Here is a 57,671-nt window from a genome sequence, read left to right on the forward strand (position 1 = left end):
CGGATCAGAATGCGGCTTTCCCCGCTTCTCCCCCGTTCCGCTTCAAGCGGATTGATCACGAGATCGCCGTATTGAAATTCCAGGCCGGCCAAAAGCCGGTCCCGGACCCGGTCCAGATAAACTCGCGCCTGCAAAGGGGACTGCACGATGCGGTCCGAAACTGAGCGGGAAACCTTCACCTCGCCCAGCTGCATGAATTCCGGTACCACCCGTTCAAGAAAGGGCTCCATCTGCCGGGCGCCGATGAAAATCCGGCTTGTTGCGTTTCTTTGCAGCATGGCCTGCAGCCCGGAGAGCCGCCGGACCGCCTCCGGCTTCAGCCGGAGGAAACGGCCCTCCGACAGCGCTATGCCGTACGGCTCGAGAAGAAGAATCCGCTCCAGTCCGCGAACGTCGAGCCGGAAGCCGCCTTCAGCCTCCCCGTCGAATTCAAACGCAAGGGGCAGCGCTTCATCCGTGATCGTGAATCCGGCATGAACGTGATCGCCGTCCTGCAGCCGGACCAGCGGACCGGCGGCAAGCCCCGCTGCCGTCTCCTCCCAGGCGTGAGGCGGAACCGGCAGCGTGCGGGGGTCTTCCAGCTCCCCCGTATAGATGGCCCCGGCGGCCTCCCGCTGCAGCTTTTCTCCGCGCCGGATTGCGGCTAGCGCCGTCACGATGGCATCGTCCGCGTCCGTTAAGCAATGCCGGGCCGGATCATAGGTAAAGTGGCGGGAAAACGGGTAAGCTTCTCCCCTCTCAAAACGCAAGAGAAACTCCCGGATGTCGGGAACGGCGTACCGTTTGCCGGAAGCGCCAAGGCGAAGCGAGATGCCGAGCAGGTTCCGGCGGGCCCCGAACGAATAAGGGGCGACGAGAAACTCGGCTTCGAGCTCCGTGCGCGATTCGAGAAAGCGCCGTGTGCCGCGGACGGAATGCGTTTCGCGCCGAAACAAGTCCAGCACCTGCTCAGCCAGGCGCGTTCCCCCGTTCTCCTGCCGGTCCGTCTCTTCCTGCGATGCTCCAGCCGAAGGATCATGCGCCTGCTGCAGAAGCATGATCTGATACAGCGCGGCGGCAGCATGCTTGCAAAAGAGCGCAAAGGTAAATCCGGCGGAGCAGGAGCATTCCGCTTCAATTTTTCCGAACGGATCGATGCGAATCACAACCCGGCAGCTCCCGTTGTCCTTCACGAGCGCTTCATATACCGTTTGATCCGCCTCCCGCCCGGACAGCGTCAGTGCCACCTTGCCGGCCCGCCGCAAGGCTTCCCCCTTCCCGGAAGCGCTCGGGCCGCACAAGGACTGAATCGTTCGTTTTGTCAGTTGATGATACCCGGCTGGCTTGCTCAAGGAACTCCCTCTCTCTGCAACAAACTGTCCCGCTCCGCCAGTCCGCTTCGGCAATCCCGGAACGCATGGCCGGCTTGAGCCGGTAAAGGTCCGTTCATTGTAACGGGCCCGGGCGGCGAAAGCAACCCGGCGGATCAGTCTTCAGGCCAGCCGGCCTGTTTCCAGCTCTCGCGAACGCGGTCTTCACCTTCGTAATAATCCGATTGGTCTTTCGTTTGATACGCCTCTTGCTCCGGCATGATATAGATTTTTCCCGAATCGGGATATTCCGCAATGTCCAGTCCGAGCGGGGTCCGAAGATCCACGTAAAGAAAGGGGCGATCCGTATGGTTATACAGCTGATGCGCGCCCGAGGGTCCGGTCTCAAAAAACGCGATATCCCCCTTTTTCATCTCCGTAAAACCGTCCGGGGTGCGGAGCGTCGCCTCTCCCTCCAGCACGACAAACAACTCCTCCGCGTTGCGGTGGAAATGATAGGGAAACGAATACTTTCCCGGATCAAGGCTGCGCACATGAAGAGAAAAATGCTTCGCCCCCGCCAGCTCGGACAACCGGTCGCTTGTATGCCAGGCGAATTCGGGAACGGGGGACTGTTTCAGCGAATAAGCAAGCGTCTCGGGACGGAAGATTTTCACCATACGAATCACTCTCCTCGCATTTTGGTCAAGTATACCATCTTCCGACAGAAAAGAAGAAGACGGGCTATCCCGTCTTCTTCCGTACCGCTCCCCCGCTGCTTTCAAAACCTGCGCGCTGGAAGAGTGCTTATCCTTCCGCCGCCGGTTCGGGATAAATCCGAAACAGCAGCACGTACAGAACGACACTAACCAAAGAAAACGCCAGAATGATGCTGAAAATGCCCATCGGAGCGACCCAGGCGGAAAGGAATACGGTAAGCGGAGCCAGAAATTTGCTGATTGTGTTCTGCAGGCTGTCCGCGCCCATGTATTGTCCTCTTGCGTTCTCCGGCGCATAGCGGCTGATAAAGCTTTGGGTTACCGGAGAGCGGACCATTTCGCCAAAGGTGAACAGAATCGTCACAAAGAACAGGTACCAGATGTTGGAATACACGCCGACGAGAAACGTCCCTACGCCGGACAAAAGCGAGGACAATACAAACACGTTCCGCTCCCGCCATTTGCCGAACCATTTGGTGACCGGAAGAATGAACAGCACAAACAGAAGGCCGTTAAAGCCGACCAGCCAGCCATAGATTTCGGTGCTGGAGAGCATAAAGGATTGGCCGTTCCATGTAAAAAGCGGCTGGGCGGGAACCTTGGCATATACATACACCGGCAGGTAAAGATCCAGCTGCATAATCGGAATCAGCGAGAAAATGCCGGCCAATAAGTAAAGCAGAAAGATTTTATCGCGAAGGATGACGCCGTAGCCTTTCCACTGCTCCAGAAAAACAGCCGGCACGGATTTTGAAGCACCCGCAGCCTCCGGAGCGACGGACGCCTCGGGCCTCGTCTCCCGCACGAGAAACCAGATGGCGATGAGATAAACGGTCAGGACCAGCGCGCAGGTCCATAACAGTCCCTGCCTGTGCTGAAAGAAAAAGATGCCGCCGAGAGCCGGCCCCAGTACGGCGCCGATGTTGTTGGAGGTCATAAACGTGGCGAAGACCTCGCGGCGGCGCTCGGCGGGAACCAGATCGGCCACCATGGCCGTGCTCGCCGGCCGGTAAACCGCGCCGCCGATGCCGATGCCGATAAAGGCGGCGTAGTCCAGCCAATGAGACGGCGAGACGGCAAACATGACAAACATGGCGGTTTGCAGCAGGGTGCCCATAAGCATGACCGGGCGGCGTCCCCACCGGTCCGCCAGCGCGCCTCCCGCAAGGCTTCCGAGCATACCGAAAACAGGCGGCACCGTCATCAGGAGCCCGGCCGTCCGGTTGCCGAGTGCAGCGCCGAAATAAACCGTGATGAACGGGAAGTACATCCAGAACAGCATGTTAAACAAGCCTTCCCCCAGAAGGCGAACCTTGAGATTGGTGTTCCATATCCGATTCTGCACCTTATCCTCCTCTTTCATCTTCTTGCTGAATGCCCGGCCGGGTATTCACACAATAGAGCAGATTGGAAAAAAAAGATAGACTGTTTTTTTCGCATCGGTTATACTACTAATATGAAAATCGAATAGAGGCAGGCTTCGTTTGATTGTCCCCTCTACCGAACATACATTCCCCCGCTTAATAAAGACGCTTCCCAAGGGAAGCGTCTTTTTGGTGCGTATTTTGTTATTCCATTATGGCTGACGGTCAAGACGGGACCGTATCCCGCTTTTGCCGCTCTGTTTTATATTGTTCAATAACGTGAGCGATTGTCTCGCTCTTGAGCGGCTTGCTGATATATGCGTCCATACCCGCCTCCAGACAGCGCTCCCGGTCCCCTCTTAACGCATTGGCGGTAACCGCGACGATATAGGGCCGGTTTTCGGGCGGAAGCGACTCCCGGATTTCCCGGGTTGCTTCAAACCCGTTCAGCAGCGGCATCTGCACATCCATAAACAGCAGGTCGTATTTGCGCCGGTTTACTGCTTCGACGGCCTCCCGCCCGTTTGCTGTCTGATCAATCAAATGGCCTTCTTTTGCCAGCATTTTATACAAAACCAGACGGTTGACCTCGTTGTCCTCCGCAATCAGGATGCGCAGCGCGTCGGGATTCACGGCCAGCGCTTCGGCAGCGGCCGGATTTGCTCCATCGGCCGAACCGGCCGAAAGCCGAACCGTGAAGACAAAAGCCGTGCCCGGTCCTTTGACATCCTCCACCCAGATGTCTCCGTTCATAAGCTCCACCAGCTTTTTGCTGATGGCAAGGCCCAGTCCAGTCCCCTGGTGCTTCCGGGTCATAAAGTTGTCCAGCTGTTGAAACGGCTCGAACAAATACACCCGTTTCTCCTCCGGTATGCCCACTCCCGTATCCCTCACCCGAAAGCGAAGCTGCACGTCGGAAGCGGTCTGCTCGACCGCCTGCACGTCGATCTCCACGCCGCCCGTTTCCGTAAATTTGACCGCGTTGCCGATCACATTGGTCAAGATTTGCTTGAGCCGGTAAGCGTCCCCGAAGACGGGCGTCGGAATTCCGGGGTCGATGGAAAGCCGGACGGACAATTTTTTTTGGAGAATGTTCGGTCTCACCATGTCGAGGGTTTGGTTGACCACATCCTCCACCACAAACGGTTCATGGGACAGAACGGTTTTGCCGGCTTCAATCTTGGAGAAATCCAGCACATCGTTGATAATGGCAAGCAGCGCATCCCCGCTTTTTTGAATGATTTCGACGTATTCCCGCTGCTCCTCGCTCAAGCTCTCCGTATGCAGCAAAAGATCCGCCATGCCGATGACCCCGTTCATGGGGGTGCGGATTTCGTGGCTCATCATGGCCAGAAATTCAGTTTTCGCCTGATTCATCCGTTCGGCGGCTTCCTTGGCGATCAGCAGCTTTTTTTGCTCGGTGATGTCCTTGGCAATCAGGTAGAAGCCCGCAGCGGTTTCGTTAATGATAATCGGCGCCAGCGTTGCCAATACCTCGGTTTTCTGACCGTTGGCGTGCCCGATGGTGTCGATGTTTTGCTCAGCCGCCTCGTAGTCCCCGTTCAGGATCAGCCTTAGGTTACTGTCTCCAATAAAACGGGAAATGCTGGTGCCCGTCATGGCGGAGACCGGATAACCGGTCATTTTTTCGGCCACCGGATTGGCGCTGCGGATCCTTCCGTCCATATGGAAGGAAATGATCGCATCGTGATTGTATTTTTTTAGCGAAGTATAGCGTTCCACCGATTCCTGAAGCTCGAATTCGACCTTTTTGCGTTCGGTGATGTCCTGCAGCGTTCCTCGGAACTGAACCGGCCGGTTCGGCTCCCCAAACGTGACAATTCCCCGCAGGTGCAAATATTTTTCGCTGCCGTCCGCGCTGACATGCTTATACTCGTAGTCCAAGGCTTCGCCTGTTTTGGCAAGCTCGATCTTTTCCCTCAGAGCCGCCGAGTCGGCTGCGTCCATGCGTTTCAGAACTTCTCCGGCGCGATAACGCTTGAACGGGGCGGACAGCTCGAAGATTTCACCGACCTGATCGGAGAAGGTGAGTTCATCGGTCGTCAAATCCCACTCCCAGCTGCCGATCGAGGCAATTCGCGCGGTTTCCGCGTTGAGCTCCTCGAACCTTTTCCGTTCGGTAATATCGCGTCCAATGGCCAGAAATTGCTGCTCGCTATCTCCGTCGCCTATCCTTTTATAAGTGGCCTCAAACCATATGTACGTGCCGTTTTTATGCCGGATTCTCAGCCGCAGCAAGCTGCCGACCCGATTTTGTCTTTGCAGCTTCTTGTAGTCGTTCGGGTGGAACAGCTCGAAATTGGTACGTCCCATCACTTCCTCCGGTTCGTAGTCGAGCAGCCGGCGGATGGAAGGGGAGCAAAACCGGCAAACGCCGTCCGGGGAGGCTATATAGATAATTTCCTGCGCATTCGCCGAAATAAGACGGAACATTTCTTCGCTTTTCAGCAGCTTCTGCTCATTCGCTTTCCGTTCGGAGATGTCAATCGCATGGATGATGGAATACAAGGGCTCGTCAGAATTCTCGCGGCGGACAACCGAAACCCGAAGGGATACCCACAGCAGGCGTCCGTCTTTTCGGATATACCGTTTTTCCAACGGCCCTTCGTTCTCGAACCCGCCCAGCATGCCGGCCTTGTAACGCTCACTATCCGCCAGGTCCTCCGGAAGTGTAATGTCCTTGTAGGACTTCCCCAGCAGCTCCTGTTCCGTGTAGCCCAGCATTTTGCAAAAAACCGGGTTCATCTTTACCCAGCGGCCTTCGGGATCTGCCAACGCGATGCCGATGGGGGCGTGTCGAAACATTTGCTCAAACATTTTGTGATGATCGGCCTCGAAATGAAGCTGCATTGGAAACACCCCTCCGTGATGTATCGTAGATCCGCAAGGTGATATGAAGGACATTTGAATGTTTCGTGACAAGTTTAACAGACAGATTAGTTGTTTCATACCCCATTTTTTATTAATGAATCGCATTTTATTCAAAAAGCATAAGCACAACCAACAAAATCAAAAGACCGCAGATGATTCCCATGGCACAGGCAAGCATGATTACCGGAACCGACCGGGCGGTAAACATGCCTTGGCTAATTTCCCTCTGCTTGCGATGATAATCTTTCGTCGCCTGAAACAGGATCATTCCCCCCAGCAGAACGGCTCCGATTCCGCCTGCGGAGGCCGCGATGTGACCGAACGAGGCGAGACTTTCGGAGCGAAACACAAGGCCCGCCGCCAGAAAACCCAGGCCGATAATGGCGATGCTCGTTCTCACCCAAGCCAAAAAAGTCCGCTCATTCGCCAGATGCTGCTGAACCAGCTTGGAATCCTCCAAAGGGTTCTCCATCCTGCTCCTCCTCTCCAGGGTTCAATTGAAAAGATGCTTTTCTTCTAATTTAAAATAACCCAATTCACAAACAGCCAATCCCAAAGGCAGCACCCCCGGCCGAAACAAAAAAAAACCGCCCCGGTTCCCGGACGGCTGATGGAAAGCAATGCCTCAATTGATAAATCGGATTTCATATTCGCAATGTTCATCGCCGTTTACGTTGCAGAGCACTTCCCGGACCGTCACCTTCCGCTCCAGTCACTGAGGAGGGACAAGAGCATTCTGAAACGGATGTTGTGTTCAGGACAGTTTTCCGGCACAAGCGAAAATTGAGCCGGGCCCGATGTTCACTCCGCAGGTAAAACCGGAGCAGCCTCCCGGCGGTTTGCCGCGAATCACTCAAAAAAACCATGCTGCCATTATTCGGCAGCTGCGGCCGGTACCGCGTCTTCCGTTCCGGTCCACCGGGCAAACCGTCCTTGGCTGCAAACGTATACCTCATCGCAAATTTCCAAAACCTCGCGCGTGTGCGTAATGACGATGATCAGCTTGTCGCGGCGGATTTCCGTCAGGTAGGCGAGCAGCTTGTGCACGGTGTCCTGGTCCAGAGCCGATGTCGGTTCGTCAAACACCATGACGTCCGGATTCTTCAACAGCACCCGAAGAATCGACAGCTTCTGGCGTTCTCCTCCGGACAGGCCGCCGCCCTGCTCCAAAAGCATGGTGTCCAGACCATCCGGCAGCTTGTCCACCAGAGTGTTCAGGTTCAACAGCTTCAGCAGAGCGTCAAGCCGCTGTTCTTCTATGGGACTGCCCTCGTCCGTCAGCAAATTATTCCGAATGGTATCGGCAAGCAGAGCGGGCTCCTGCTCGGAAACCCCGATCCGCCGAAGGCGAATGCCTTTCATGTCAAGCTCCCGGATATCCCTTCCGTTATATGCGATTGTCCCTTCGTGCTCATCAATATACATTCCCAAAAGAAGCTGAAGCGCGGTCGATTTGCCGGAGCCGTTCGCCCCGATGACGCCGTACAGCCTGCCTTTGGCAAATGCCAGCTCCGTCCGGTTCAGCACCTGTCTATCCCCGTGGAAGAAGGCAAGCGAACGCGCTTCGATCCGTTCGATTTCAGGAAGGTCCTCTTCTCCGTTCGTTTCCTCGGGCTGCGCCTCGACTTCCTGAAGCCGCCGGTAACAGACCAGATGATCCTGATAGCTCTTGCCCAGATTGAAAAAGTAACGCGCGGCTCCGATCATCATGCCGAAATAGCTGTAAAACATCGTAAACCGTCCGATGGTAAACGAACCGGAGGCGATTTGCAGACCGCCCATAACAAACAGCACCACGCTGGATATCGCCACCACCAGATTGTCCAGCCCCGAGAACAGGTAAGAGACCTTCTGATAAGACAGCGCGCTTTTGAGGAGGCCGCCGAAATGAGGGTCCAGCCGCTTGCGGAAGCGTTCTTCCAGTCCGTGAAGCTTCATAAAGCGCATGTAATCCAGCTGCTCGTTCAAGTGAGAGAAGAACCGGCTCTGATGCTCCAGGAAGGTCAGCCGGGACCGGAACAAAGGGGCGCGGAAGAGGTAATACAAGCCCACATAAAGCAAAAGCAAACTGAACAGCGTCAGTGTAATGGCGGGATTCATTTGCAACATGAGCACGAACGGCACGCCGAGCGTTACGGCGTTGACCAGCGTTTCGGGGATCGCGGTCATGCAGAAGATAACAACCAGGTTGGCGTCGTTATTGATGCGCTGATTCAGGTAAACGCTGTCGTTTTGATTGAGATAGGTCAGTGAGCCGTCCTGGATATGCTTGATCATATCCCGGTTCAGCTCGTAACCCGTCCGGCTCTGCATCTTGGTATATATGATCTGCGCGACATAGCCGAGCAGCAGTCTTCCGAAGGTAATGAGGGCGAACAGCATGCAAAAACGCAGCAGAAAATCCGTGCCCCCTTGGCTGACAAGCCGGTCGATAAAGCTGCCGGTCAGGTAGGGAACCGCAAGGGTCATCAGGCTCATGATTACGGAAAGCGCCAGATAAATCAGCAGCATTCCCGCCCGGCGCTTCAAATAGGGCATGCAAAACCGAAACAGCTCCACAGGCGATCCACTCCCGGTTTTCAAATCCGCCACAGAGGCGATGAAATGATACGGCGGACGGTACAAGCCGTCCCGTCCGCCGCTTTCTTATCGAAATCCTTCTCCGCTTTCCAGTGAAATGCTTTCGCCTGAATTAGACCGATCCGGGACGGCCGGGCGCGCAATTGGCTTTCGAGCCGCAGAACGTCGAGCATTTAGCGATACAGTTTGTACCGCAGTTCGCATAACAGGTAAAAACGACACAGGTTCCTTGGGGAACGACCGAGCTCACCAGAAATTCCATCTTCATCCACCTCCCTTCGCCTGAAGTCGCCTAATCGCGGAGAAGGCTGACAAGCTTTATGGAACCGGCAACGGCTCGGCGGCTTGCTGCTGTTTTTTGAGCGCGGACGCGATCGCTGCCAGATATTCCTCAAGGACATACTTGTACATGGAGCATTTGTTTGCCGGGTCTTTCACCCGTTTGAACGGGCAGCCCCCCATACAGATGGGCAGCAAATTGCAGTCGCGGCATTCTTCAAGCTCCGTGGGATCGAACAGCATATAGTCGCGGTAAAGCGGATGGCCGAAATCAACCCCGCTTTGTAGGTCGCCGATCTTCCGTTCAGCTATGCCGATGTCCGACCAGCATTTGTAAAGGCCTCCGTCGGCGTCAACCACATAGGAATTTTTGAAGTCGGCTCCGCAGTAATTCGTAAACCGTTTGGGAAAACGGTCCGCGACCCGCTCTTGCGGCGTGTCTTCGTTCATATGCTCATAGTCGATCCGGTAAAACTCGCTGGAGTCCAGACAAGCCGTCTCGGCGTAAGTCAGATTATCATTCTCCACCTTTCCCAAATAAGGATTCACATGACCGCTTAACCCGAGCTCTTTCAAATAAAGGGCGATTTCGTGGCCGGCGTCCCGGTTTTCCTTGTCGATGTTGATGCGGAGCGAAACGTCCGGCAGCAGCTCGAGTCCTTTTTGCAGGTTGGTCATGATTACGTCGAACGACGGACGGTTTCCGACAAGCGGACGACGGCGGTCATGCGTTTCGCGCATTCCGTCTATGGTGATTTGAAGGAACGATACCTGAAGCTCTTTGAGCCGCCGAAGCGTTTTGGCCGACAAGAGATAGCCGTTTGACACCATTCCCGCGTAGTAGCGGATACGGTTTTCTTCGCAGATTTCAAGAAACTTTCCGGTCAACCGCTCAATCGTTTTCAGCGCGAGCAACGGTTCGCCGCCATACCAGGTGATGTTCAGTTCCTCCAGCGCCCCCGCGTGATTCCGCACAAAATCAATTAACTGGTCTTGGGTCGCTTCATTCATGTAAGAGGGCCGGATGCTGTCCTTTTCATAACAATATACGCAGCGAAAGTTGCAGTCCGAAGTCGGGGCGATGGTCAGGCTGAGGGTGTGGGAGGAGAAACGGCTGTTCAGCATCTCGTATCGCAGAAGCTGGCGCTCGTCAAACGATTCTTTGACAAGAAACCCGCCCTGCTGCAAGCTCTCCCATAAGACGGTGTCCTCAATCGGCGTTCCGTCGGCGCAGTAGCGTTCGAAGCATTCATGCTTGTCCCGGTCCAGCAGCGCCAGTGCGTTGGTGCGCGCATTGTAAGCGATGAGCTTGGAGCTGTCTTCGGCATAAGGAAAGAAAAAATTGTAAAACGACGGTTTCAATGTGATCGCCTCCTAAAAATCAGCTTCGTGGCGAAACGTATTCTTTTGACCATTTATACCAATATTTTTTATTTCTAGCAATAGTATCTATGTATGTTTATCTATTTTTCTGTTTAATTATGAAATATTTGTTATATTTATTTGTCGTTCTTGTTAACCTATGTTCCATTGGGGGGGAAATCGGGTATAAGTCCACATGTTTCTTACGGGTTTACTTCCAAGGAGGGGTTGCCGTGCAAAATCGCCGCATTCTCGAACAAACCGCCCACCGTCCTTTTCCTTTGCCGGATATGCCCTGGGTCATGAAACAGACTTGGAAGGAGCTTCTTTTTGCCCATTGGCCCGTCCGTGAAGAAGGATTGGCTCCTTATGTGCCAAAAGAACTGACACTTGAAACCTGGCAGGGGCGGCCCTGGATCAGCTTATCGCCGTTTCGTGTCGATCCTTTACGCCTACGGGGGCTCCCGCCTTTCCCCTTCGCGGGGAGCTTCCTGGAGTTAAATTTCCGGACCTATGTGCGGCGTGACGGCATACCGGGAGTATATTTTCTGAACCTGGACGCTTCCAGCCGTTTGGCGGTCGCGGGAGCGCGGCTTCTGGCGCATTTGCCTTATCGCCATGCCAGGATGACGGTCCGCGAGGAAAACGGATCTTTCCACTACCGCAGCGTCCGCGGTCCTGAGGAGCGGCCGGAATGGAGCTTTGCGGGAAGCTATCGGCCTGCCGGCAATGAGGTGTTTCACGCAGCGCCCGGCACGCTTCTTCACTGGCTGACGGAACGTTACAGCTTATATTCCGCGGATGCACAAGGCAACGTGTTTCGGGGTGTGATCCACCATCTCCCTTGGCCGCTGCAAGAGGCTGAGCTGGAGCTGGAAACGAACACTATGCCGCAAGCATTCGGCGTGGAGCATTCGTTATCCCCCGCTCTTCTTACGTATACCGGCCGGCTTGAGGTTTTGTTCTGGCCGCCCCATCCCGTCGCACGCTAAAAAAGACCCTGCCGGATTTCCTGGCGGAGTCTTTTTTCTCGTCATCGGCTATGATCGGACTGCATTTTTCAGGCTTGCTGCTTTTTGACGGGTTGATGATCGCGGAGCAGCCAGATGTGAAAAAAGTATTCAAATACTCCCGCAGCGGCCGTAATGATAAGCATGTCTCCAAAGCTTAATTCGGTCCAGTTCATGGCCTCGCGGAAAACCCAAAGCATGATCAGCACCAGGCCGGCGTCCGCCGCCGTTGCCACAAAGTTATTGGTTCTCGGCAGGATGAAAAGATCGCCGACGAGATAAGCAACGATACCGATGACCAGCGCGGCGGTGATCGCCGTGCCGTAAGAGGCGTTGGACAGTCCGACGAGCAGCAGGGTTACCAGGACGCCGTGCACGAGCAGCTTCACCAAAATCTTTTCCACGTGCTATCACTGCCTTTCCTTGAGTTTGTTTTAGCCTTTTACCGGGTGGCCGTTTTTATGCAGGCTGTGCCTCCTGCAAAGGCCCGGGAAAGAAGAAGGCCAGGCCTTTATCCAAGCGCCTGGCCTTCGTTCTATGGGAAAAAATCAATTTTTCATAAAAAAGCCGGATCAGTCGTTATTGCGCTGGCGCGCGCGGGCTTGTCCGCCTTTGCGGCCGGCTTCCTCGCGGCTCATGCCGTCGCTGTCGCTGCGGGCCTGTCCGCCTTTGCTGCCGATTTCCTCGTAAAAGTCGCGGTCGTGGCTAGCGGAGGTCGCTTCGCCGCCTTTACGGCCGATTTCCTCATAAAAGTCACGATCGTGGCTTTCGGAGGTTGCTTCGCCGCCCTTGCGGCCGATTTCCTCATAGAAATCGCGGTCATGGTTTCTGGCTGTCGCCTCTCCACCCTTACGTCCTGCTTCTTCACGGCTCATTCCATTGCGGTTGTCTTGTGCCATTTCGAATTCCTCCTTATCGGGTATTGAGTTATCGTGGTGCACCGTAACTTTACCCGATCCTTTAGCTCTGAAACATGTCACGTTTCGCGAAAAAAGCGAGCCACCAACCAAAAACCGTTTGTAGCGTGTGCGTTTTAAAAGGGTAAGGAAAACTCGAAAAAAAATCTTGCAAAGGAGCGATTTCATGATTCCCATTCTGGAAGAATACGAGGTCATGACCGCTCTGGAGCCTTTGAATACCACGGTGGACAAAGAGCTTTCGGACGTTTACCTGAACACCTCCGAGGAAGCTTTCTCCATTGTGGAAGATATCGGCCATCCCCTTGTCAAAGTTTGCTATGACATCTATCACGTCCAGATCATGGAGGGCAACGTGCTGCACCGGCTCCAGAACCGGATTCGCGAGGTCGGCCACATTCAAGGAGCAGGGGTGCCGGGCCGGCATGAATTATACATCGGCGAGTTAAATTACGATTCGATTTTCGACGCCATTAAGCAAATGGACTATGACGGATTTGTCGGCATTGAGTATTTCCCGCTTCATGATCCTTTACAGGATTTGAAGGCACTGCATCAAAAGCATCATACCGGCTGATGGACCATTCCCGAAAGTCCCTATTGCCGGAAAAGCGGGAACTAGCAGCCATGATTCGGGTTTCGTTCGCGGAAAGAAGGGTAATTAGATACCGTTGCCCATTACCGACCAGAAGGAGGCGAAGCGATCATGGCGAAAGAACTTGCAGCCCACGAGCTGTTGGAGATTCATGAACTGTTGACGCTCAAAACATCCTGCGCCACAAAAGCTGCGACCATGCTGGAACTGGCAAAGGACGACAAGCTGAAAAAGCTGATTGAAGCCGATTTGAAAAACTCTTCCATGGCCATTGAGGAACTTAAAAAACTTATGGGATAAGGAGGTTTTGACCATGCCCGCTTCCAAGACGAAAGAAATGCTCGTGAAGGCGGTTGAGCCTATGGACGATCTGGCCATCGCCACCGATATGCTCCTTTCCGCCAAAGCGGCTGTGCGCACCTATGCCATCGCTTTGACCGAAACCGCGACGCCAAAGGTACGCAAGGTGTTGAAAGCGCAATTGGACACCGCCATCGACACCCATCAGAAAATTGCGGATTACATGATTGAAAATGAACTGTATCATCCATACAATCTTGAGAACCAAATCGAGCATGACAAGAAAAAAGCGGATATCGCCCTTTCTCTGACCGAGAAGTAACCAAAGCCGGAGAATACCGGCAAACCCCTGCGCTCTGCGCAGGGGTTTTCTTTGATTATTTCCAACTTTTTCTTTGACGCGCGTCTCCACATCCGGTAAGATAAACAAAAATAAACGACAATGTGTCGTTTTTGGGTTGGGAGAGAACGAAATGCCGAAAATCAGCGAGCAGCAGCGGGAGGACAAACGAAATGCCATTCTCGATGCGGCGCTTGCGCTAAGCGGCTCAAAACCTGTTCATAAAATTACCATGAAGGACATTGTGCGCGAAACGGGCTTCAGCCAAGGCGGGGTTTACGCCTATTTCGCCAATATTGACGAAGTGTGGTTCGGTCTTGCCGGCCGCTTTGAAACGCGGATCGACTTGCAGGAAGCCTTTCAGTCGTTGAATGACCCAAATCAAAGCCCCAAGACGGCGCTGCGCCGCTTGTTTCAATGCCTCGGCAAAGAAATCGCCGCCTCGCTTGATAACGGGTACGCCCGGCTGGCTTACCACCTGAATGCGATGTACATGATCAATCCGGAGCGCATAAAGGAGCAAGCCGAACGCCGGGAGGCGGGGCCCGCTTCCGAGAGCGGCTTTCAACGCGCAGGCGAGGCTTTGCTTGCGTATATGAAAACCGCGGCCGAAGCGGGACGGCTGCACCCGCAAAAGCCGCTGGAGGAAATCCTGCTATTTGTTCAGGTTGCGCTGGGAGGCTTGATCCGGGAAGCTACCTTGGAGCAGAGCTTCGCCGGCATAATCGGGGACACAGAGCAAAAAAGCGTGCGGGAAAGCATACCCGACCTGATGGACAGCCTGCATGCGGCGTTGATGACCCTGCTTGGGGAGCAAACTATGGAAAGCGGTACGAGGAGACACGGGGAGGAAGAACAAGATGAAACTTAAACAAGCGTTTGGAGCCTGGAAGCTCCTTCTGCTGGCACTGCCGAAAGGTATTGCCGTATTCGGGATCGCCGTTGCGGGTATATGCGCTGGATTGCCTCTCGCGCTGTTCTGGATCGGGCTGCCGGTTTTGACCTGGACGGTTCTCGTATGCCGCGGGATGCTGGAAGCCGAGCGCCGGCTGGCGGACGGCTGGGCGATCGGTCGCAGAACTGACGCGGCCATCCCGGCAAAAACCGCATTAGCAGACTTCGCGGCCATCCGGTTTCCGCTGCGAGCGAGCTGGCAAACCATGCTCGGCGTGCTTTGGCATCCGGCCGCGTTCCGTACGCTGCTGTTCGGCTTCGGCCAGCTTCCCGTCGGCATCGCCGCTTTTACCTTGGCCGTCACGATTCCCGCCGTGGCGGCGGGAACCCTGCTGTCGCCTGCGGTCTATCTGGTCAGCAGCCGCTTGTTTGACTTCCCGCTGTATTCCTTCGACTGGCTGATGGAGGTGCTGCTGCCGCAGCTGTCCCTGCTGCAGCGCTCCTGGGTTTCGGCGGGCATCGGCGTTGCCATGCTTATGCTTGTTCCTCCGCTCCTCCGCTCCTTCGGCCGTTTCTATGTCGCCTGGCTGCGGCTGGTTTCCCCGCCGCAGCCGGCTCCACTCGGCTCAGGGCGTCATTCGGATATTCCGGCCTGATCCGCAAGCTTATCCGCAAATGCAAGCAGCTCCGCAAGAACGCGGTGCTTGTCCTGCATATGCAGGGCGTGGCCGATGCCGTTCAACTTGACCGCCTCGGCCCGCCTGATGACGCGAAAGCTCCGCAAAGCTTTGCCAGCGCGAAGAGCCGCCGTGCAGCAAAAGAAGCGGCGCTCCGTCCGGACGTCCCCCTTCCGCATAGTGAACCTGCAGCGAACCGGCCAGATATGTAGTTTCCCACATAAAAACAAACCCCCTTCCTTATCCTTGAAAAACCCATTCCCAAACCTCGCCGTCCTGTTCATCCCATACCGTTCCCGTACAAACGAACCCGTTTTTGCGAAGGATCGATGCGGAGGCATTCATTTCCGGCAGCGTACGCGCAGCAATCATCAAGGAAGGCCGCACCGTCTTGGCGATCCCTGTGAGCTGGGCGCACATCTGCGTGCCGTACCCGTTTCCTTCGAACTCAGGAAAGGTAAAGTAGGCCAGTTCCACTTTGCCTTCTCGCGGAGCCCTTTTAAACGAGCAAGTCCCGACTACCGTCCCGTGAACCAGCGCAAAGTATCCGATCCAGGGCGGTTGATAACCGACTTGCCCGTAGTATTCGTTTTGAGAACGATGGATCTCCCGGCACAGAGGGTACTCCCACCTGGTTGAATCGACCGGACTCGGGCCCTTCTCAATGGCCTTTAACAGCATAACGCGGATAGCTCCTTCCGGCACCGGCTCTTGAACAAAGTGCTGCGGAAGCGGGTTTTGGCTTAAGGGGTTTTTTCGCAGTGGAGCTTCACCGCGCCGCTACCCGACAAAACCGGCTTCCGGCTTTCGCCGGTGCCGCCCGTTTTAAATACAAAAATTCCCGCCGCAATCACGGCGACTCCAACGACCTGTTTCCAGGTAAACGGCACTTTTTCAAGGCCGAGCCAGCCCATGGAATCAAACAGCAGCGCAAACCCGAGCTGCGAGCTCATCACGACGGAAACGGCGAACGTCGGGCCAAGCCGTCTGATCGCCTGCATAAGACAGTACACCAGGACAACCCCGATCGCGCCGCTAAACCAATACCACGGTTTCATATGCTGGAGCGAAAACTGTCCCGGCCCCTCCAGGATCAGCCACCCGATAAAAGAAGCCGCAAACCCCGTACCAAGAACGATCGTCGTGCTTGCCCAGGAGCCGACGTGTTCATTGACTTTGCTGTTGAATACATTTTGAGCGCCAACCATGACCCCTGCGAGCAGAGCTAGAAACAACCCCATTACCATAACGTATCTCCTCCATGTAAGGTTTCCGGATTTCCGGGTTTTGGTTAAATTTTGTTCGTTCAGACGGCTATTCCGTTCCCGGTCACGCCTTCAAAATAAGAATGCCCGCGATCATCAGCCCGATGCCGATGAAATGCGGAGCCTTCATCCTCTGCTTGACCACGCCGAACCATCCGTTGGAATCGACCAAAAAGGTGATGCAAAGCTGTGCGATCAGCAGTGCGGATATCGTAAACGTGACGCCGATCCGGTGGATGGCCGTCACCTCGCTGAAAATGATCACCGCCGCAAACGCGCCTCCCGCCATGTAAACGGGATTTACCTTCTTCAGCCCGGTGCGGCTTCCGTCCCGGACGACAAGCAGAATGGCCAACGCCACGAGAAAACCCGTCAATTGGGTGATGCTTGTCGCGGTCCAGGTTCCCAGATCGCTGCTGATCCGGGAGTTGGCCACTCCCTGAAGCGTAATGCAGCCCCCCGCCAAAAATGCAAACAACCAGCCTTTCATGAAGCCTCTCTCCCCTTTTTTCGTCTGTTCTTATTAAAAGAAAAGAAGCCGGCGAAAAAAAGGACATCTGTCCTCGACTTTTGCGAAGAAAAATTCTGCGCTTGCAAAATGAACCTCGTGTCATTATTATAAATGACAGGCGGTTCATTTTGAGAGGAGTTATGTCATGTCACCAAAAATCTCGAACGCACAAAAGGAAGAACGAATCCGGCAAATTCTTGAAGCGGCCAAGCGGGTTTTCATCGCCAAGGGATATGAGCCCGCCTCGCTCAAAGATATCGTGGAAGAGGCAGGAATGAGCCGGGGCTGGATTTATCTGTATTTTCAAACCAAGGACGAAATTTTTGAAGCCCTTCTGGATCAGATGGACCGGGACTATGAGATGTCCCTGGAGCGCCTGCTGGAGTCGGAAGCAAGCATCTGGGGACTGCTCGAGAAGCTGTTCCAAGCCGATATGACCGGATTGACGGAAGAAGGCTCCGGCAGCATGGTTCCGGCGTTTTATGAATACTTTCTGACCGGGTGGCGGGATGAGTCGCGGCGGGCCCGACTTTTGCGCCGGTATGAGGACGGCATGGGACGGGTGGAGCGTCTTCTGCGGATCGGAACCGAGCGTGGCGAATTCGACCCCGAGCTGCCGCTCCCTCTTATCGCCCGAATCGTCGGTTCCTTTCAGGAAGGCATCATGACCCATACGATCGCCGTCGGCCCGGAGCGGGCGTGGACGTCCGAACAGTTTGCCGCGCTGACCGCCTATCTTCGCCTGCTTCTTCGGCTCACCGGCGGCGCATTGTCCGACTAGAACAGGAGGAATCTTTATGCGTTCCCTATTTCGCAATCCGCTGTTTATCCGGCTTTTTCTCGCCGCGTTTACCTCCCAGCTCGGAACGGTTATCGGAAACATGGCCTTCGCGTACTACCTGGTCGACCGCTTTGCCTCCCGTCCGGCTCTCGCTTCACTGGCCGAGCTTATGTATTCCCTGCCGACCCTTGCCGTCTTCTGGTTTGTCGGGGTAGCTGCCGACCTGTTCGACCGTCGAAAAATTGCCGCCTGGAGCGATTGGCTGCGGGCCGGACTGACGCTTATGCTTTTGCTGGCGGTCCATCTGCAGTGGCTGCCGCTCTGCTTTCTGCTCTTGTTCCTGCGCAGCGCCGTGTCCAAATTTTTCGCTCCGGCCGAAATGGGGCTGCTGCAAGGCTGCGTGAAGCCGGAGCATTACGTTCAAGCGGCGGGCTTGAATCAGACGGTATTGGGCATTTTTATGTTATTCGGAATGAGTTTCGGGGCAATTGCGTACCACTTTGTCGGGATTGGTGGCGCCATTTTGCTGGATATGGCCAGCTTCCTCATCTCCGGCCTTCTGCTGTACGGAGGCAAGTTTCCGGAGGAGGCGCGCTTGCCGAACGGCTTCAACCGGATTCGCGACCTCCGGCTTGTGCTGGTGCTCCGCGATTTTCGCGACGGTGTCCGCTACCTGGCCGGATACCGGACCTTGCGGGTTTTGGTGTCCGGCTTTCTCTTTTTCGGCATTGTGAACGGCGTATTTTCGGTGCTTCCGATTTTTACGATGAAATACAAGCTCAGTCCGGAAGAGTTTATGGTCTATTCCCCGCTTGTCACGATTTTTTTGGGCATCGGGTTTCTCGTCGGAAGCACAGCCGGCACATGGCTGATCGGCAAGTTTTCCCGGCCGGTGATGCTGGTCGCGGGACTTGCGCTTGCCAGTCTGCTCATCACGGCGCTCGGCGCAGCCGACCGGATCGCCATTTACCTCCCGCTTATTCTTCTTGCCGGCATCTGCCTCGCGCCTGTCAACGTTGCGCTCGGAAGCTGGCTGCCCGAGCTGGTCGCCCCCGGCCAAATGGGCAAGGTCAACGCGCTGACCGACCCGGTTATGATGCTGGGACATTCCCTGGCGCTGGGCGCTGTCTCGTTCGCTTTTCCCGCTTATCTCTCGGTTAGCTGGCTGTATTATCTCCTCGGCCTCGGCACGGCGGCCGTCAGTGTTCTTTACTTCGCAGCTTTCCGGCTCGAATTGAAAAGGGCGGTTGTGCCGAAGCCATTCAATTGAAGTAGGCCTTATAGGGACTTCCTCCGGTACTTCTCGAACTGCCAGCCGGGCAGCCAAACAGGCTTTTTTCGACAGGATGCCAATCCGGCCGTATCAACCGGCGAAGGCCGGGTTAATAATGAAGGAAGATACGGCAAAAGCCGCTTTCCCGCTTGGCTGTCTTCTCCGGGCAAAGAAGTATATCAGAGCGCCCGGATTGTCGAAGGAGTGCATCAGGCAAATAAAAACGCAAAGGAGTCGAGCCCGCCCATGACAGTCCGTTTAAATCCTTACATTGTGCTGAACGGGAATGCAACGGAAGCCATCGCTTTTTACGAGCACGCGCTAAATGCGAAAGTCCAGTTTGTCCAAACCTTCGGTGAAATGCCCGAAAACCCGGATTTTCCGCTGCCGGATGACGTGAAGGGCCGCATCGGGCACGCCAACTTGAAGGTCGGCCAAACGGACCTTCTGTTCTCGGATACGTTTCCGGGCCAGCCGTATCAGCTCGGAAATCAGGTGACGGTGTGCCTCACTACAGACAGCATGGAGGAAGCCAAGCGGATCTTCTCCGCCCTGGAAAACGGCGGCCAGGTCGGCATGCCGCTGCAGGAAACTCATTTCAGCGCCGGATACGGAAGCGTCACCGACCAATTCGGCGTCACGTTTCAAATCATGGTCGAACAGCCGCTATCTTGACGGCTTGGACAAAGGAAGCCTCCCGGATACCGGGAGGCTCAGGCTGTCGAGAAACCCCGTGGAAAAACGAGGGGATATTCCGTTTAGCTCTCCTCGATCCTGGCAGGTCGCCATCCTCTTCATGTTCTGGACGGCTAACGTCATCAACGCCCCCGTTTACCTCGCTCATCCTCCCTCTGGCCTCTGCTTTCTTGGCCGAAACTAGCAAGTGGCGGGTCACAAGCCAACAATGACCAGGGAAAAGAGGGCAAATAGGTGCACAGCGACACTTATTTCGATGGTTTTTTGTTCCAATCGCAAAATAATTCCACACATGCACTTATTTCCGGCTAAACAAACGATATTCGGAGAAAACGGAAGAAACAGTTGCTTTTTCGTACCTATTTGGTCGAAAACAGCTAAAAATAATAAAATTAATTGCTATTTCGCACTTATTGCCCCGCCCTGCCAGCGCGAAGCCGTCTGGTTATTGAGAATTTCGCATCCGCCGACCTTTTGCCGATAGCGGCCCGCTACCTTGTCGTTCTTTTCCAAACGACGATGTCGGAAGGGGCACTGGTCTCCGAAACCACCGGTAAGCCAGATGGGTTTGGATATCCCGCTCCGCTCCGATTGACGTTCGGAACGAATGCCGTAGAAATGGCTAAGAAAAGTGGTTGTTCGATAGCATCAACATTAACGCGGTGCCGAATAAGATTAATTCGCATTAAAAAGGTTATCGAGACTTTCCCGACAGCCTGAGCCCCCCGGCATCCGGCCCTCCTCATGATTTTGGAGAAGCCGAGCCGGGATACCTCCTTTCGAGGTTCTGAGAGGGTTCTCATCCGCTTCCTCGTGGCCGTTTTTTATTTACCCCATTAAATATTAATATAAAAAGTTATATGTTAACATATTTATTATTATGTAAACCTTATACTCCATCCCCTCGTCCTCCTCCAGCTTGTTTCACTCCATTAATCATCCGTTTGTGGCATTACTCCGGCTGATACCGCCCGAAATTCATGCTCTGCACCTGAATACCATTGCGAGGAGAAGGCAAAATAAGCACGCAAGAAAACGAACCGAAAAAGGAGCGAAAGCCCAAATGAACCAAGTGATCAGCCAGCTTCAGCAATGCGAGCAAATCGTTCAGCACCTTGTCAATCAAACCCAGCAATCGACGCAAATGTACCAGCAAATGCTGCAGCAGGAGCAGCAAAACGCCATCAAGCTGGAGGAAATCGCCCAGAAAGAACGGCAGGCGGTTCAAATCATTCAAAACGCCCTCCATGGTCACCAACTGGCGATTCAACAGCTTCAGCAAATTTCCCAGCTTTGCCGCCAAGCCGTTCAAACCGCTCCCGCCATCAACGAATACCGTCCCTATTCGCAGCCGCAGCAAGACGGTTTTGGCTATCAGCCGAGAAGCTTTCAGTAATACCGGCAACCGAACGGACAAGCTCGCCCCTTCCCTTCCAGGTTAGGGGCTCTTTCCATTGTCCGCTCGTTCGTGCGCGGTCTCCCTTCATCGCTCGTGATGCGGTATTCGACCAGAGTAAGCAAGGAGGTCCTCAGCTATCCTCCGTATGCTTTCAACTGCGCCTCCAGCCTCCCGCAGGCGAATTCCCGTAGAGACGCCGGGGCAGCTACTTCCGCTATCCCTAGCCAGTTCAAAATTTCCCGGCGGGCGCTGTCCGGGTCGTACAGGTTGACGGTTAAAGCAACCGTCTCCCCTCCGCTTTCTCCGGCCTCCAATACCTCCAGCATCCGGCTCGCCGTTTCCCGGTAACGCTTGTCCAGCTTCAAGACGACCGGATAAACCTCCGCATCCCGGCAGGCTTGCTTGAACAACCCCTCGCGCGTTTTCCACAGCTCCTCCGCCGAGAAATCCGCAGGCAATTCGAAGCTCTCGCCCGTCAGCCGGACGTTTGCGATTCGTTCGCATTTAAAAATTCGTGCTTCCTGTGCCGATTCGCAGTATGCGATCAGATACCAGTCCGCATCTTTCACCACCAGACCATAGGGATGGAGAAAGCGTACGGAAACCCTTCCGTCTGCCTTGCGGTAATCGGCTTCAATACGAAAGGAGCCCCAAACGGCTTGCCGGATCGCCTCCAGGCAGGGAACCGGCTTTTTTTCCTGCCACCATGGGGTGTTATCAAAGTGGAACCGCCTTTTGGCTTTTCCGATGTCCGCCTGGAACCGGGGCGGCAGCGTCTTTTCCAGCTTCAGCAGAGCGTTCTTCAGCTTCATTCCCGCATCTGCCGGGCCTTCCGCCGGTATCCCCATTCCGGACAGGTACAAGCTGATCAGCTCCTCCCCGTTCCACTGCTTCATGCTTACTGTGTAGCCTTCCATCAGCCGGATGCCGCCGCCCGGGCCGGATGACGCGGCGATCGGAACGCCGGCTTCCGACAATACGGCTAAGTCCCGGTAGACGGAACGGACCGAGGTTTCCAGCGCTTCGGCAAGCTCCGCGGCTGTAAGCCTCCCTCTCGATTCCAAAAGCAGCAATATGGCGATCAGCCGATGCATCCGCATCCGATTCGGCCTCCTTTAATTCCTGACAGTCTGTTGTCAACAATGAGAGTGTATCATAAGTAACAACAAAAGGAGGAGTGATGATTTTGTTAAACGTTGCCGTATTGGGGACCGGGTTCGGGGCTTATCACGCCGAGCTGTTGAAGCAATCAAAAAGGGTTGGCCGGGTGGCCGTTTTCGGACGGAATGAAACCCGTCTCGCGGAGCTGAACCGTTCGCTCGGCGTGGAGACATCCGTTTGCGCGGACGATTTTTTGCAGGACAAGGATATCCACGCGGTTCATGTATGCTTGCCCAATTCGCTGCACAGCCGTTATGTGCTGGAGGCGCTGGCGAACGGGAAGCACGTGCTCTGCGAAATCCCGCTTTGCCTGAACCGGGAGGAAGCGGAGGAGATCAAGCAGGCGCAAGCATCAAGCGGCAAGCGCGTGCTTGTCAACCAGTTCATCAAGTTCGAATGGGCTTACCGTTATTTGCAGCGCGCAATCTGTGAGAAAATGTACGGCAATCTGCTCTCTCTGTCGCTCAAACGGGAAACCCCGCCTTTGTGGGGCTCCCTTGGCCTGGAAACGATCACTACCAACCTGATGATTCATGAGCTTGATTTTATGAACTGGATCTTCGGTAAGGGAGAGCCGGAAAGCGTCTGGGGGACGGAAAACAACGAAAAAACCCGGTCGCTTGTGCAGGCGCTTTTCCATTTTGGCGATACGCGCGTTGAGGTCGCCGCTTCCTCCCACATGCCGAAAGCTTACCCGTTTACGGTTTCCTTTGAAGCCTATTTCGAAAACGCGAAGCTGGTATACCGGGAAATCGATAGCCCGAGCCACTCGGAGGCCCGGCTGCTCGAATACACGGACGAAGGGATGCGCGAGCTGGAGCTCGAACGGGTAAATCCCTACCAGGCGGTCATTGAACACGCCGTCGCCTGCTTTCTCGACGGGTCGGATTCGGTGCTTGCGCTGGAGACGGCGGCGGCTTCCCTGGAAACCGGGCTTCTGCTGCGGGAAAGGCTGTTAAGCCAAAGCCGCTGACGTTCGCTGAGCCGGCTGACTAACAGAAAGAAAAACGAAATGTTGTGAATTAAATCACATTATTTTCATAGTGATCATTATATGATTATCCCGACAGATAAATAATTATTTTAGGGGGAGAACCACTATGAAAAAGCTTACCGGATTCATCGCGGCCACGATGGCCATCGCCCTGCTTGCCGGCTGCGGCGGCAAAGAAGAAAGCAAAGAATCGGCACAGCCCACGGCTGCGGCATCCACAGCAGTTGATGCCAATGTGTCCGCTTCCGTCGTCAATAACGCGGACGCCTTCAAGAAAGCAATCAGCAAGGACGGCACCTGGATCGCCGCAACTCTGAACGACCTCACCATCGACGAAGACCTCGTTCTGGAAGGCGAATTCACCAACAAGGACAAACCGGCGCGCAAGATCGCCCTCTACACGCAGGATGCAGATCACAACATCACCGCTTCCTTCAAACTGACGGCTCCGAAGCTTACCGTCAAGAGTGAAAATGCCCGCATTCAAGGCGGCACCTTTGTCGGCGACGTTTATGTAGAAGCCAACGGCTTCCAGGTCGTGAAAGCCACGATCGAAGGCAACGTCTACTATGCCAACGATGAGTACAAAGCCTCTTCTTCGGTCGATGCCGATTCCAAAGTAACCGGCGTGCAAGAAGTCAAGAAGTAATCCCTGCTTCTCACAAACAAAGCCCTCTATATCCGGCGTTCGCTTATTGCGCGCCGATATAGAGGGCTTTTCGTTTCATGCCGCCAGGCTATTCGTTTTCCTGTACACGCGCCAACGGTTTTTTGGCCGGTCCTTCAATCACTTCGCCCTGGTACGTGAACCGGGAAGCGTGGCAGGGGCAGTCCCAGGAGCGCTCCGCCGCGTTCCACTCCAGCTCGCAGCCCATGTGGGTACAAGTGGTATCCACCAGGTGAAGCTCCCCGCTTTTGTCCCGATAAGCACCGGCCCGTTTTCCGTTGACCCGCACCACGCCGCCTTCGTCGTTGCCAAGCTCGTCCGGTTCTCCGTGCTTCAGGCCGATTTTCCCGGCCACAAACTCCTTGGCCACGTCGGCGTTCTGCACGACAAAGGACTTGGTATCCGACGCCGGATGGAAACGGGACGGCGAGAACAGCTCGCGGTACGGATTTTCCTTCCCGTCCACGATGTCCGCCAGCAGCTGCGCAGCCGCAGCGGAGTTGGTCATGCCCCATTTGCGGAAGCCGGTCGCCAGCAGCAGATGCGGCGATTGCGCTGCCTGTTCGCCGATATACGGCAGGTTGTCCAGTGTGAACAGGTCCTGTGCCGACCACCGGTACGTGATTTCCTTCAGGCCGAACGTCTCCTCCCCGAACGCCTTCAGCGCTTCATAATGCCGGAAGGTGTCGGGGCCGTCACCCGTTTTGTGGCCTTCTCCGCCAAACAGGACCTGCGTTTCGCCCCCCACGTTTACCGCCCGCAGGGAGCGGGTTGGATTTTCCGCGCTCAAGTACATGCCGCCCGGAAACGGCTCCGCCGTTTTGCCAAGCACCGCGTATGAACGCTCGCCATAAAGGCGGGCAAAATAAAAGCCGGTGATGTCCTGAAAGGGAAAGTGCGAGGCGGAAATGACATATTTGCAGGTCACCTCGGCGCCGGTTCGCGTTTTGAGCACGGCCGGCGTTCCCTTCTCCAGCTTTTGCGCCGTCGTCCGCTCGAAAATCCGGCCTCCTTTGGCAAGGAACGCTTCCACAATGCGCTTCAAGTACGGAACCGGATTAAACTGCGCCTGACCGCGCATCACCACCGCCCCTTTTACCGCAAAAGGCAGCGGCGTGGTGTCCACAAAGCCGCCCGGAATGCCCAGCTCGGCGTACGCCTCGTGTTCCGCCGAGAGCTTTTTCAACTCCTTCTCGGATTGCGTATACACGTAGGCGTCTTCTTCGGTGTAATCGCAGTCGATTTGCAGCTCGTCGATGGTCTTCCGGATGAACGCGATGGCGTCCCGGTTGGCCTGGTAATACAGAGCGGCTTTTTCCTTGCCAAACCGCCGGACGTACTCGTCATAGATAAGTCCGTGCTGGGCCGTCACTTTGGCGGTCGTGTGCCCGGTCGTGCCATGCAGAATCCGTCCGGCCTCCAGAACTGCTACGCGGTATCCCCGGTTAGCCAAAAGCCAGGCGGTCGTTAAGCCGGTAATGCCCGCACCCACAACCGCCACATCGGTTTCCAGGTTTTCGTGAAGCACCGGAAAATGCGGCTGTTCGGCGGATTTGAGCCAGTACGATTCCGGAAATTCGGGAAAAGCGGAAAAGGCGTCAGGCTGAGGCATGAAAGCTTCCCTCCAAAAGTTTGTCTTTTGGATAACTTACCCACTCTCCCGGTTTTCTATCTACCGCGCTTCAAAGAAATACATCCGCGACCAGAAACAGGTTCAGCGCAATGACGACGGCGGCTATGCACCAGCCAGCAATCGAGGTAACACGCCGGTTCGTGAGGCTCCCCATGAGCTGCCGGTCTGACGTAAAGAGCAGCAGCGGAATCAGCGCGAACGCAATGCCGAATGAAAGCACGACCTGGCTGAGGACCAGCGCGCGCGTCGGGTCGATGCCGGACAAGATGATCAGCAGCGGCGGCACGGTCGTGATCGCCCTTCGCACATAAAGGCTGATCCGTTTGTTGATAAAGCCCTGCATCACGACATCCCCCGCCATAGTGCCGACCGAAGCGCTGGACAACCCGGCGATGAGCAGACTAAGCGCGAAGGAGACGGCAAACACCGGACCGGCCAGCTCGCCGAACTGCCGGTAGGCTTCCGTCAGGTCCTCCACCTGAAGGCCGTTGCGGAAAAACAAGGCGGCCGAGATGACTACCATGGCCATATTCACCGCGCCTGCGATCAGCATCGCAATCACAATGTCCACAAATTCCAGCTTGAAGATCCGCTTCTTCTCTTCCTCGTTGCGGCCGACGATCCGGTTTTGGGTAAGCGAGGAATGCAGGTAAATCGCATGGGGCATCACAGTGGCGCCGAGAATCCCGGCCGCCAGCAAAATGCTCTCCGTCCCCTGAAAACGCGGATGAAAGAGGCCGGACGCGATATCGCCCGCCGACGGGTGCGCCCAAACGACCTGAAGAGTAAAGCACAACACGACGATGAAAATCAGGACAGCGATCCCGGCTTCCAGCGGACGAACCCCGCGGCGCTGCAGGCCAAGGATCGCAAACGATCCGGCGGCCGTAATCAGAGCGGCCGGCAGCATGGCGACCCCGAAAAGCAGGTGCAGCCCCAGGGCGGCTCCGATGAATTCGGCAAGGTCGGTTGCGATAATCACCAGCTCGCTTTGAATCCAGAGAAGCACCGCGACGGGCCGGGAAAAACGGTCCCGCGCCGCTTCCGGCAAATTTTTGCCGGTGGCGATGCCCAATTTGGCCGACAACGATTGAATCAGCACCGCCATCAGGTTTGAGACGGCGATAACCCATAGCAGCAGATAGCCGTATTTGGAGCCGGCCGTTATATTGGTCGCAAAATTGCCCGGGTCCAGATAAGCGACGGAGGCGATAAAAGCCGGGCCGAGAAACGGCAGCAGCCGTTTGAAAAGTCCAGCTTTCCGGTGCAAAGCCAGCTCCGGCGAAAGGCCGTTACCCAAGGACCGCGGCAAATCGAAATTGCTGTATTCTTTCTCCATGAGATCCTCTCCTCGAACGAAAGTTTGCACTGAGCGCAAATTGTTTACCTAGCGCAACTTTCTATTCGATTATAGCCCTTCTCCCCTTCAATGTAAATAACCCAATCTTAGAATAAATTTAACTAGCTTGTCCCCGCAGGAGGCAAAAATTCCGTATATGCAAACAGAAGCCTCCCCGGGCGGGAAGCTTCTGTTTGCATTCGATTCTTGATTTTGTATGGGCTTTATACAGCCGCCGCGGCCATTTTCCGGCAAGCCTCGGCACAGCGGAAGCAGGCTTCGGCGCAGCGCTGGCAATGTTCGTGCTCGTGCTTGCGGCATTCGGTTCCGCACGCTTCGCAGATATCGGCGCAGAGCCGGCAAATCTGGGCGGCGAAGGGACTGTTCTGCGACATCGCCTTGGCGGCAAACGCGCACATATCGGCGCATTCCCGGTCAAGCCGGATGCACTCGGCCATCATCTTGACATGGTCCTCTTTCAAACAGGCGTCAAAACAGTGATTGCATTCCGTCATACAGCGCAAGCATTCGTCGATGCAGGCTTGGTACTGTTCATGCGACATTCGGGTTCCCTCCTTGATGATTGGGTTCATTAGAGTTTACCCGGCTGCTTTTTTAAGGAAACAAGCTAGTAAAAACGTTCATGGAATGGACATATCAGGAGCCGTTCGCCCTTCGGACGTAAACCCGGGGAATCAGGAAGGCGGCGGCCAGCAGAGCCGCCAGCATGACGGCTGCGGCAACCGTGACATAGGTCACGGGTATCCCGCCGAGGTTATAGACCTTGAAATGGCGGAACAAGGTGCTGCTCGCCATAATGCGGGAAGGCAGCAGGTTCATCACTTTTCCGAGAAAACCGGTGAACGAGAACAGCGGCAGGATAAGAAACGCAAACGCCGCGCCCAGGCTGCCCAAGCTGCTTTTGCTGAAGGCGGAAAACAGTCCGATCAAGAGCGCCAGCGCGCACGCCGCGAGAAGAGTCATTGCATACTGCGCCAAGTATCCTCCGAGCTGAGTCAGATGATAGGGCGAATCCCGAAATTCGTACAGATCGTTCAAGGGGGCGTTCCAGCCCACAAACCGGAACGGCAGATTGGCTGCAAGCAGACTGAACCCATAAAACAGGGTGACCCATCCCGCCGCAAACAAGACAGCAGCGGCCGCTTTCGCTCCTCCGACCTGCCCCCTCCCCCTTTTGGTCGATCGGATCAGCGCATCCGTACGGTGATCCGCCTCGCCGGAAAACAACGAGGCAAGCGATAGCGCAAGCACAAGCCCCATGATCAGACTGCCGGGAATTTCAGTTACCAGTAAATTGAGGCTATCCCAGCTTCGTGTGATATAAAAGCCGTCCATGTTCAGTTTTTCCATCATGGCCCATTGCTTGGCCGTGCTCTTGGCAGCAAAGGAATCGCCGTTTTTTTTCGCTTGCTCCGCGTGAGCTTTCAATTCATTCAAACGGTCCCTAAATTGCTCCGCCTGATAGCCCGCCGCCGCGTAATGTTGCTCCACAATGCGAACCGCTTTCTCGGCATCCGGTCCCTCGCTGTCCTCCGCCCTCGGCTCATCCAGCCGGAACGAGTACTTTTTCACCAGCTCGGGCTGGAGCGGTCCTTCATGGCGCTGGATCAATTCGGGATAGTCCTTCTGCACGGCAAGCAGGCTGTCCATTCCTTTCGGATAAAGCAGGGAAAAGAAATAAAAGAGAACAAAACCGAAGGAAAGCAGGATGGCCAGCCAGGTTCGCGGACGAAGCAGCTTTTGCAGCTCGAATTTGATCAGACTCTTCATTTGGCGGCCAACTCCTTATAGTCCTGCATGTAGACGTCTTCCAGTCCCGGTTCCAGAAGAACGGCGCCCTCGCAGGGCGGCTCATCGCTGATGACTCTTAATTCACAGCCCGATTCCAGCTGGAGCTTGGACAGTACCGTCCACCTCCGCTCGATGTCGGCCAGTTGTCTGTCGGACACGTACGCTCTCCAGACCTGGCCCTTCAAGCCCGCCGTCAATTCCGCAATCGAGCCCTGCCGCAGCAGCCGGCCCTTGCGCATCATAAGGACGCGGTGAGCCATCAGGTCGATGTCGGACACAATATGAGTGGACAGGATGACAATGCGGCCGTGCGCGATTTCGGCAATCAGGTTGCGGAACCGGATGCGCTCCATCGGATCAAGCCCTACCGTCGGCTCGTCCAGAATAAGCATCCGCGGGTTGTTCAAAAGCGCCTGCGCGATGCCGAGCCTCCGCTTCATGCCGCCGGAATATTTCCCGCATTTGGTATCCAGCGCGTCGGTCAGGTTCACGGTTTCCGCCAGATGCGCGATCCGCTCTTCCGCCTCCGCCTTCCCGAGCCCTTTCAAAACCGCGACATACCGCAAAAATTTGCGGCCGGTGAAATGCCCGTAAAGCCCCAGCTCCTGCGGCAGATACCCGAGCTCCGCCCGGTAGCGGTCCCCCAAGGCTTCCTTGTCGCGACCGTTCAGCAGCACGCGGCCGTCCGAAGGACGCAGCACATCGGCCATAATTCGCATGAGCGTCGTTTTGCCCGTGCCGTTCGGCCCCAAAAGGCCGTAAATGCCCGGCACGAACGAGATATCCAGGCTGTCCAGTACCTGCTTCTTACCGTAATGATGATTGATTCCGCGCAACTCAAGCTCCAAGCAAAAACCCTCCCCTTCTCATAAAACGGCTGTTGATCCGTACCGCCAGGGCAAGCAAAAGGGCGGCGGCAAATGCGGCGGCGGCAAGTCCGTACAGGGGGGCGGAAACGACCCAGCGCTCGACGGGCCGCAGCGAAAACACAAAGGTCCATAGAAACGGCAGCAGCGTCAGCAGCGCCGCCAGCTGTCCGTAATGGCGGACGCGGCCCGCAATCGTGAGCGCCGCCGCAGCATTGACCAGCAGCGGAATGCACCACAAAAGCGCCATCCTGCCGAGCATCGCCCGCTCCAGCCCGGTCTGCCAAACGGCGAGCGCCAGCACATTCAGCGCCAGCGTGAAGGCGCCCGCCAGAAGCAGCCGGGCGTTCAGGTACCAGGCCGGCGGAATCCGCAGGCTTGCCGTCAGCTCGCTCATGCCGCAGAGGGCTTGGCGTGCGGTAAAAAAGGTGGCGGTAAGCAGCGGAATGCACCCGGCCGCCGGGAAAAGAAACAGCAGGGGCAGCGAGGTTAGGCCAAGCAGCAGGCAGCCCGCCGCGAACAGCAGGCCGCCCCACAGGAGCTCGGCCCGCCAGCCGTCCGACAGCAAAATGCCCAGCTTGCGGCTGAACCCGAGCGGCTTCGCCAGCCCGTTATCCCGCTTCAGGGACAGCGTGCCGGCCGTTTTGCGCCAGCCCGCCATTGCCTGCTCGACAAAGCCGTCCGGCACCGGCGGCTCGGGCAGAGCGCGAATCAGCCGGACCAGCTCCTCCTTTTCCCGGTGATCAAGCGCTTCGAACTCCGGCGGCGTTATAGAGGAACGCTTGTCATTGTGATCCATTCGACTTCTCCCCTTTCGTTCGTTTCGTTTGCAGGCGCCCGGCTTCCTCCGGCTCCCCGCCAATCAATGCCCGCAGCTTGGCCAGCGACCGGGAAACCCTTGATTTGACCGTCGATTCGGCCGTCTCCGTGGCGGCGGCAATCTCGGCATACGAAAGCTCGTGCTTGTACCGGAGCAAAACCGCTTCGCGCTGCTCCTCCGGCAGCTTTCGCATGGCAGCGTATACCCGGCGCATATCCTCGCGCATCAGGATGCTTTCCAGCACATCTCCCATTCCCGCCGTCTGTTCATTCCATTCTTCGCTCATGGCAGCCTGCCGGGCGCCTTTGCTCCGCGCGTGATCAATGCAGACATTGCGAGCGATGGACAAAAGCCAGGGCCGAAAAGAGCCTTTTGCTCCTTCGTAAGTATCCAGCCGGGTCCAGGCCTTCTCAAACGTGCTTTGCGCCAAGTCCCAGGCTAGACTTTCGTCGTGCACCTTCCACAGCAAAAACCGGTAGATGTCCGGGTAGGTCTGCCGGATGAGGAGCTCGACCGCCGCCTCGTTTCCCTTTCGGACCTGCTCGACTAACGCTTCTTCTTTTATGACAATCACTTCCTTTGCAAACGGCACCCGATACTACGTAAACCGGACAAAAAAAGACGCATGCCTTCAGAATAATCCACCGCGCGCGAAAAATCCCGCACGGATTTTTCCGGCGGGATTTTGCCTGACGCTTCTTATTGATAAACGTTCTTCTCGTTGCGGCGGTCGTCCGCTTCGTTGCGGAGCATTTCCTTGCGGCGGTCGTTTTTGGCCTGCTGCTCCTGCTGGGCCTCCAGGCTTGTCGGAGCCCCGTTTTCCACCTCTTTGACCGAGCTGATCAAATTTTTGTCCGGCTGCACGGAAGTCATCTGCATTCTCCTTTGCGGCTAAGTTCCGCCTTCCGGCCCGCGCGGATTCCCCGCCTGCCGGAAGACTTCTTCTAGTTTCGCAGGCGCAGGCCCAAACTATACGGCAGCGTCAGATCAACTGCTTTCTTTGCTTTAAATAGCCGTACAGAACGAGACCCGAGACGGCGCATAGCAGCGCGCACAAGCCGATAAAGCCATACCCCGCCTGAAGGCCCCGGACCAGTCCCTCATGCGTGTCCGCTCCAATAGAAGCTTTAACGCCGTCGGTAACGGCCCCGATGATGTAATTTCCGACCACGCTCCCGATGCCCATGATGGTCACCGTAAACGTAATGGCGGTGTCGCTGCCGTTCGGGTACCGCTTGGCGATAAACGCCATGACAGTCGGATACAGCGGAGCGACGCCGATCCCCGCGGCGGCGAACAGAAACGCCCACGGCTCTCCCCCGGCGAGCGCGAAAAAGGTGCACAAAGCCGAAAGCCCGGAAAACAGAATAAACGAAAGCGTAAAGCCGATTCTGTCCGTCAGCGGGCCCAGCACAAGCCGGGCCGCCGCAAAGCAAAAGAAGAAGGCGGCCAGCATGCCGGAGGCGGATGCGCTGTCCCACCCGTACGACTTCTCCAGAAAATTGACGAGCCAGCCGCCGACTGCCATCTCCGAGACGACGCCGAAGGTCAGGACGGCGATCACCAGCCAAAGCGCCGGATCGCGCAGCAGCTTCTGAAGCGGAATCCGGTCTTCATGGCTTACCTGGTCCCCGGGAAAACGGCCGAGAATGGCCGGAAGCATCGGCAGCACGGAAAGCGACAGCATGATCAAGTACATCCCTCTCCAGTCCAGGACGTGCCCCATCACCGAAACGGTCATCAGGCCCGATGCCAGCAGCGGAGCGACGATCGAGCTTAACCCGTAGAAGAAATGAGACAGATTCATCATGGTGCCGACATTGCGGACAAAAATCCGCGCCCCCAAAATGGCGAGCCCGATTTCCAGCATCCCGTTCCCGATGTACATCAGAAAGTACGAGGAGGAGAAGAGCGGATAGCTCGGCGAAAAATAGATCAGCACCCCGGCCAGCGTCATGCTGCCGAACGCCAGAAGCGTCACGTTCTTGATCCCGAGCTTTCGGGTCAGCACAGCCGTAAACGAGCAGGCGAGCAAATACCCGAGCGAATTCAAAGACAGCAGGCTGCCGATTTGCCCTTCGCTCAAGGCAAACTCAAATTGAATGCGGGGAATGGCCGGCCCTTTGATGTTTTCCGATATGCCAAAAATGATAAAGCCGAGAAAAATGGTGGCGAGCTGCATGACTTCATTTTTGCTGAAGCGTCTTTTCTTCTGATTGTCCATAGTAGCCCCTAACTTTTTAAATACCTTTAATAAGTAGCTGCAAAGCGCTGTCTTCCCCTGCCAGCAGGCGGCCGGGAAAGCGCGCTATTGGATCAGCGGCCAAACCGTTTGCGGTAGCCGCATTTGCGGCACAGCTCCTCCACGGCGGTTCTCGCCGTAAAGCCGTCCACCAGCCGGGTCGCCCGATCACCCTGCAAAATTTCCGCAAGCGGTTTTTCATGCAGGTTGCCGAGCCCGATCACCCCTTCGCCGTCCAGGCAGCACGGGACGACGGTGCCGTCTACCAGAACCGCCGCCTGCTTGCGCAGGGCATGGCAAAACCCTCTGCCGTCATCCTCCGGCGCCTCCAGACTGGGCCAGTCAAACTGCAGGTCCTGGTTCAGGTAAATGTTATCGGCCAGCTTGACTCCCTGCCCTTTGATGAGGCTTTCGTCGATTTTTTCGTCCAGGCCGAACTCCCGCTCCAGGATCTCCAGCAGCGGACGGTTCCGGCTTTCGGCGGCCGGCTCCGCGTCTTTTTCTTGAACCGGACCCAGGTTCCACAGGCGAAACGAGGTCAGCACGCCGTCCTTGGCGGTTTCCTTGGCAAAGGACAGAAGCGGACGCATGTAACGCTCAAGCGCTGCGCGCGTTTCGTCGCTGTCCGCCGCTCCTTCAAAGCTGTGCAGCGAAAAATTCATCTGCCGGAGCGCCGGCTTGCCGAACAGCTTCGGCTTTGCTTTTTCGAGCAGCGTGCCGTTTGTGGTGATGTTCACCTGGACGCCTTTGGCGTGGCAGGCGTCAAGGAGCCGGTCCAGCTTGGGATGGAGCAGCGGCTCGCCTTTCACATGAAAAGCGACCAGCCGGGCGTAAGGCGCAATCTCCGACAAAATGGCTTCGAATTCCGGGACGCCGATAAAGGCGGCCTTCCGCTCGGTAGGCGGACAAAAGCTGCAGCTCAGGTTGCAGACGCTGGCGATCTCGATGTACATTTTGCGAAAAGCTTTCACGGGTCCGCACCTTTCTATTCCTGTGCTGATGTTGAGTCTGAGCCATCATACCGCGCGTCAAGCTTCCCGGTCAACCCGGTCCCTGATGCTCCTCCGGCCAGCCGGCTTTACCGGCGCAGGGACAGCTTGACCCGGTTGTCGTCCGGTCCTGTCTCGCTGACCATGCTGTCCACATACCGCTTCAAAAACCCCCCGGGCGCCTCCTGCCAGAGCCGGAAGCCCCGGGTGCCTGCCAGCTCCTTTGCGCTAACCGCATCCCGCCCGGCAAAATAATTCAGGTTCAGACGCCGGATAACCTCCGTCATGGCCTTCCGGTCCGCGTCCGTCAGCGGTTCCTCCCGGTCGAACGCTTCCGGGCTGCCGAGCAGCCGTTCCGCCATCCCGCCGAAGCGCTCCTCGCTGTACCGCTCGTATTGCAGCAGATTGCCGTCCTTCAAAGCCTGCGCGGCCGCCCATCGTTCCACATCCAGTTCCTTGGTCTGGTAATCGAGCTCGGCGCCATTTCCGGTCACCGAAAGGAGGCCGTACTGGTTCGGGTACACGGACAAGGCATTCGTGACGATATCGTAGAGAACGGATTCCCCGTCACCGTCGGCACTGATGTCCTGAATGTGAATGTGGCCGCTAAAGCCTGCCGCGATCCCGTGCCGGCGCAGCCAATCCCGCGCTTCCGCCGCATTGTTCAAGGTAAAACCGTCCTGGATCACCTCGCTGTGATCGAGAAGGTTATGGTGCAGAACCGGAACGAGCACCGCCCCCTTCTCTTCGGCCAGCTTCGCACAGCGTTCCATCCATTGAAAGGTGTCCTTGCTGATTTGGCCGTCCGTCTGAGGATGCCCGAGCGCGCGGTTCCGGGCGTACTGGCTCGTGTCCAGCATCAGCAGCCATACCTTCTCGCTCGGAGCGGCCAGGTAGCTGAGCGTCGTTTTGTCCCGCGACACCGCTTCGCGGTAGCCGAACGCTCCATAGATCTCCGCAAAGTCCTTCGCTTTCACCGTGTCGGTGTAATACTGGCTGTCTCCCGAAAATTTGCGCGCCCACGGGTTGTCGATGTCGTGGTTGCCGGGAATGACATACACGGCCGTTCCGCCCAGCTCGATCCTGCGGAGCTTTTCCGCCAGGTCCAGGTGGCTTTCCCGTTCCCCGTTATTGGTCAGGTCTCCGCTGAGCAGCAGCACGTCCGGCCGCCGCTCCGCAAGCTCGAAGGCAAAGGTGTTTAGCAGCTCTTCCCCATATCCCAGGTCTTTGCCGTCCCCTTCTGACAAAAAACGGGCAAACGCGGGTCCGCGGTCGGTCAGCTTCGGCGACAAATAGTGTATGTCCGTGGCAATTGCCATGTCCAGCGTCCCGTCCGAAGCGGCGGCGTAAGCAGCGGGCAGCTGGAAGTCTTCCCGGCCGCAGCCCGCAAGCAGCAGCAAGCCAAGCGAGGCGCCCAGCAAGGCGCCCCGCTTTCCGTGAATGGTCAAATTTCTCGCCTCCTGTCGGGGGGATGGCCGACTCTGCATCATGCCGATGCCGTCCGTGGCCGCATGCGCCAGCTTCACCAGGCCGAACGCTTCCATTTCCCGTTCCAGCTCGTCCACTTGTTTATACCAGTATAACGAACCGGTTCATTACTCCACAAGAGAAGCGGTCTTCCGGACGGCAGTTGACAAAGCGGAGTAAAAGAAGCTATCATGAGTACAACTTAATTGTTTCTCCAAAGGGGAGTAGCGTTCAGGTGCACACCTGAAAACAAAGTCGTCAATTCATGGACCCCGCGTCCATCGGCTTTGTTGGCATGAAGGATACAGATCATGCTCAGCCAGACCTTTGCCTTTTCGGCAAAGGTCTTTTCTTTGTCCCGAGCCGAAAAGAAAGAAGCACTCATCCTACAATCTTGGGAGGTTGGACATGGAATTACTGTTGGAGTATGGCTGGGTACTGCTTGTTCTTGTCGCGCTGGAAGGGATTTTGGCGGCGGACAACGCGCTGGTCATGGCGGTCATGGTCAAGCATTTGCCGGACGACAAACGAAAAAAGGCTCTGTTCTACGGGCTGGCCGGCGCTTTCGTACTTCGTTTCGGCGCGTTGTTCCTGATTTCGTTTCTGGTCAACGTTTGGCAGGTCCAGGCGATCGGCGCACTTTATCTGCTTTACATCTCGATTAATCACCTTTTCAAAAAATTTGTATTCAAAAAGGACGGCCACTCGTCCAAGCCCAAAAAGGAATCGGGCTTCTGGGGCACCGTCGCCAAGGTGGAGCTGGCCGACATCGCGTTTGCGGTTGACTCGATTCTTGCCGCCGTGGCGCTGGCCGTTACCCTTCCCCCTTCCGGCATCCGGGAAATCGGCGGTCTGGACGGCGGACAATTCCTCGTCATTCTGGCGGGCGGCTTGATCGGTATCGTCATCATGCGTTTTGCGGCCACCTATTTCGTTTCCCTGCTGCAAAAACGCCCGAACCTCGAAACGGCCGCTTTTACGATCGTCGGCTGGGTAGGCGTGAAGCTGGCCCTTTATACGCTGGCACATGAAGACATTAATGTAGTCGATAAGCACTTTATCGAGTCGGCCACCTGGAAAGCGATTTTCTGGGTCGTGCTGATCGGCATCGCGGTAGCGGGCTGGTTCCTTTCGGGCAAAGCCGACGCCGAGAGCCCCATCACCAAAAAGGAAGCCAAAGTCGTGGGCGAAGAGGAAGAGCTGCTGGAGAAAAACCTCAACGATCCGAAAGCCTGATTTTGTGCCGCAAGCAGAAAAGCCGTTCCAGGTCAAAAACCTGCGGAACGGCTTTTTTTGTTCCAGCCGGGCGGTTGGTCCGCCTCCTTGCTGCACGGCGAGATTACCGGCAAGGCAGAACAAGCCGCCGGTTCTGGTTCGAACGTTCCTCCCTGTTATTGAGGCGGAACGCCCCAAACAAGCGTGCCGTTCCGGTAAAGGACCGCCCTGCTCCAATCGGTATACGCGCTTAGCGAGGAATTGTACGAATAATCATTGGCTTCATTAAAATTGGTCCAGTTGGCTTTGTTGAGCCGGATCTGGATGTCGCCGGTTTGTGCGCCGGGCGCCAGCGTACCCGCCGAGGCCGCAAACCCGATTTCGAGGTACTGGTCGGCTCCCGCCGCCTGTACCGCTCCGAAGGAGGTGCGGATATTGGACGTCCCCGCCTGCGCCCAATCCACATTCGCCGTCAGCGCCTCGCTTCCGTCCTTCGTAAAATAGTAGCGGATTTTCAGATCCGCCAGGTTAACCGCCGCCGAACCGTTGTTTTTGATGTTGAAATGAGGCCGAATCTGGTTATCCCCCGCGTTGGAATCCGCCGTCTTGTACTGGACGGCAAGTCCGCTTGGCGGGGTCTCCGACGGTCCCGAGCTTGGCGTCGGCAGAGGTGTTATGCTTGCCGTCGGCGTCGGAGTTGCGCTTGCTGTGGGTGTAGGCGTTCCCGTTGTCGGCGTAGGCGTAGCCGGAGTCGGAGTCGGGGTTGGCGTCGCGGTCGGGGTTGCGCTTGGCGTCGGCGTCGGCGTCGGGCCTGTGCCCGCAAGAGGCGCCTCGTGCTCTTTAAGATATTCCGCGACCCAGACGAGCGGCGCGTTCCAGTTGATCGTGTTTTCTTTAGAGGCCCAGGCGTCGGGGGCCGTGTTTTTGCCGGCGTAGGATTTTGCGGCCGGACGCCCCGCCGGCGTGGCCGGGTCGTTAATCAGGCCGTTGTTTGGGCCTCCGCTCAACCAACCTTTGGGAAAAGCGACGCCGTTCAGGTATTTGCCCCAAGCGTACCGGTCGTGTAAATCCGACTCGGAGAATTCGCCGTACCCGGTAATATAAGAAAGCTTCATCGGGTTATTGCCGAGCAAATAATCCATCGCCCGGTGCATGCTTTTCAGGTAAGCGGGATTGCCGCTGATGTCGTACGCGTAACCGAGAAGAAGCATCCGGTTGACGACGACCGAATTGGAGCCCCACGGATACGGCTCGGAGCCGGGCAGCGGAACCGGATAGCCCTCCGATGCGATGATGGAACCGATCGAATCCGCGTAAGCAAGCAGCATCGCTTTCATGTCCGCTTTGTCCGATACGGGCAAGTCGTTTGCAGCGGACAGCAGGGAAAGCGTACCGAGGGTTGACACGTCTCCCCAGAAGAAGTCGCCGACCTCCTTGTAATGCGGCGAGCCGGTCACGTAGCTCCGGTAACCGGAGGCCCCCGGATCGTTTCGCTTGGAGGCCGTCAAATATAGCTCGACGGCGGCGGCGTACTGGTCGTCGCTGTTGACCGTGTCATCGTAATCTCCCCCGCCCGCGCTGTCCGGCGTGGAGCCGGTATAGTCCACGTTCGGATTCGCCAGCGCCCGGGTCCACGCCGTTTTGGCGGTGCTCCACCAGCTTTCCGCGGCCGCGCTGTCATAGGGCTGCAGAAGGCGCGCCAAGTGGGCAGCGTTGCGGACGACCGCGTAAGTCGCATTGGTCGAGGGCGGCTGGGCTTTGCGGACCATGGCGTTCTCTCCGTCAATGTCGGTCAGCGGAAAGGCGCTCCAGTTGTCCGCATGCACTTTATGGGAGGCGAGGCCGCCGTTTGCGGGCAGCATGCCTTTCATAAAGGTGGAGCCGAATGCAGTTTCGTCCAGCAAATCGGGAATGCCGTTTGCTTTCTCGGGAATATTCAGCGCTCCGTCGCCGAACGCGGACGGATAGCGCTCCAGCAAGTTCAGCAGCGTCCAGGCGGATATGGCTTGATTGACCGGGTATATCCCGAAATCGCCGGCATCCGCCCAGGAATTTTTGACATTGAAGGTTGCGCCCTGGCTCCAGTTGTTATAGCTGCCGAGCTGCGTATCGTTCGGATGGATTGCCTTATGGGCGAATGCCGGATTGCTCAGATAAGCCGCTTCGATGGCGACGCCCATCCGGTGAAAATAAAAATAAGCCATCGCGTCCTTGGCTAAATCGGGGTACAGGCCGGTTCCGATCGTGAACGGAACGCTGGTCCCGATGCCCGCCACCTGGAGCGTATAGGAGCCGGGGACGGCGAAAGCCGAAAAATCCGCCCGGTGGAGCGTATCGCCCGAGGCGCGGTCAAAGCCGTATACCGCCGTCTTCCCGCTGGCCCGAACCGTTCCGGAAGCATCGCGAAGCGTCCAGTCCAGCGGAGCGGACGCGGAGGTGATGACGGTGGCGATCTTGTCTGCAGCGGGCAAGTAGCCGATCTGGTTAACGCGGACGTTTGCGGTGTCAAAATCAGCCTTGGCCGGGGCGGGGACAAGAGGGATGGCCAGAGCCAGCGCGAGCGCAAATGCGAGTTTTTTGTGTTTCATAAAGCCTCCTTTCTTATTGCGGGGCTGCCGATAACGGATGGAAAAGCCGGAAACGGGAAGCCGGTCTTCTCTTCCCGCGGCAAAGCCGCAGGAAAACCGCTCCCCGTTCCCGTTTCCTAAATGAACGTTAAACCGTCCCGCTTAGGGCTGCGTGCCCCAGACGAGCGTGCCGCCCTGATACAGCGTCACCTTGCTCCAGTTGGCGAAGGCGGTTTTGGTCGGATCATAGGAGTAGTCGTTCGCTTCATTGAAATTGGTCCAGTTTGATTTGTTGATCCGGACCTGGATATCGCCGGATTGTCCGCCGGGCGCAATCGTGCCGGCCCCGGACGAGAAGGAAAGCTCCAGATACGTATCCGCGCCGGTGCCCGAAGCGGTTCCAAACGTCTGAACGATGTTCCCGCCGCCTACCTGCGCCCAGTCAATGGTGGAAACCAGCGACTCGGTGCCTTCCTTCGTGAAGTAGTAACGGATTTTCAGATCGCTCAGATTGACCGGCGTTGTGCCGTTATTTTTGATGTTGAAATGCGGCTTGATCTGATTATCGCCCGCGTTTGTATCCGCCGCTTTGTACTGCAGCACCAGGCTGCCCACCGGCGGGGTCGGCGTTGGCGTAGCCGTCGGTGTTGGCGTCGGCGTTGGAGTCGGCGTAGCCGTCGGTGTTGGCGTCGGCGTTGGAGTCGGCGTGGCGGTCGGTGTTGGCGTCGGCGTTGGAGTCGGCGTGGCGGTCGGCGTCGGCGTGGCGGTTGGCGTCGGCGTGGCGGTTGGCGTTGCCGTCGGTGTAGGAGTCGGGCCGCCGGATGTAATGACCGGATAAGCGTTCGTCACGAGCTGCACGAACTGGTCATGGAACCAGTGGCCGGACACGGGAGCGCCCGGCAGCGCGCCGGTCAATTTTCCGCTTGCGGCGACATAAGTCGGGTCGCACATGCGGTCAAAGCCTTTGCCTTCGTTGTTCGGAATCGCGGTGCTGGAGCCGTCGGATTCTCCGGGCGGTTTTACCCAGACAAACGCGTCCAGATGAGACGCCGCATACCCGGCGGGCGCCGCCTGCGGACGTTCCCCGATCCCCGCACCTGCCGCGTTGCACCAGTTGCCGCGGTGCGTGCGCTTGTCGATGCGCCCGGAATCGGCGTATTCGTTCACCGTGGTTCCGCTTGCGGAGGTCGGCCGGTTCGGCCCGCCCCAGCCGTTGCGGCTCGTGTCGACCAGGAAGCCGATGCTGCTCGGCCAGCCTTTGGCGACAAAGCCGGAATAAAGCGCGGCGGTGAAGTCCACTTCATCAAAGTAAGGATTCCATTCGTAATAGCTGGCCGACCGGAGCTGGCCGCCGTTCAGCTGCAAATTCGGATTTGGCAGATTTGGCTCCTCCAGCGGCGTCGTATTGGCCGTGTTGGTGATAAAGCCGTCTACGCTGTTAAGCCCGGCTGCCGTTCCGGCCACCACGCTCGTAAACAGGTTGATGGCCGGGCCCATGTTGCTGTCCCAGCCGAGCCAGCCGGAGTGGCCGATGTCCATGTACGTGTAAACATTGGGGATGGCGTGCAGCTTGTCCAAAGCATAGCGGGTTGCGTCCCGGTAAATGTTCGTGCTGTTCGCTTCGGCGCATTCCGGATCGTTCAGATTCGTCACCAGATTCGGCAGCGAGTCGGGTTCAATAACGGTTACAATCCGGATGCCGCTGTATTTCGGCTTGGCGAAAATATCCGCGATTACGTCGATATACTGCGTCTTGTACGTGGTCAGACCGGCCTGGGTAAGCGGCAATTCGCCGTTAGAGGCCAATGCGTGGCAGTCCCGTCCGGGCAAGTTGTAAATGACAAAGGTTGCCGCAATCGGAGTGCTGCCCTGCTTTTGGGCCAGCACGGCGTCCATTGTCTGCTCCAGGCTCCTGCGTCCCCCGTTCTGTTCTCCGCCATGAATGGCCGCAATCCGGTCCATCCAGACGGCGGTCGGGTACTGTTTTACCTTCTCCATTTTGGCGATGAGCGCAGGATCGGATACTTTGGTGATCGAGGTATCGATCAAGGCGGCATAATCGGGATTCACGTATTGCGTGGCGCCGACAAACGGGTTGTCGACATGGGATTCGGCGTTTGCCGGCGCGGCCTGTCCGAACGGAACCGTCAAGCTGATCGCAAGCGACAGCAAAGCGGTCAGGACGATCGGCCGCTTTTTCGAAGCGGTGGTCATGTTTTCGTCTCCCTTCTCTTTTGACTCATTGAATCGGCTGTGTCGAATCATGCCGTACAAGCAGTCCCTTTTTTATAAAGCGCTTTCACCTCCCCCGGCAAAAAACGGCGAACAGCCTCCTGCCCTCTGTTCGCCCGTTTCATCCGACCGCTGCCGCAGGCAATCACACCATATCCGGCGGCGTACTCCCATTATATGTAAGCCTTTTCTCCTGCACTAGCGGGAAACCGGACCTTTTATTGTCGTTTTTCAACTTTTCCCGCCTTCATTTGCCGTTCTTCGTCCTGGAAAGCAGGTTATGCACCAGCACGCTCACTTCAGCACGCGTGGCTTTCTCCGTCGGGGCGAAACGCCCGGGCCCCCGTCCGGCGACGACTCCTTTTCCGTACAGACGGGCTATTGCTTCGTGTGCCCAATGTCCCGGACCGACATCCCGAAAAGGCAGCGGGGCTCCTTCAGCCGGAGCGCGTGCTCCGCCGTCTTTCATCGCCTTGACCAGAACCGAGGCGATTTCCGCCCGGGTAATAAAGCCGTCCGGCCGAAACGGCAGGCGGCCTTCGCCGGGGTAGCCCTCAACAAGTCCGTGCGCCGCCGCCGTTTCGACCGCGTCGTATTCCCAATCCCCCGCCGCCACGTCGCGGAATGTCGGGACGGAGCGCTGCTGCATGTCGAGGCCGAAAGCGGCCGACACCAATGCGGCAAATTCCGCCCGCGTCATGTAGTCCGCTGGGTGAAACGAACCGTCGCCGCTTCCGTGTACAACGCCGTAGTCGGTCAAACCGGCAACCGCCTCGGCGGCCCAGGAAAGCCGCTCAATCTGCGCCGCGTCCCGGTAGCGGGCAAGCACTTGCGGCACGGTGCGGACTGCCCCTGCTTCAGGCTCTTCTCCCGCCGCTTTGGACGGGGTCCAGGCGGACGGCGAAGCTGCCCCTTCGCTGCCGACGACAAGAGCCGCTTCTCCCGCCGAGTGCCGGAGATTGGCGCCCGGTCTGCCCGGCTGGATTGCGATGGTTTCGGCGAGCGTCAGCTTGGCCGTTCCGTTTCGCAAAGCCCGAAACGTAATCTTGCCCGCCTTCCCGCTGCCGCTGAAAAAACCGGACGCGCTTTTGGGCGGAAGCGATTCGGCGACCCGGATTTCTCCCGTTGGGTCGATCCGGTTGGCCCAGGCAATCGGCGCCGACGCTTTGGCGAAGACAGCGGTCGGAACCGCTCCGCTCGGGACGGGCTCCAGCAGGGTCGGATCGTACCGCAGCGTATACTCGTACCCTTCCACACCGCCATATGGCCCAAGGAAACCCTGCAGCCAAACGGCTGCCTCCACGGTTTGTCCCGGTTGAACCGCAGTTTCGGACAACGCTATGCGAATCTGCGGTTGCGGGGCCGGATAGTCCGCCCACAGGGGGCTTCCCGAAGCCGTCCCGGCGGCGAAGGCTTGTCCCGTCTCCATCCCTCCGAGGGTGATTGCAACCGCCAATACCGCCGGCCAAGCTTTTGTTTTTCGCATCGCTTTTATTTGCCTCCTTTTATCGGTCTCTTGCCGCTTACAACCGTGATGCCGCTCCCTTATGCCGTCGATGAAAGAACCGGAGGAGCTTCCCGCTCCTCCGGCAGCTTGCCGTCCTTTTACCGGATCGCCTTTACTTGGATAATCCGTAGTTGGCCAGGATGAAGGAAATGTCCAGCAGGTTCACCTTGCCGTCACGGTTCAGATCCGCCAGCGCCGAAACGAGCGATTGCCACGGCTCTTCCTTCGCGAATGCGCGCGCCGCCTGGTTCAGATCGGCCAGGTCGATGCGGGAATCGCCGTTCACGTCGCCGGCCGCGAGCGGTCCGAAGTTGACGGTTTTCGCGCTGTCCGCCGTAACCTCCGCTTCCGCGGCGATGTGGCCCGGCACGACAACCCGTACAGTGTACTTGCCGCTCGGCACAGCCAGCTTATAGGTGCCGTCCGCCTCAACCGTGCCCAGCTTCACGACCGTTCCGTTCGCGGCAATTGCCTCGACGACGGTTTTCAAGGTGCCGTCCGCTCCGCTGTACCAAACTTTGTTATAAGCGGCGGCCGTTCCGAGCGCTTCTGCGGAAATTTGGCCCGAAATAATCTGCTCGACCGGTCCCGTTCCTCCGCGAACCACCTTCACGGTGCCGTTCGCGAGCGTGCCGGGATCAATTTCCTGTCCGGCGCTTCCCAGGAAGCGGACGCCGGAAAGCGTAAAGGCGTAATCGCCCTCCCGGTCGGCCGAGAAATGATACGCGGCCAGCTTGCCATCCCCGCTGTAGCCGGAGATATCGCCCGCTAGCGACAGCACATAATCGGAACGCACCAAGCCGTTCTCCAGCACAACGGTTTTCTCTTTCGTAATCAAGCCGGTACCCGGGTTCTCCGCTTCCTGATGGGCGGCAAGCGCCGCGCCCGGCTCCAGCGTGCCTTTGATCAACTTGGGATCGTAGGTCAGGCTGAATTCCGCAGAGTACAGGTCCTTGACGCCTGTAAAGGCCACGCCGACCTCAAACGCCTCGCCCGTTGCGACCTGGGCGGCCGACGGCAAAGCCGTGACGCTGCCTTTCGCCGGCTCGGGCGTTTTGGTGTACGTTACCACATGGGCCGGATCGGCCGTTCCGTTGAACGCCGCGTCGTAAACAAACACTTCAAACGTGTTGTCGCCGTCCTGAACCGGAACGGAAATGGCGAACGTGCCGTCAGCCGCGATTGTTCCGTCCGCCTGCTCGGTAACGCCGTTTTTCTCATAAAGCGCCGCAACTGCGACTCCCGAGTAATCGCCGAGGATATCCACCAGGAGATCGCTCTCGATTGTGCCGCGGATCGTACCGGCGCTGCCGTTCACCTCAATCGTGCCGGTCAGCTTGGAAGCCGGCGCCGCCGTGTCGACGGCAAACGGCACCGCTGCGTCAACGACCGGCTCGGGGAAAAGCGTATCGAGGTCCGCAAAATAGGGCAGCAGGGCGTAGTAACCGTCCGGCACCGTAAACTCCGAATAATAATCCGAGACCGTGCCGTCCCACCCTTTTAACGTGTAGCTTCCGGGGTCGACGCCATAGGCCGCTTCGGCGATAACGCCTACCCAACCGTCGGCAAGCAAATCATACGCGTCCACGGAGAAATAGGAATTGGCGTAATTCACTTTAAAGGCCAGATCCGCCGTGTCCCGCAGCCCGTCTCCGTTCGGAGAGAAAATATCCGGCGTTATGCTCAGCCCGGAAACGGGGCTGGGCAGCTCCACCTCTCCGACATAAACGGCGACCGGGATGCTGATCACCGTTCCGCCCGCTTCCGTCAGGACGATTTCGCCTTCATAGCGTCCGTCCGGCGTTTCCGGCGAGACCGTCAAGCTTACCTCGAACGGCTTGCTTTCGCCTGCCGCCACCGCAAGCTGGGCGGCGTCCGCGGTCAGCGGCCCGGCTTCGGCTCCATACCATTTGGTTTGAATGGCATACGCGGAGGATTTGCCGGCGATGTCCTTCACGTCGATCACGCGTGCGGCCGTATCGCCGGGCTGAAGAATGCCGAAGGAAACATTACCGGTGTGATAGTCGGTTGCCGGTTCGCCGGGTCCCGCGCTGTAGGTGTCGCGAACGAGAGCGACGGCCGTTTCTTCGAAGGCGTTCGGCAGGCTGACACGGCCCGCGCCCTGGATAAAGTGCGAATACCGGCCGTTCGCGTCGGACAGCTTCACGGCGCTGTTCGTCAGCAGCGCTTTGATCTCGTCGGGCGTCAGCTCCGGCTGGCGGTCCAGAATGAGCGCCGCCGCGCCCGCCACATGAGGCGAGGCCATACTGGTGCCCTGCAGGTTTTCATACGCGTACGTATAGGTGCCGTCAAAAGCCGGTACGGCGGAGCGGATCGAAACGCCGGGCGCGCTGATATCCGGCTTGATGTCCAGGCCGGGGAGCGCGGGTCCCTGCGAGGAGAAGTCCGCCATCGCGTCTCCCGGATCGTAGAAGCCGGAGAAGTCGCCGAGCGTATAAACGGCGTTCGGGTTTGCCGCAAGGGCGGCAAGCAGCGCGCGGCCGTCGGCGCCTTTCATGTCAAACGTCGGAATGAAATGAATGGAATCGTCCAGCAGGATGCCGCAGTATCCGTCCAGGTCATCCCGGTTAAAAATAATGGCGGCGGCGGCGCCGGCTTTTTTGGCATTTTCGATTTTATCGGTAAAGGCGATTTCACCGCGTTTGATCAGCGCGATCTTGCCGGTCAGATCCTTGCCTGCAAAATCCGCCGTATCGCCGAGACCCGCATATACGAGCGGGAACGGCTTGCCGGCGAGCGCGCGGTAATCGCTGTCCGATTCATAGCCCATCAGCCGGAGCTCCTGGTAAGTCGCGTCGGCGACGCTGAGCCCGCCCCGTGCGGTGACCACATCGCCCGGAGGCGTGGAGGCGCCGACGGAAATCGCCAGCTTGGCGGCTGCCGGAGAGCCGGTCGTGAACTCGCCCGGGCCTTCGTTGCCGTTCGCCACGGCAACTACGACGCCCGCCAGCGACGCATTGTTGACGGCGATGGAGTCGGCCGCATACTGGTCGTTGGTATCGGAGCCGAGCGAAAGGTTGATGACATCCGCACCGTCCTCGACCGCTTTCTCAATCCCGGCGATGATGTCGGCTTCCGATCCGGTGCCTCCGGGCCCGAGCACCCGGTAGACGTACAGGTCCGCTCCCGGCGCGACGCCGCGAACCCAGCCGGTCGGTCCGTCCGGATGAGCCGGATTGCCTCGTCCCACCACCGTTCCCGATACATGTGTGCCGTGTTCGGTATAATCCTTGGGATTCGCCGGATGAGCCGGGTCCAGGCCCGTTTCCAGCGGATCGGCATCGTTGTCGACGAAATCATAGCCGCCTTTGTAGGCATCCTTCAGGCTGGGATGATGATAATCAATCCCGGTGTCGATCACGGCCACCTGAATGCCGCTTCCGTCAAACCCGCTGTCCCAGTAACCCGGCGCGCCGATGTGCGGCGCGCTGTCGTTCATCAGCGGGCCGGCGGAGGCTTCGACGGGGACCGCCGACATTTGCCGGGACGGATAAATTGCCTTGACGCCCGGCAGCGCTGCCAGGGCGGGAACTTTATTGGCCGGGACCTGCAGCGAGAACCCGTTAAACACCTTTTTGTACTGGCGTCCGAGCTTCACCCCCGGCGTCTTGGCCGCCGCCGCGGAAAACGCCGCCTGCTCCCGCTTCAGCAAAGCCGGCTGATTGCCGGCTGCTTTAAGCGCGCCATTGGCGACCTGCGCTTGATAGACCGCTTCCGGCAGCTCGCTCAATTCCACGATGACCGTCACCGGTGTGCCGCTGGCCGATGCCGGAACGAAATTGCGCACTTCCGTCTTGACTTTACTAGCCGCTTCGCTTGACGCCTGGAAGTCAAACGGCGCGGCGGTCTTGCCGGTCTGCCGGGCGGAGGCTTTTTCTTTGCCTGCGTTTGCAAAATGAAGCTCCTCGGACAGCGTAAACGGTGCCGGGTTCAGCTGCGGCTTCAAAGCCGAAGCCGGGTCCGTCGGGACGGCGGCAGCATAGCCGGGCGCGCACAATGCGATGGTCAGCGGAATGGCAAGCCAAGCGGATTTCTTTTTTCTCCTCAAGTCGGTTGTCCCTCCTGCGCTCTTTTTTTATTTCTTGCAGCGCTCTCCTGTTGCCGGGGCAATGCCGTTTCTCTCAATTCCCGGGTTTCTCTCTTTCGCCTCCTTTATCCGGTTTCCTAAGTGATATATGGCCGCGCACCGGAAAACATTCCAAAAAGCCCTTCCGCAGGCCGCAAAATGAAACAAAATGAAAATGAACGGTCGCAAAGGAAAGGAGTTTACTTTTTCTAGCAAAATGGTATTATGTTGTTGAGTCATTCTGACATAATATTACTTTTTATTTTCCATATGGTTTTTTAACTTGGATTCGGTAATTTCTTTCAACCCGGTTTTTGTAACCGTATTCATAACTCTGTACCTTCTCTTGGTTCGGATTACCGTTCTTCTCTCCCGCTTGTTACCGGCGGTTGTCCGCCGTTTGCAAGGACCGGCCTCCGCTTTGGCGGCCGGTGCACGACCGCTTGGCCCAGCTTGGCAAACGAAAGGAGTGTGAGGCGCCACCCGCGCGAGGGCGCGGCTGTCTTGGAAGGTCAAACGATATTGGAGGAGGTTTTTGTGTGAGGACAGGTATGAAAAAATGGGGCGCGCTGGCGCTTTCCGCCGCCCTGGTCGCCACGTCGGTTGTTTCGCTCGCTCCGCATGCCGCGCAGGCGGCGCCGCCCAGCGAAGCTTATGAATGGAAAAATGTCAATACCGGCGCAGGCGGCGGATTTATTCCGGGCATTATTTTTAACGAATCGGAACCGAACCTGATTTACGCGCGCACCGATATCGGCGGCGCCTACCGCTGGAATCCGGCCGACTCGACCTGGATTCCGCTGACCGATCATGTCGGCTGGACGGACTGGAACAAGAACGGCGTCGATGCGCTCGCCACCGACCCGGTCGATCCGGACCGCGTTTATCTGCTGACGGGGACGTATACCAACGATTGGGACAAGAACAACGGCCAGGTGATGATTTCCACCGACCGCGGGAACACGTGGACCGACTCCCCTCTCCCGTTCAAAGTCGGCGGCAACATGCCGGGCCGCTCCATGGGCGAACGGCTGGTCATCGACCCGAACAAGAATAACATCCTTTACCTCGGCGCCCGCAGCGGCAACGGCTTGTGGCGAAGCACGAACTTTGGGGCCACCTGGTCGAAGGTGACCAATTTCCCGAATCCGGGCTCCTATATAGTGCTTCCGGGCGACCCTTACCAGGGGGACATTGTCGGCATTTCCTGGATCGCCTTCGACAAATCGACCGGTTCCGCCGGCCAGGCCACGCAGTCCATTTACGTCGGCGTTGCGGACAAGGAAAACAACATTTTCCACAGCTCCGACGGAGGGGCGACCTGGCAGGCCGTGCCCGGACAGCCGACCGGCTACTTCCCTCATCACGGAGTTATCGGCTCCAACGGCTCCCTTTACATTACCTACAGCACCGGAGTCGGCCCGTATGACGGCGGAGGCAAAGGGCTTGTTTACAAGCTGAACACCGCCACCGGCGCCTGGACGGACATCACGCCGATTCCGGTCACCAGCGAGGACAACCGCTTTGGCTTCGGCGGGTTGGCCGTGGACGCCCAAAATCCCGATACCCTGATGGTTTCCTCGCTTAACGCCTGGTGGCCGGACGAGTTCATTTTCCGCAGCACGGACGGCGGCGCGACCTGGACAAGCATCTGGGAATGGGCCGGCTATCCGAACCGGACGATGCGCTACACCCAGGACATCTCCGCCGCTCCGTGGCTGGATTGGGGGACCACTCCCCAGCCGCCCGAGGTGCAGCCGAAGCTCGGCTGGATGATCGGCGACATCGAAATCGATCCCTTTAATTCGAACCGGATGATGTACGGAACCGGGGCGACGCTGTACGGAACCAACAACCTGACGGATTGGGACAAAGGCGGCAAAATCAAGATTTCCGCCATGGCCCAGGGTATTGAAGAAATGGCGGTCAGCGATTTGATCAGTCCTCCGGCGGGAGCCGAGCTGATCAGCGGCGTTTTTGATGTAAGCGGTTTCCGCCACAACGACGTCACCAAGGTTCCGGCCAAAATGCTGGTCAATCCGAGCAGCACGGCCAGCATGGACTATGCGGAGCTTGACCCGGCCTTTATCGTACGGGCCGGCAACTATGACGCCAATTATCCGAACGCGCTGCTGCTCGGTATTTCGCGCGACGGCGGCTCGAACTGGTATCTGGCGAACAGCATGCCGGCAGGCACCAAAGGCGGCGGGACGGTCGCCCTGGCGGCGGACGGCAGCTCGATCGTCTGGAAAACGTCCGACTTGGGCGTGTTCTATTCCAAAACATCCGGCAACTCCTGGACAGCCAGCACCGGCGTTCCGGCCGGCGCCGAGGTGGCGGCCGACCGCGTGAACAAAAACAAGTTCTACGCGCTTGCAGACGGCAAGTTTTATGTAAGCGCCGACGGCGGAGCCACGTTCACCCAAACGGCCGCCAGCGGCCTCCCGAACACCGGCAATGTCAAAGCGATTCCGGGCATTGAAGGCGATATCTGGATCGCCGGCGGCAACGCGGATACGGTCTACGGCTTATGGCATTCCACCGATTCCGGAGCCAGCTTCACGAAGCTCACCAACGTGCAGGAAGCCGATGTCGTCGGCTTCGGCAAAGCCGCGCCCGGACACGACTACATGGCCATCTACATCAGCGCCAAGGTCGACGGCGTGCGCGGGGTATTCCGTTCCAACGACACCGGCGCGAGCTGGGTGCGCATTAACGACGACCAGCACCAATACGCCGCCATCAACTCGGCCATCACGGGCGATCCCAAGAAATACGGCCGGGTCTATCTCGGCTCGAACGGGCGGGGCATCCTGTATGCCGATCCGGTAGGCGGTCCCGGACCGAACAACTCGTCGATTGCTCCAACAGCGGCAACATTCGACAAAAAGACAGCCAACCAGGCGGATATTCCGGTCAGCCTGACGCTGAATGGAAATTCATTTACGGGGATCAAGAACGGAGCGGTGGTTTTGACGGCCGGAACCGACTACACGGTATCCGGCACGACCGTCACCCTCAAGAAAAGCTACCTGGCGGCTCTTCCGCTCGGCGCGGCGAACCTGACCTTTACCTTTAGCGCCGGCGCATCGGCCGTGCTTGCCGTCAATGTCGTGGATACCACTACTTCGCCGGTCAAGGATTCGGCGATCTCACCGACCAGCGCAGCGTTTGACAAGAAGACGGCCAACCAGGCGGATATTCCGGTCAGTCTGACGCTGAACGGAAACACGTTGATCGCCATCAAGAACGGCAGCGCAGCGCTTGCCGCCGGGACGGACTACACGGTGAGCGGCACGGCCGTCACCCTCAAGAAAAGCTACCTGGCCGCCCTTCCGGTCGGACCGGTGAACCTCACCTTCTCCTTCAGCGCGGGCGCGGCCCAAACGCTGGCGTTAACGGTCGTGGATACGACGGTTTCCGTGCCGGGCGGGCTGAAAGTGCAAGCCTTCAACGGAACGACGGCGGCAGCCACCAATTCGCTCGCCCCGCGCTTCAAGCTGATCAACACCGGAACAACCGCCGTCAACCTGTCGACGATCAAGCTCCGCTACTACTTCACCGTTAACGGGGACAAGGCGCAAAACCTCTTTGTCGACTGGTCCAGCGCAGGAACGGCCAATGTGACGGGCGTCATCGTCAAAATGCCGGCCGCCAAAACCGGAGCCGACTACTATGCGGAAATCGGCTTTACAGCCGCTGCCGGCACGCTGGCTCCCGGACAAAGCGTGGACATCCAGACCCGGATTTCCAAAACGGACTGGACCAATTACACGCAAAGCGACGACTACTCGTTTAACGCCGCCGCCACCACCTTCGTCGACCAAACGAAAGTGACGGCATATGCGGCCGGGGCGCTGCAATGGGGCGTCGAGCCCTGACCGACCGATGAATCATAACAGCCGGCGTCGCTGCTGAACGATGCCGGCTGCCAACCCAAAAACGGGAAGCGGCGCCTGCCGTGGGCGCGCTTCCCGTTTTTATTCAGGCTTGCAGGCTGGCTGTTTCCGTCCAGCCGGAGCAGGCGGTCATACCCGCTTTTCAAGTTCTCCATGCCGCCGCGCCGGATCAGCCCGGCGGCTTCCCTTCATTATTCAAACGCGGCAATCACTCGGCACCTTCCGTCCACGCATTCACCTGCTCCGCATGCGCGTCCACCCAAGCTTTGGCAGCATCCTCCGGCGAGCTTCCGCCTTGAATCTCCACCATCACCTCGGCCATATCGTCCGGTGTCCATTCGAATTGATCCAGGAAACGGTACGCTGCCGGCTGGTCGTCCTGAAGTCCTTGGCGGACCATGGTGTGAATTTGCTCTTCCCCGCCGTAAATCCCCTTCGGGTCTTCCAGGTATTTGAGCTCCATGGAAGCGAACATCCAGTGCGGCGTCCAGCCCGTCACCACGATCGGCTGCTTCGCCTCATAGGCTTTTTGCAGCTCCTGAGCCATGGCGGCCGAGGAGCTTTCCAGCAGGCTGATGTCCGTCAGGCCGTAGGCTTCGATTGCTTGCCCGGTTGCCATCATGATGCCCGCGCCCGGTTCGATGCCGACGATCCGGTTTTGCAGCGATTTGGCGACATCCGGGTTCTTCAGGTCTTCAATGGAGCGGATGTCCATATAAGCGGGAACGGCCAGGCCGGTTTTTGTTCCGTTCAGATTCGGGCCGAGGTCCTCAACCTGCGAACCGTATTTCTCCAGGTAAGAAGCGTGGGTGCCGGGCAGCCAGGCGGCCGCCATCGCATCGGCGCTGCCGTCGGCCAGGCCGGCAAACATCGGCCCCGCGTCAACCTGGAGCATTTCCACGGTGTACCCGAGCTTGGATTCCAGCACTTCCTTGACGACGTATGAGCTGGCGATCTCCGAGTCCCAAGCCACATAAGCCAGCTTGATGGTCTTGTCGCCGGCGTTCACGTTGCTGCAGCCGGCGGCAAAGACGGTAAAAATCAGAAGGAAACAGAGACTAAGGATAACGTTCTTTTTTTTCATGAAGCCATTCACTCCTCAAGAGGTTTTTTTCTTGCCCACGATGGATTGCGTCAGCCGGTCGAGCAGGATTGCGACAATGACGATGGCGATCCCCGCTTCGAACCCGATCCCGGTTTTGGCCTGGGAAACCGCCCGGTAAACGTATGCGCCCACTCCTTGAGCCCCGATCATCGACGAAATGACGACCATCGAAAGCGCCAGCATGATCGTTTGGTTGATGCCGGCCATGATGGTGGGCAGAGCGATCGGAAGCTGGAGCTTGAACAGCTTCTGGGCCGGTGTTGAGCCAAAGGCGTCGGCCGCCTCCGCCAGCTCCTCCGGAACCTGCCGGATGCCGAGATTGGTCAGCCGGATGGTGGGCGGAATCGCAAAGATCACCGAAGCGACCACACCCGGGACAACCCCGAGCGAGAAAAAGGACACGGCCGGAAGCAGATACACAAACGCCGGCATCGTCTGCATAAAGTCAAGAACGGGCGTAACAACGTTGCGGACCGCCTTGCTGCGGGCGCACAGAATCCCGAGCGGAACTCCGATCACAATGGACAAAATGGACGCGGTGAGAACCAGCGCCAACGACTGCATGGTGGGCCCCCACAAGCCAAGATTGTCGATCAGAAACAATCCGATAAAAGCAAACAAGGCCAGCTTCCATTTGCCGATCCAGTAAGAAAGCGCGGTTAACACAAGGATGACCGCCAGCGCGGGCGCAAACGTAAGCACTGTCTCCAGCCCGCCGACCATCCAGGCGATCAAAGCGCGAATTGCGTCAAAAAAACCTCCGAGATGCGTGTTTAACCAAGTCTCTACGGCTTCGATCCATTCGCCGAGAGGCAGTTTGGGCAGATTCATCGTCCCCCCTCCATTTCCGGCAGCTCATTCCCCGCCAGAGCGGACAGGATAGCCCCTTTGATAATGATTCCTTTCAGGCGGTTCTTGTCATCCACGACCGCCACCGGCACGCGTGTGCCGACAGTCAGCTCGAAGAGCTCGTTGATCAGCGTTTCGGGCGGTACGGTGGTGATATCCCGTTCCAAAACCGATTCCAGGCTCCGGTTGTTCTTCAGCGCGTCCGAAGCCGCCTCCGCCGTCACGACCCCGATAAGCCGCCCTTCCTTGTCCGTCGCATACAGCGTGGACACGCCGCTGTCCGACATAAACTGCAGGGCTACGCGCGGCCCGCGTTCGAGCCGGATCGTTTCCGGCTTGTGCATGATATGCGCGGCGGTCAGCACCTTGGACAAGTCCACGTCCTCGATAAAGCGCTCGACGTATTTGTTGGCCGGCTGCGTCAGAATTTCCTCCGGCGTTCCGATCTGTACGATCGAGCCGTCCTTCATTAGCGCGATCCGGTCCCCGATTCGCAGCGCTTCGTCCAGGTCGTGGGTTATAAAGACGATTGTCTTCTTCATGCTCGCCTGGAGATCCAGCAGCTCCGACTGCATATCCTTGCGGATCAGCGGGTCAAGCGCGCTGAAGGCTTCGTCCATGAGCAAAATGTCCGGATCGTTGGCAAGGCCGCGCGCCAGACCGACGCGCTGCTGCATGCCGCCGCTCAGCTGGTCGGGACGGCTCTCTTCCCAGCCGCCCAGTCCGACCAGCTCAAGCGCCCGGCGGGCGAGCTCGCTGCGTTTCTTTTTGTCCACGCCCTGCACCTCAAGCCCGTACTCCGCGTTTTCCAGCACCGTCCGGTGCGGAAACAGCGCGAACTTTTGAAACACCATGCCGATGTTTTTGCGCCGGAACTGCCGGAGCTCCTCCGCGTTCATCTTGAGCACATCTTTTCCTTGAAACAGAACTTCTCCCGCCGTCGGTTCGATCAGCCGGTTCAGCAGACGCACCAGCGTCGATTTGCCGCTGCCCGAGAGCCCCATAATAACGAAGATTTCCCCTTCTTCGATGGCGAACTCGGCGTTGTTGACCCCGATCGTCATTTTCGTTTCGCGATAAATCTTTTCTTTTGTCCAACCTTGATTCAATAGCGCTACCCCGCGTTTGGGGTCCGCTCCGAACACTTTGGTCAGCCGTTTGATTTCTATAATCGGCATATGAACCTCCTGTCCCTTTAAAAGAATGGCCGCAAATCACTCGTTCCAGTGTAGCCCGGCCGTTCGTTTATCGTCAAAGAGCATAATCCGTTAAAATCGTACGTACAGTTTTAACTTTACGTACTGATTGTTTAGAATACTCCGTTTTCCTCCCGATTCCTGTCCCCCCACATTCTTTACTTCTTTTCAACGACTTATTACAATACTAGGTAGTAATCAGGCTGCACCTTTCCTCAGGAGGGAATCATGGATCAACTTGAAGGCCTAACCGAAGAGCAAGCCAGCCAATTGAACAAAATCCGAGAACGGGTTATCGAGTCAATCGGCAAAAATATGGATTTATACGGCATCACCCTGTCCATCGGCCATCTTTACGGACATATGTACTTTCATGAAGGTCCGGTGACCCTCGACGAGCTCAGCCGCACGATGGGCATGAGCAAAACGTCTATGAGCACCGGCGTCCGAACGCTATTGGATTTGAAGATGATTGATAAGGTTTGGGGAAAAGGGTCCCGGAAGGATCTTTATGAGGTGGAACCGGATTGGTACCAAAATTTCAGCGACTATTTCTCGATCAAATGGAGAAAAGCCGTCGAGGGGAATATGAACGCCCTTTCCAAATCGCTAAAGGAAATCGAAGCGCTTCAGCAGGAAGGCGAAGAAGCGGAGGCGTTCCGGCGTGCCCTGGAGGCGGACGAGACCAAAATCCGTCAGGCGCTGGCCTATTACCGCTGGCTGATTCGCCTGATCGAGGCGCTGGAGACGGGGAAAATATTCGAGCTGATTCCCAAAGAAACCTGATCCTTTCAGGAAAAAGTGCGAAAACGCAAATAAACCGGAATCCGTCTACGGGTTCCGGTTTTTTTCGCTATGCGGCAGCCGTCAGAGCGGCAGATAACCGAGCTTCTCCATCTTGGGCCGGCAGCCGGAGCAAACGCCGACCACTTTGCCGTTCGCGGCGGAGTAGAAGGTCAACCGGCGGGACGGCCGTTTGCAGAGTGAGCAAGGCTCTCCCGCTTTGGACCGTTTCCGGTAGCCCTTCATAGAGGCGACCTTGCCGCCGGATGGGCCTTGTCCGCCAATCAACCGGTTCCAGAAGCCCATCCGCGTCGCCTCCTCCTTGCATAACTTCTGTTACAAGTTTAAATCAGTTTGTTCTTTTCGGCGATTTGGTACAAGCCCTGCACAAGCGGCTCGGCCGGGTCGCGGTTCATCATATAAAGGGCGAACAGATAGGTAACCGTCATGCCGGTGGCGTTATGCCCGTTCTTCACTTCCGGGAAGGAAGCTTCAATCACGGCGCCGTGCTCCTTGTGCTCGCCGACTTCGATGCGGATGTCGAGACCGGGAAACTCGTTTTTCATGTTTTGCGCGCAGTAAGGGAGCAGAAGGCCTTCGATCAGCTTCTTGCCCTCCTCTTCCGTCTGCGGCGCGGCCGGAAGCGGGCGGCTGTCGCCGGCGCGGATCATATCGACAAAGAACGAGGCGATCCAAGCTTCGGGATCCGCGTCGGACTGGAATTTCCGGGCTACCTCATTGAGGAAAAAGCCGCAGGAATAGCCTTTGCCGTCTTCTTTAACAAGCGAGTAAATATACAACGGCCCGAGCTGCGGATGCTCCGCGATCTGGCCCTGCACTTTGTAGTCGCTGAAGCTCTTTTGCAGCACGGAGCGGGCATGGCCGAAAAGCGCTGCAATCGCTTCCACCCGTTCTTTTTCTTCTTTGGTGGGAGCGGGTTTTTTCGTGTTATCAGTTGTCATGGACGAAGCCTCCTTGTTTCCATACTAACACGAACCGGGCGTTTAGTGGAAGTCGCTTTCGCGGCCGGTTTGCAGGGGCGGGATGCCGGAAACGGGCAATTGCGGTATAATAAACCGATGGTTACTTTAAAAAGGTCGTTTTTTAGGAGGCTGCTATGGATTACCGGAACTATTTTCAAACAAACCGCGAGGCGCACTTGGCGGAGCTGTCCGACTGGCTGCGGATTCCGAGCATTTCCGCTTTGTCGGAGCACAAAGAAGACACTGCAAAGGCCGCCCGCTGGATCGCGGATGCGTTGACCAAGGCCGGGCTGGAAAACGCGGAAATTCACCAGACCGCCGGACACCCGGTTGTGTATGCCGATCACCTGCATGCTCCGGGACAGCCGACCGTGCTGATTTACGGCCATTACGACGTTCAGCCGGTTGACCCGCTTCATCTGTGGGAAACCCCTCCGTTCGAGCCTTCCATACGGGACAACAAGCTGTACGCCCGCGGGGCGACGGACGACAAGGGCCAGATTTTTATGCATGTCAAAGCCATCGAGGCCCTTCTGAAAGAGGAAGGCAAGCTTCCGGTGAACGTAAAGTTCTGTATTGAAGGCGAAGAGGAAATCACCAGCCCGAATCTGCCCGGCTTTCTGGAGCAAAACCGGGAGAAGCTGGCTGCCGATGTCGTGCTCATCTCCGATACCGCGCTGTTTGAGCCGGGGCGTCCCGCCATCTGCACCGGGCTGCGCGGCCTCTGCTCGCTGGACCTTCACGTACGGACGGCCAATACGGACCTGCACTCGGGCAGCTTTGGCGGAGGCGTGCCGAACGCCCTGCACGCCCTTGTCGAGCTTCTCGCTTCTCTGCACGACAGCAAAGGCCGCGTGACCGTGCAAGGCTTCTACGATGACGTGCCGGAGCTGACCGCCATGATGCGCGAAGAATTCCGGAAGCAAAGCTTCAATGAAGAAAAACTTAAGAAAGACCTTCAGCTTGAAGCGCTTTTCGGGGAGGAAGGCTATTCGTTCGTGGAGCGGACCGGCGCCCGCCCGACGCTAGAGATCAACGGCGTATACGGCGGCTTCCAGGGTGAAGGCACCAAGACGGTTCTGCCCTGCGAAGGCCATGCCAAAATCACCTGCCGTCTGGTGGGCAGCCAGGACCCGCAGGACATTCTGGACAAAATCGAGCGTCACCTGAAAAGCCATGTGCCTGCTGGCGCCACGATTTCCGTCGAGCAGCGGGAAAAAGGCCGTCCGTTTACGATCGATCCGTCCGAGCCCATGCTGCAAAAAGCGGCCGACGCCTATGAGGCCGTTTACGGCGTCCGCCCTCTCTTTACCAAGGACGGCGGCTCGATTCCGATCGTGGAAACCTTCTCGCGCGTACTGTCGGCCCCGGTAGCCCTGATGGGCTTCGGCCTCCCCGACGAAAACCTGCACGCCCCCAACGAACATTTCCATCTGGTGAACTTCGATAACGGGCTGCTTACGATTGTGGAGTTCCTGAGAAGCTTGTAAGAACAAAACCATGTTCACAAAAACACCCCCGCGTGCGCCAGGAGCGTACGCGGGGGTGTTCCTGTTATGACGGTGCTCCGTTCCTAAAAAGAAGGCAACCGCTTTTAATTGCCCTTCTCGTCAAACCCGTAGCGGACGCCGGTCAGCTCCTCCGATACGGTCCACAGCCGGCTGAGCAGCGCGCTGTCGTACAGCTTCTCCACCTTCCGGTCGATGGCCGGGTATCCCTTCCGGTTGCCGGCTCCGTCCGGACCGATGTACTCCCCGCCCTTCAGCCCGGGATCGGTCGCGGCATACAGCGTCGGCAGCACGCCCAGCTCGGCAGGCTGGGCAAGCGCCTTCAGAAACAGCTTGGCGTACCAGCGGGTTTTCTGGCCGCCGAAGCTGAACAGGTTGGTGGTCGAGATGCCCGGATGGCAGGCGACGCTGATGGCATCCGCTCCCGAGGCCCGAAGCCGGTTGTTGAGCTCGCGGGCGAAGAGCAGGTTCGCGAGCTTGCTCTGCCCGTAAAACGCCGTCCGGCTGTACCCTTTCGCGCCATCCAGATTGTCAAAGCCGATTTGGGCTCCCCGGTGCGCGATGCTGCTCAAGGTCACCACACGGGCGTCCGGCGTGTCCAGCAGCA

51 protein-coding genes (2 of these 51 cut by a window edge) are annotated in these 57,671 nt (G+C 57.5%); 16 read left to right on the top strand and 35 right to left on the bottom strand.

Going from position 1 to position 57,671, the window contains the following annotated elements:
• From AC6I6H_RS06555 to AC6I6H_RS06585, 7 genes are all read right to left on the bottom strand, one after another.
• Window positions 1-1,331 carry the 5' end (the start) of a DEAD/DEAH box helicase gene (locus AC6I6H_RS06555; RefSeq protein ID WP_497952937.1) on the bottom strand. It extends 1,969 nt beyond the left edge of the window, so 1,331 of the gene's 3,300 nt are visible here — the first part of the coding sequence; it begins with the start codon at window positions 1,329-1,331; the stop codon falls past the left edge of the window.
• A gap of 134 nt (window positions 1,332-1,465) precedes the next feature.
• Window positions 1,466-1,969 carry a cupin domain-containing protein gene (locus tag AC6I6H_RS06560; protein ID WP_497952938.1) on the bottom strand — a complete coding sequence of 168 codons (504 nt, stop codon included), beginning with the start codon at window positions 1,967-1,969 and terminating at the stop codon, window positions 1,466-1,468.
• A gap of 127 nt (window positions 1,970-2,096) precedes the next feature.
• Complete coding sequence (locus AC6I6H_RS06565; RefSeq protein ID WP_497952939.1) at window positions 2,097-3,353, bottom strand: MDR family MFS transporter; 1,257 nt, start codon at window positions 3,351-3,353, stop codon at window positions 2,097-2,099.
• A 244-nt stretch (window positions 3,354-3,597) separates the two neighbouring features.
• Complete coding sequence (locus AC6I6H_RS06570; RefSeq protein WP_497952940.1) at window positions 3,598-6,243, bottom strand: PAS domain S-box protein; 2,646 nt, start codon at window positions 6,241-6,243, stop codon at window positions 3,598-3,600.
• A gap of 127 nt (window positions 6,244-6,370) precedes the next feature.
• On the bottom strand, window positions 6,371-6,736 hold the full coding sequence (locus tag AC6I6H_RS06575; RefSeq protein WP_497952941.1) for a YidH family protein: 366 nt from the start codon (window positions 6,734-6,736) through the stop codon (window positions 6,371-6,373).
• A 401-nt stretch (window positions 6,737-7,137) separates the two neighbouring features.
• A complete protein-coding gene (locus AC6I6H_RS06580; RefSeq protein ID WP_497952942.1) occupies window positions 7,138-8,823 on the bottom strand; it encodes an ABC transporter ATP-binding protein in 1,686 nt (561 codons plus the stop codon).
• Between the two features lie 339 nt (window positions 8,824-9,162).
• Window positions 9,163-10,485 carry a radical SAM protein gene (locus AC6I6H_RS06585; RefSeq protein WP_497952943.1) on the bottom strand — a complete coding sequence of 441 codons (1,323 nt, stop codon included), beginning with the start codon at window positions 10,483-10,485 and terminating at the stop codon, window positions 9,163-9,165.
• Window positions 10,486-10,574: 89 nt separating this feature from the next.
• Between AC6I6H_RS06585 and AC6I6H_RS06590 the strand changes: the two genes are divergently transcribed.
• The gene (locus tag AC6I6H_RS06590; RefSeq protein ID WP_497952944.1) at window positions 10,575-11,477 is read left to right on the top strand and encodes a YqjF family protein; all 903 of its coding nucleotides are present in this window, start codon (window positions 10,575-10,577) and stop codon (window positions 11,475-11,477) included.
• A gap of 68 nt (window positions 11,478-11,545) precedes the next feature.
• On the opposite strand, the gene AC6I6H_RS06595 is transcribed toward AC6I6H_RS06590, so the two are convergent.
• Both AC6I6H_RS06595 and AC6I6H_RS06600 read right to left on the bottom strand, forming a co-directional pair.
• Window positions 11,546-11,899: a DUF2512 family protein gene (locus AC6I6H_RS06595; protein WP_497952945.1), complete on the bottom strand. Its 354-nt coding sequence runs from the start codon at window positions 11,897-11,899 to the stop codon at window positions 11,546-11,548.
• Window positions 11,900-12,067: 168 nt separating this feature from the next.
• Window positions 12,068-12,394: a KGG domain-containing protein gene (locus tag AC6I6H_RS06600; protein WP_497952946.1), complete on the bottom strand. Its 327-nt coding sequence runs from the start codon at window positions 12,392-12,394 to the stop codon at window positions 12,068-12,070.
• Window positions 12,395-12,521: 127 nt separating this feature from the next.
• Here AC6I6H_RS06600 and AC6I6H_RS06605 point away from each other — a divergent pair, with 127 nt between their 5' ends.
• From AC6I6H_RS06605 to AC6I6H_RS06625, 5 genes are all read left to right on the top strand, one after another.
• On the top strand, window positions 12,522-12,989 hold the full coding sequence (locus AC6I6H_RS06605) for a TIM barrel protein (RefSeq protein ID WP_497952947.1): 468 nt from the start codon (window positions 12,522-12,524) through the stop codon (window positions 12,987-12,989).
• Window positions 12,990-13,118: 129 nt separating this feature from the next.
• Window positions 13,119-13,307 carry a spore coat protein gene (locus AC6I6H_RS06610; RefSeq protein WP_497952948.1) on the top strand — a complete coding sequence of 63 codons (189 nt, stop codon included), beginning with the start codon at window positions 13,119-13,121 and terminating at the stop codon, window positions 13,305-13,307.
• A gap of 13 nt (window positions 13,308-13,320) precedes the next feature.
• Window positions 13,321-13,629 (top strand): spore coat protein, encoded by a 309-nt coding sequence (locus tag AC6I6H_RS06615; RefSeq protein ID WP_497952949.1) that lies wholly within the window; start codon window positions 13,321-13,323, stop codon window positions 13,627-13,629.
• 151 nt (window positions 13,630-13,780) lie between these two features.
• Window positions 13,781-14,518 (top strand): TetR/AcrR family transcriptional regulator, encoded by a 738-nt coding sequence (locus AC6I6H_RS06620; RefSeq protein ID WP_497952950.1) that lies wholly within the window; start codon window positions 13,781-13,783, stop codon window positions 14,516-14,518.
• Window positions 14,508-15,197 carry a sensor domain-containing protein gene (locus AC6I6H_RS06625; protein ID WP_497952951.1) on the top strand — a complete coding sequence of 230 codons (690 nt, stop codon included), beginning with the start codon at window positions 14,508-14,510 and terminating at the stop codon, window positions 15,195-15,197. The genes AC6I6H_RS06620 and AC6I6H_RS06625 overlap by 11 nt, the downstream gene beginning before the upstream one ends.
• On the opposite strand, the gene AC6I6H_RS06630 is transcribed toward AC6I6H_RS06625, so the two are convergent.
• From AC6I6H_RS06630 to AC6I6H_RS06645, 4 genes are all read right to left on the bottom strand, one after another.
• The gene (locus tag AC6I6H_RS06630) at window positions 15,176-15,397 is read right to left on the bottom strand and encodes a hypothetical protein (protein WP_497952952.1); all 222 of its coding nucleotides are present in this window, start codon (window positions 15,395-15,397) and stop codon (window positions 15,176-15,178) included. The genes AC6I6H_RS06625 and AC6I6H_RS06630 overlap by 22 nt on opposite strands.
• 61 nt (window positions 15,398-15,458) lie before the next feature.
• A complete protein-coding gene (locus AC6I6H_RS06635) occupies window positions 15,459-15,899 on the bottom strand; it encodes a GNAT family N-acetyltransferase (protein WP_497952953.1) in 441 nt (146 codons plus the stop codon).
• Between the two features lie 62 nt (window positions 15,900-15,961).
• Entirely contained in the window at window positions 15,962-16,465 is a 504-nt protein-coding gene (locus tag AC6I6H_RS06640) for a DMT family transporter (RefSeq protein WP_497952954.1), read from the bottom strand.
• Window positions 16,466-16,547: 82 nt separating this feature from the next.
• A complete protein-coding gene (locus AC6I6H_RS06645; RefSeq protein WP_497952955.1) occupies window positions 16,548-16,973 on the bottom strand; it encodes a DMT family transporter in 426 nt (141 codons plus the stop codon).
• Window positions 16,974-17,139: 166 nt separating this feature from the next.
• On the opposite strand from AC6I6H_RS06645, the gene AC6I6H_RS06650 reads away from it, so the two are divergent.
• The 4 genes from AC6I6H_RS06650 (at window position 17,140) to AC6I6H_RS06665 (ending at window position 21,140) form a co-directional block, all read left to right on the top strand.
• The gene (locus AC6I6H_RS06650) at window positions 17,140-17,775 is read left to right on the top strand and encodes a TetR/AcrR family transcriptional regulator (protein WP_497952956.1); all 636 of its coding nucleotides are present in this window, start codon (window positions 17,140-17,142) and stop codon (window positions 17,773-17,775) included.
• Between the two features lie 16 nt (window positions 17,776-17,791).
• A complete protein-coding gene (locus AC6I6H_RS06655; protein WP_497952957.1) occupies window positions 17,792-19,045 on the top strand; it encodes an MFS transporter in 1,254 nt (417 codons plus the stop codon).
• A gap of 249 nt (window positions 19,046-19,294) precedes the next feature.
• Complete coding sequence (locus AC6I6H_RS06660; protein WP_497952958.1) at window positions 19,295-19,723, top strand: VOC family protein; 429 nt, start codon at window positions 19,295-19,297, stop codon at window positions 19,721-19,723.
• 1,084 nt (window positions 19,724-20,807) lie between these two features.
• Complete coding sequence (locus AC6I6H_RS06665; protein ID WP_497952959.1) at window positions 20,808-21,140, top strand: hypothetical protein; 333 nt, start codon at window positions 20,808-20,810, stop codon at window positions 21,138-21,140.
• Between the two features lie 137 nt (window positions 21,141-21,277).
• Here the strand turns inward: AC6I6H_RS06665 and AC6I6H_RS06670 are convergent, their stop codons facing one another.
• Window positions 21,278-22,243: a helix-turn-helix transcriptional regulator gene (locus AC6I6H_RS06670; RefSeq protein WP_497952960.1), complete on the bottom strand. Its 966-nt coding sequence runs from the start codon at window positions 22,241-22,243 to the stop codon at window positions 21,278-21,280.
• 80 nt (window positions 22,244-22,323) lie between these two features.
• On the opposite strand from AC6I6H_RS06670, the gene AC6I6H_RS06675 reads away from it, so the two are divergent.
• Together AC6I6H_RS06675 and AC6I6H_RS06680 are read left to right on the top strand one after the other, a co-directional pair.
• On the top strand, window positions 22,324-23,277 hold the full coding sequence (locus AC6I6H_RS06675) for a Gfo/Idh/MocA family protein (RefSeq protein WP_497952961.1): 954 nt from the start codon (window positions 22,324-22,326) through the stop codon (window positions 23,275-23,277).
• Window positions 23,278-23,404: 127 nt separating this feature from the next.
• Complete coding sequence (locus tag AC6I6H_RS06680; RefSeq protein ID WP_497952962.1) at window positions 23,405-23,947, top strand: hypothetical protein; 543 nt, start codon at window positions 23,405-23,407, stop codon at window positions 23,945-23,947.
• A gap of 88 nt (window positions 23,948-24,035) precedes the next feature.
• On the opposite strand, the gene AC6I6H_RS06685 is transcribed toward AC6I6H_RS06680, so the two are convergent.
• The 11 genes from AC6I6H_RS06685 to AC6I6H_RS06735 form a co-directional block, all read right to left on the bottom strand.
• Window positions 24,036-25,577, bottom strand: a complete 1,542-nt coding sequence (locus tag AC6I6H_RS06685) for an FAD-dependent oxidoreductase (RefSeq protein ID WP_497952963.1) — start codon at window positions 25,575-25,577, stop codon at window positions 24,036-24,038.
• 70 nt (window positions 25,578-25,647) lie between these two features.
• Window positions 25,648-26,937: an Nramp family divalent metal transporter gene (locus tag AC6I6H_RS06690; protein ID WP_497952964.1), complete on the bottom strand. Its 1,290-nt coding sequence runs from the start codon at window positions 26,935-26,937 to the stop codon at window positions 25,648-25,650.
• 224 nt (window positions 26,938-27,161) lie between these two features.
• Window positions 27,162-27,500, bottom strand: a complete 339-nt coding sequence (locus AC6I6H_RS06695) for a four-helix bundle copper-binding protein (RefSeq protein ID WP_497952965.1) — start codon at window positions 27,498-27,500, stop codon at window positions 27,162-27,164.
• Between the two features lie 94 nt (window positions 27,501-27,594).
• Window positions 27,595-28,728, bottom strand: a complete 1,134-nt coding sequence (locus AC6I6H_RS06700; RefSeq protein WP_497952966.1) for a hypothetical protein — start codon at window positions 28,726-28,728, stop codon at window positions 27,595-27,597.
• A complete protein-coding gene (locus AC6I6H_RS06705; protein WP_497952967.1) occupies window positions 28,725-29,597 on the bottom strand; it encodes an ABC transporter ATP-binding protein in 873 nt (290 codons plus the stop codon). Before AC6I6H_RS06705 ends, AC6I6H_RS06700 begins: the two co-directional genes overlap by 4 nt.
• Window positions 29,587-30,414, bottom strand: a complete 828-nt coding sequence (locus AC6I6H_RS06710) for an LLC1 domain-containing protein (protein WP_497952968.1) — start codon at window positions 30,412-30,414, stop codon at window positions 29,587-29,589. The genes AC6I6H_RS06705 and AC6I6H_RS06710 overlap by 11 nt, the downstream gene beginning before the upstream one ends.
• Window positions 30,401-31,009, bottom strand: coding sequence for an RNA polymerase sigma factor (locus AC6I6H_RS06715; protein WP_497952969.1), 609 nt, complete (start codon window positions 31,007-31,009; stop codon window positions 30,401-30,403). The genes AC6I6H_RS06710 and AC6I6H_RS06715 overlap by 14 nt, the downstream gene beginning before the upstream one ends.
• A 125-nt stretch (window positions 31,010-31,134) precedes the next feature.
• Window positions 31,135-31,308: a hypothetical protein gene (locus tag AC6I6H_RS06720; protein ID WP_497952970.1), complete on the bottom strand. Its 174-nt coding sequence runs from the start codon at window positions 31,306-31,308 to the stop codon at window positions 31,135-31,137.
• Between the two features lie 109 nt (window positions 31,309-31,417).
• The gene (locus tag AC6I6H_RS06725) at window positions 31,418-32,659 is read right to left on the bottom strand and encodes an MFS transporter (protein WP_497952971.1); all 1,242 of its coding nucleotides are present in this window, start codon (window positions 32,657-32,659) and stop codon (window positions 31,418-31,420) included.
• Between the two features lie 92 nt (window positions 32,660-32,751).
• Complete coding sequence (locus AC6I6H_RS06730) at window positions 32,752-33,648, bottom strand: radical SAM/SPASM domain-containing protein (RefSeq protein ID WP_497952972.1); 897 nt, start codon at window positions 33,646-33,648, stop codon at window positions 32,752-32,754.
• A gap of 107 nt (window positions 33,649-33,755) precedes the next feature.
• Window positions 33,756-35,231, bottom strand: a complete 1,476-nt coding sequence (locus AC6I6H_RS06735; protein ID WP_497952973.1) for a metallophosphoesterase — start codon at window positions 35,229-35,231, stop codon at window positions 33,756-33,758.
• Between the two features lie 304 nt (window positions 35,232-35,535).
• Between AC6I6H_RS06735 and AC6I6H_RS06740 the strand changes: the two genes are divergently transcribed.
• Window positions 35,536-36,369, top strand: a complete 834-nt coding sequence (locus AC6I6H_RS06740; protein ID WP_497952974.1) for a TerC family protein — start codon at window positions 35,536-35,538, stop codon at window positions 36,367-36,369.
• Window positions 36,370-36,524: 155 nt separating this feature from the next.
• On the opposite strand, the gene AC6I6H_RS06745 is transcribed toward AC6I6H_RS06740, so the two are convergent.
• From AC6I6H_RS06745 to AC6I6H_RS06760, 4 genes are all read right to left on the bottom strand, one after another.
• Window positions 36,525-38,936 (bottom strand): glycoside hydrolase family 9 protein, encoded by a 2,412-nt coding sequence (locus AC6I6H_RS06745; RefSeq protein ID WP_497952975.1) that lies wholly within the window; start codon window positions 38,934-38,936, stop codon window positions 36,525-36,527.
• 141 nt (window positions 38,937-39,077) lie between these two features.
• Window positions 39,078-41,129: a glycoside hydrolase family 6 protein gene (locus tag AC6I6H_RS06750; protein ID WP_497952976.1), complete on the bottom strand. Its 2,052-nt coding sequence runs from the start codon at window positions 41,127-41,129 to the stop codon at window positions 39,078-39,080.
• A gap of 265 nt (window positions 41,130-41,394) precedes the next feature.
• Window positions 41,395-42,633 carry an S-layer homology domain-containing protein gene (locus AC6I6H_RS06755; RefSeq protein ID WP_497952977.1) on the bottom strand — a complete coding sequence of 413 codons (1,239 nt, stop codon included), beginning with the start codon at window positions 42,631-42,633 and terminating at the stop codon, window positions 41,395-41,397.
• Between the two features lie 133 nt (window positions 42,634-42,766).
• Entirely contained in the window at window positions 42,767-46,723 is a 3,957-nt protein-coding gene (locus AC6I6H_RS06760) for a S8 family serine peptidase (RefSeq protein WP_497952978.1), read from the bottom strand.
• A gap of 569 nt (window positions 46,724-47,292) precedes the next feature.
• Between AC6I6H_RS06760 and AC6I6H_RS06765 the strand changes: the two genes are divergently transcribed.
• Window positions 47,293-50,622 (top strand): X2-like carbohydrate binding domain-containing protein, encoded by a 3,330-nt coding sequence (locus tag AC6I6H_RS06765; RefSeq protein ID WP_497953000.1) that lies wholly within the window; start codon window positions 47,293-47,295, stop codon window positions 50,620-50,622.
• Between the two features lie 226 nt (window positions 50,623-50,848).
• Here AC6I6H_RS06765 and AC6I6H_RS06770 read toward each other — a convergent pair whose 3' ends face one another.
• Genes AC6I6H_RS06770 through AC6I6H_RS06780 form a run of 3 tightly spaced genes read right to left on the bottom strand, consistent with a single transcriptional unit; the run spans window position 50,849 to window position 53,772 of the window.
• Window positions 50,849-51,724 carry a glycine betaine ABC transporter substrate-binding protein gene (locus tag AC6I6H_RS06770; RefSeq protein ID WP_497952979.1) on the bottom strand — a complete coding sequence of 292 codons (876 nt, stop codon included), beginning with the start codon at window positions 51,722-51,724 and terminating at the stop codon, window positions 50,849-50,851.
• Window positions 51,725-51,739: 15 nt separating this feature from the next.
• Window positions 51,740-52,576 carry an ABC transporter permease gene (locus tag AC6I6H_RS06775; protein WP_497952980.1) on the bottom strand — a complete coding sequence of 279 codons (837 nt, stop codon included), beginning with the start codon at window positions 52,574-52,576 and terminating at the stop codon, window positions 51,740-51,742.
• Complete coding sequence (locus tag AC6I6H_RS06780) at window positions 52,573-53,772, bottom strand: quaternary amine ABC transporter ATP-binding protein (RefSeq protein ID WP_497952981.1); 1,200 nt, start codon at window positions 53,770-53,772, stop codon at window positions 52,573-52,575. The genes AC6I6H_RS06775 and AC6I6H_RS06780 overlap by 4 nt, the downstream gene beginning before the upstream one ends.
• A gap of 246 nt (window positions 53,773-54,018) precedes the next feature.
• Here AC6I6H_RS06780 and AC6I6H_RS06785 point away from each other — a divergent pair, with 246 nt between their 5' ends.
• On the top strand, window positions 54,019-54,576 hold the full coding sequence (locus AC6I6H_RS06785) for a GbsR/MarR family transcriptional regulator (protein WP_497952982.1): 558 nt from the start codon (window positions 54,019-54,021) through the stop codon (window positions 54,574-54,576).
• An 81-nt stretch (window positions 54,577-54,657) separates the two neighbouring features.
• Here the strand turns inward: AC6I6H_RS06785 and AC6I6H_RS06790 are convergent, their stop codons facing one another.
• Window positions 54,658-54,879 (bottom strand): hypothetical protein, encoded by a 222-nt coding sequence (locus AC6I6H_RS06790; protein WP_497952983.1) that lies wholly within the window; start codon window positions 54,877-54,879, stop codon window positions 54,658-54,660.
• Window positions 54,880-54,917: 38 nt separating this feature from the next.
• Entirely contained in the window at window positions 54,918-55,535 is a 618-nt protein-coding gene (locus AC6I6H_RS06795; protein ID WP_497952984.1) for a hypothetical protein, read from the bottom strand.
• Between the two features lie 155 nt (window positions 55,536-55,690).
• On the opposite strand from AC6I6H_RS06795, the gene AC6I6H_RS06800 reads away from it, so the two are divergent.
• Window positions 55,691-57,046: a dipeptidase gene (locus AC6I6H_RS06800; protein ID WP_497952985.1), complete on the top strand. Its 1,356-nt coding sequence runs from the start codon at window positions 55,691-55,693 to the stop codon at window positions 57,044-57,046.
• 104 nt (window positions 57,047-57,150) lie between these two features.
• Here AC6I6H_RS06800 and AC6I6H_RS06805 read toward each other — a convergent pair whose 3' ends face one another.
• On the bottom strand, window positions 57,151-57,671 hold the 3' portion of the coding sequence (locus AC6I6H_RS06805) for an oxidoreductase (RefSeq protein ID WP_497952986.1). Its footprint extends 409 nt past the window's final position; only the last 521 of its 930 coding nucleotides appear in the window; the start codon falls outside the window, past its right edge; the stop codon is at window positions 57,151-57,153.

The sequence above is a fragment of the Gorillibacterium sp. sgz306347 genome (genome assembly GCF_059735245.1).

Coding starts and splice junctions, on each gene's coding strand:
- AC6I6H_RS06560 (WP_497952938.1), bottom strand. CDS start 1,969: ATGGTGAAAATCTTCCGTCCCGAGACGCTTGCTTATTCGCTGAAACAG.
- AC6I6H_RS06570 (WP_497952940.1), bottom strand. CDS start 6,243: ATGCAGCTTCATTTCGAGGCCGATCATCACAAAATGTTTGAGCAAATG.
- AC6I6H_RS06575 (WP_497952941.1), bottom strand. CDS start 6,736: ATGGAGAACCCTTTGGAGGATTCCAAGCTGGTTCAGCAGCATCTGGCG.
- AC6I6H_RS06590 (WP_497952944.1), top strand. CDS start 10,575: ATGTATGTTTATCTATTTTTCTGTTTAATTATGAAATATTTGTTATAT.
- AC6I6H_RS06600 (WP_497952946.1), bottom strand. CDS start 12,394: ATGGCACAAGACAACCGCAATGGAATGAGCCGTGAAGAAGCAGGACGT.
- AC6I6H_RS06610 (WP_497952948.1), top strand. CDS start 13,119: ATGGCGAAAGAACTTGCAGCCCACGAGCTGTTGGAGATTCATGAACTG.
- AC6I6H_RS06615 (WP_497952949.1), top strand. CDS start 13,321: ATGCCCGCTTCCAAGACGAAAGAAATGCTCGTGAAGGCGGTTGAGCCT.
- AC6I6H_RS06620 (WP_497952950.1), top strand. CDS start 13,781: ATGCCGAAAATCAGCGAGCAGCAGCGGGAGGACAAACGAAATGCCATT.
- AC6I6H_RS06625 (WP_497952951.1), top strand. CDS start 14,508: ATGAAACTTAAACAAGCGTTTGGAGCCTGGAAGCTCCTTCTGCTGGCA.
- AC6I6H_RS06630 (WP_497952952.1), bottom strand. CDS start 15,397: ATGCGGAAGGGGGACGTCCGGACGGAGCGCCGCTTCTTTTGCTGCACG.
- AC6I6H_RS06635 (WP_497952953.1), bottom strand. CDS start 15,899: ATGCTGTTAAAGGCCATTGAGAAGGGCCCGAGTCCGGTCGATTCAACC.
- AC6I6H_RS06640 (WP_497952954.1), bottom strand. CDS start 16,465: ATGGTAATGGGGTTGTTTCTAGCTCTGCTCGCAGGGGTCATGGTTGGC.
- AC6I6H_RS06645 (WP_497952955.1), bottom strand. CDS start 16,973: ATGAAAGGCTGGTTGTTTGCATTTTTGGCGGGGGGCTGCATTACGCTT.
- AC6I6H_RS06650 (WP_497952956.1), top strand. CDS start 17,140: ATGTCACCAAAAATCTCGAACGCACAAAAGGAAGAACGAATCCGGCAA.
- AC6I6H_RS06655 (WP_497952957.1), top strand. CDS start 17,792: ATGCGTTCCCTATTTCGCAATCCGCTGTTTATCCGGCTTTTTCTCGCC.
- AC6I6H_RS06660 (WP_497952958.1), top strand. CDS start 19,295: ATGACAGTCCGTTTAAATCCTTACATTGTGCTGAACGGGAATGCAACG.
- AC6I6H_RS06665 (WP_497952959.1), top strand. CDS start 20,808: ATGAACCAAGTGATCAGCCAGCTTCAGCAATGCGAGCAAATCGTTCAG.
- AC6I6H_RS06670 (WP_497952960.1), bottom strand. CDS start 22,243: ATGCGGATGCATCGGCTGATCGCCATATTGCTGCTTTTGGAATCGAGA.
- AC6I6H_RS06675 (WP_497952961.1), top strand. CDS start 22,324: ATGATTTTGTTAAACGTTGCCGTATTGGGGACCGGGTTCGGGGCTTAT.
- AC6I6H_RS06680 (WP_497952962.1), top strand. CDS start 23,405: ATGAAAAAGCTTACCGGATTCATCGCGGCCACGATGGCCATCGCCCTG.
- AC6I6H_RS06685 (WP_497952963.1), bottom strand. CDS start 25,577: ATGCCTCAGCCTGACGCCTTTTCCGCTTTTCCCGAATTTCCGGAATCG.
- AC6I6H_RS06690 (WP_497952964.1), bottom strand. CDS start 26,937: ATGGAGAAAGAATACAGCAATTTCGATTTGCCGCGGTCCTTGGGTAAC.
- AC6I6H_RS06695 (WP_497952965.1), bottom strand. CDS start 27,500: ATGTCGCATGAACAGTACCAAGCCTGCATCGACGAATGCTTGCGCTGT.
- AC6I6H_RS06700 (WP_497952966.1), bottom strand. CDS start 28,728: ATGAAGAGTCTGATCAAATTCGAGCTGCAAAAGCTGCTTCGTCCGCGA.
- AC6I6H_RS06710 (WP_497952968.1), bottom strand. CDS start 30,414: ATGGATCACAATGACAAGCGTTCCTCTATAACGCCGCCGGAGTTCGAA.
- AC6I6H_RS06720 (WP_497952970.1), bottom strand. CDS start 31,308: ATGACTTCCGTGCAGCCGGACAAAAATTTGATCAGCTCGGTCAAAGAG.
- AC6I6H_RS06725 (WP_497952971.1), bottom strand. CDS start 32,659: ATGGACAATCAGAAGAAAAGACGCTTCAGCAAAAATGAAGTCATGCAG.
- AC6I6H_RS06745 (WP_497952975.1), bottom strand. CDS start 38,936: ATGAAACACAAAAAACTCGCATTTGCGCTCGCGCTGGCTCTGGCCATC.
- AC6I6H_RS06750 (WP_497952976.1), bottom strand. CDS start 41,129: ATGACCACCGCTTCGAAAAAGCGGCCGATCGTCCTGACCGCTTTGCTG.
- AC6I6H_RS06755 (WP_497952977.1), bottom strand. CDS start 42,633: ATGCGAAAAACAAAAGCTTGGCCGGCGGTATTGGCGGTTGCAATCACC.
- AC6I6H_RS06765 (WP_497953000.1), top strand. CDS start 47,293: ATGAAAAAATGGGGCGCGCTGGCGCTTTCCGCCGCCCTGGTCGCCACG.
- AC6I6H_RS06770 (WP_497952979.1), bottom strand. CDS start 51,724: ATGAAAAAAAAGAACGTTATCCTTAGTCTCTGTTTCCTTCTGATTTTT.
- AC6I6H_RS06775 (WP_497952980.1), bottom strand. CDS start 52,576: ATGAATCTGCCCAAACTGCCTCTCGGCGAATGGATCGAAGCCGTAGAG.
- AC6I6H_RS06780 (WP_497952981.1), bottom strand. CDS start 53,772: ATGCCGATTATAGAAATCAAACGGCTGACCAAAGTGTTCGGAGCGGAC.
- AC6I6H_RS06785 (WP_497952982.1), top strand. CDS start 54,019: ATGGATCAACTTGAAGGCCTAACCGAAGAGCAAGCCAGCCAATTGAAC.
- AC6I6H_RS06790 (WP_497952983.1), bottom strand. CDS start 54,879: ATGGGCTTCTGGAACCGGTTGATTGGCGGACAAGGCCCATCCGGCGGC.
- AC6I6H_RS06795 (WP_497952984.1), bottom strand. CDS start 55,535: ATGACAACTGATAACACGAAAAAACCCGCTCCCACCAAAGAAGAAAAA.
- AC6I6H_RS06800 (WP_497952985.1), top strand. CDS start 55,691: ATGGATTACCGGAACTATTTTCAAACAAACCGCGAGGCGCACTTGGCG.